This window comes from Nitrospira sp. (assembly GCA_029194675.1).
Lineage (GTDB): Bacteria > Nitrospirota > Nitrospiria > Nitrospirales > Nitrospiraceae > Nitrospira_D.
Window position 1 is genome coordinate 1 of the sequence record JARFXP010000002.1, and the last position, 57,671, is coordinate 57,671.

The window sequence follows — 57,671 nt, forward strand, 5'->3', positions numbered from 1 at the left end:
CGGAAATCAACGACATCACGTCAAGCAGTGGAGTCTGGTGCGATCACTCACAGTTTGTGACGAGTTCGGCCGTGCTGACCTATCGCCTCTTGGAGCGGACCATCATCACCGGACAAATGCTCTACGGTTATGGATTGCGAACCGCGGAGGAAGGTGCAAAGACCAATTCCTCGCACGAGCCCTCGTATACGGTCTATAATTTGTCCCTTGCGCATACGATCCCGCTGCCCTGGCATGGACAGAAACTGCTGTTTGGGTTTGATATTATCAACCTGTTTGATCAACAATATTTCTACAACAGTGGTGAGGGCAGCATCGGGCTCGGTGTGGCCCATGCGGGAATGCCACGCTCATTTTTCTTCCGTGGGCAATGGTTCTTCTGAGGAGGAGAAGGTTGAGGTCAAGGTCGAGGTTAAGGCAGAATATGTTTTTTCCTCAGTCTAAAACCTAAGGCAATGGGGGAGAGTGACACGGTGTTGAAGCTATGGCCGGCTATTCCAGCGTGCGCGTTCGTCATGTATCTAGTTCCCGTTCCAGCGTGCGCGGCGGCGGGCGGTGAAGATACGCACGAGAGCGACCATCAGGAGGATGTTCTCGAGTTGCCGGAAGTGCATGTCCATGGGGCTCCCCTCAACAAAGACCAACAATTGGGCCCTGTCGCGAAGTCCACTCCCTGGCCGGGCATTCCCGCCTCGCTCGAAGGCCAAGAACTCGATGATTGGATGAAGGCCCGCCTGTTAGTCTCCAAACATGCGAAGGTCACCGTCGTGGTACTCGAACCCTGCAGACATCGAGAGCTCACGACTGCCGGAATCAATGCGCTCGGCAAATGGACCTTCGAGCCGCAAATGAAAGGGGACGAGCCAGTCGACGGCGAGGTGACCGTTCGCATTCATTTCAGAACCAGATAGGAAGGTCACTGGTCATTAGTCAACGGTCATTGGACAGAGACAAGGAAAATTCTGATAATGTGTTTTCCAATGACCAATGACTCGTGACTGATCATGACCTGGGACGAATCTCTATTCCTGGCCATCAACGGGCTGGCAGGCCGGTCAGCGGTTGCCGATCAGTTCTTTCTGCAACTGGGACACCGCAGCCTGCTCTATGTTCCCGGAGCTTGCGCCGGTGTCTATTGGATCTGGGCCAACAGGCGCGAGGCGTTGTTTGGAGGTCCAGTTCTAGGAGCAGCGGTCGGGTTTTCAGATTTCGCAGGCGGCCAGCTCAAATGGGTTTTTGAACGAGTCCGGCCATGCCGAGCGCTCAGCGAATCTGTCAAGATCGAGCCGAATGGGTGTGGAGGATTATTCAGCTTTCCGTCGAATCACGCGGCCAACACAGCGGCTGTCGCCGCGTTCTTGCAAGTTCTCTATCCCAAGTCCGGCTGGGTCAGTTGGCCGATTGTCGCGCTGGTTGGATTTGCAAGGGTATATGTCGGCGCACATTACGTGACCGATGTGCTCGGTGGATGGATGCTCGGAGGGGCACTGGGTGGAGGGGCCGCCTGGGCGCTACTGCGATGGCCTAGGTTCAGGAAGAAATTGGAAGGGGTTGTGAGGCCGATCAAGGAAGTGGATGTGCGGTCCTAAAGCTTACGAAGTCCTCTGGTGGTGTTCCACCGTGGCTAAGAGCTCAGCCCCCAGACGGTCCACATCGTATCCCCTCCCGATCAGCACCAGCGTCGGCTCCGGTTCATCCAAGAGAGTGAGCGGTGTGATTGTGGCCTGCCCCGGCGGCGCATACTGGAATTCCTGCAGCTCCGGTTCCTGCGCGAATCGGAAATAGCCTTTCGCCCGTTCAAGTTCTTTTGGGAAGGTTTTGATCCAGGCCAGAAACCTCCGACGATTGAGCGGGCCGGGCAACGGGATCGTGGTCGCGATGGGATGGTAGGGCGCTCGCTGATGTGAGGCAACTCGCGACTTACTGAATTGCACATTGGTAGGAGTTGCTGGTTTCGGTGAGGGATGCGGAGCCAACAGGTCGGCGGCATCGAGGCGCGCGTGCGACGTTTCCCATAGGCGAGCATAGGGGTTTTGTTCGAGGATGGCGGCACGGAACCGCTCCCAATGGCCTGGGACATAGAGGTCCCGCTTGTTCAAGATCAGTTCATCGGCACAACGGATGGCTTGTGTCGTCACATAGGCGGCGGAGTGACTTTCCTCCGCCGATACCGGATGCAGAAGGGCCATGACTCGTTCAAGAGAAGCCAACCGGGCCGTATAGGCATCAGTCACCGCATCGATCACTTCAGCCGGATCGGCGAGGCCTGAGCATTCCAGAATCAGCACATCCGATCCATGATCGCGCACCAGCTGCGCAATCCCCCAAGAGAGATCCTCCTTCGTATCGCAACAGACACAGCCGCCGGCGAGGTTCATGACTTGTTCGGCGAGCGTTCCGGCCCGAGGACCATCGATGCTGATCGATCCGGCTTCGTTCATCAGTACGCCGGTTCGTTGGCCCTGTGCTTTCCAATACTCCAGCAGCCGCATCAGCAGCGTGGTCTTCCCGGCGCCGAGCGAGCCGCAGAGAATGTAGAAGGGGGCTGGAGTGAAGGTCATACTCATCCTTGATCAAGCACGTACTATTGTACCGGGATAGGTCCAGAACATGAAGGGCGGGGAGGTGGAAGATTCTGCTGCGCCGGTTGTCCGGCAATGGCCCCGTCAATAGCCGGCGGCGTGAGGCTGTAACAAATGGCGTCCATTATTGACGACCCAGCTCACCCTGTGCTTAATAGAGCTGGGGATATGGCTTATTTATACCTACGTTTATCCACCAGGTCTCTTGCCTCTCCGCTCACTTCGCACCGAAAGGCCTGAATCCATGTGCGGCATTCTCGGGCGGTTCTATCGACAACCGGCTCACCGATCGTCTTTTACGAAGAATGACTTAATCACATTGGCCCACCGTGGCCCTGATGGATCCGGTGTGTACACCGATTCTCATATCCAGTTCGGACACACTCGGCTCGCCATCATTGATTTGACCGAAGGCGGGCATCAGCCAATGACCTACGAGCATGGCCGCTATGTCATGACGTACAACGGCGAGGTCTATAACTATCTCGAAGTTCGCGCGGAACTCCAAACCAAGGGCGAACGGTTTGTCACTAATTCCGATACCGAAGTTCTCCTGTCGGCGTACAAGGTCTGGGGACGCGAGTGTGTGTCGCATTTTCGTGGGATGTTTGCGTTCGCATTGTGGGATCGAAGAGAGAAAAGCCTTTTCCTGGCGCGCGATCGCTGCGGAGAAAAACCTCTTTTCTATCACAGAGATAATCAGTGTCTCATGTTTGCTTCGGAACTAAAGGGACTCCTGCCGATGCTGGCATCACGCCCCGCGCTTGATCCGTCGGTAGTGGATATGTACCTGCACTATCAGTATGTTCCTGAGCCGCTGAGCCTGCTTCAAGGTGTGCAGAAAATTCCGGCAGGTCATACGCTCATGTTGTCGCTCGACAACTGGTTTGCCGAACCGATGCGCTATTGGAGTGTAGAGGAGCCGCCGAAAATCAGCGGCTTGCCGATGGATAGTCCCGGTATGCTGCGTTGCATTCGTGAAGCCCTGGAAGAGGCGGTAAAGTTGACTCTGCGTTCCGATGTGCCTGTAGGAGTAGCGCTGTCCGGTGGGATCGATTCCGCGGCCATTGCCGCTCTGGCGCAACAACACTCCTCCGAACCGTTACACGCATTTTCCGTCGGGTATCCTGGCCGTCCTCCTTATGATGAGCGCGAGCAAGCGCGCCGTTTGGCTGAGCAGTTGGGCATGATCGTCCACGAGGTGGAGTTACCTGTCGAGAACTTCGTGGATTTTTTCCCACAGCTTGTGCGTGCCATGGATGAACCGATAGCGGACTCTGCGGCCTTCGGACATTACTCTGTGCCCAAGGCGGCAGCCGATCTGGGTATTAAGGTGCTGCTCAACGGTCTGGGTGCTGACGAGCTTTTCTGGGGGTATGGTTGGGTCACGCAGGCCTTGACCACTAGCCAGATCCTGGCAACTTCGCCGATGTTGAATGCAATCATCCCTCTGACGGCTTCACCAGGCCTGCAGCGATTTCTCGGTACAATGATGTGCTATCCTCGTGCTCCTTCCCTGTGTCAGCGCTGGGCCTCGTTGTTGTATGGAGTGGGAACCTTGCCGAAGCCGGTTCAGCAGCTGCACTTTTATGCGGCCGATCTCATTTTCAGAGAGACTTTTGATATTAAGCACGGTGCCTATGGTCCAGCCATGCGCACGATCAGCGAGCAGAATCCGTTCAGACCGACTGATATCGGCCCACGCAACGTGGAGCAAATGCCGGCCGCGGTCATCCGGATGCTGTTCGACACGTGGCTTGTGTCCAATTGTCTCTCACTGGGAGATCGTGTGAGCATGAGTGTAGGTGTGGAAACACGCTTTCCATTCCTTGATGTGGGACTCATTGAACTTGTCATGGCGTTGCGCAGCAAGCAGCATGATCATACGTTATGGCACAAAGCTTGGTTGCGCGGGGCTTTGAAGGGTCTTCTCCCCGAGGAAGTGCTGAGGCGGAGAAAAACCGGCTTCCAACCTCCGACATGGAAATGGTTATCGGGCGTCGTCGCGCGTTATGGTAACAATCTGTACGAAAACAGCCTAACGAGAGCCGGTATCCTGAATAGCGCGAAAATTGATCATGTTCTGGAGATGTCTAAACGGCGCTTGTCGGACCTCTATTTCGCCTATAAGCTGGTTCTGCTTGAAGAATGGCACAAGAGCGTGGTAGAGGCCGATAGTTCGTAACATTTCAATGCGTGACCACTGTATTTTTACCGCTGTACGGAACGCCGTCCGCAGCATCGGGGTTACGATCTGACAGTTCACTACCGGCCGGCTAGGCATGACGAGAGAATCCGAATAGTGCAGACTTGGGGATAGTTCCGACATCAGGATCGTAGTCACGAATGTCTGGAGAATGACCGCATACATCCTACCTGGGTTGGATCATCCGAAGTTCGCGTGACCAGTCTGCTGCCTGCTGACTCCGCAGGTGTTGAAGACACGAGGCTTCAACCCATTGTGGAACATCTCATCCATCATCCGCCCATTGGGTTCAAGGCATTCATCGAACCTCGGTACCGGACTGATGGAGCGAAGTAAGAAATATCGGGCCTCTTCACGAAGGAAGAGGATTGACAATTCTTCCTGCCTAGGGTACTGCTCCGGTCCGAAATGTAGTAGAGCGTCTTCCAAACAAATTTGAGGAAGTGCTATGCCTCAAACAGAGTTCAGCTGGGTAGGTTTCATGTAGCATTCACCGGCCCATGAAAAAGGAGAACTGTCGATGAAAACGTTGGTCCTAGCCAATCAGAAGGGCGGCGTGGGGAAAACGGCGATTGCCTGCCAACTTGGGTACTTTCTCGTCGAATACCTCAAGAAACGAGTGTTGATCATTGACTTGGACCATCAGGGGAACACGTCGAAAAACATCATTATGTCGAACCTGGCCACCACCTCGACGACCACAGCCAATCAACTGCTGACCGAACATGTCACCACTATTGAGGAGGGAAACTTCGTGGTGATCCCGTCGCACGGTGATCTCTTGAGACTCGAAAGACGGGAAGAAGATCACAACCAATTCGCGACGAACCTCAAACTCTTCCTGAACGAAATAGATGACCGGTTTGATGTGGCTATTATTGACACGAATCCGAACCCCGATATTCGTGTACTTGCCTCGCTCGTGGTGGGTGATTTTGTGCTGTCGCCCATTCAATTGAATCAAGAGGCCGTCGATGGCATTGCCGCGCTACGGGCGCAGGTCTTAAAGATACAAAGTACATTGAATAAAGATCTTCGATTCATTGGTCTCCTTCCGAACCTTGTGGAGCCCACTCCCTTTCAACGCGCCAATTTCGAACAGCTCTGTACGGCTTTTGCCTCGCTGTTCATTCGACTGGATGATGGACGTATGGCCGCCATTCCCTCGCGCACGGCTGTGGCTGAAGCCCAGGCGATGGGGGCGCCCATCTGGACATTGCAAAAAACGAGTTCACGCGATGCGTGGATGCATCTCAAACCGATCTTTCATAAAGTTGCTCATACGATGGGGGTTACAGAATGAAAAAGCCAATCACAGCAACACTGGATCTCACGGCTCTTGATCGTACCGCTCCTGCTCCCACTTCCGATCCGATCGCCAAAGAACGGACCGTGACGGCTGAAGTTTTAGGGCGCCCGCTTCAAATTCCGGTCAAGGACATTGATGAAGATCCAGCCCAGCCACGCCAAGAATTCGATGCGGTGAGTATGGAGGAATTGGAGAATAGTATCAGGCTGCACGGAGTCAAAACGCCCGTGTCGATCCGTCCTCACCCCACCGAGCAGAAACGATGGGTCTTGAATTTTGGAGCACGCCGACTCAGGGCCTCCAAATCTGCCGGGAAACCCACGATTCCCGCGTTCGTCGATCGGTCGCATACCGATTACCAGCAAGTCATCGAGAATTTGCAGCGGGAAGATCTGAAACCTCGTGAACTGGCGATGTTTATCAAAAGAAAGATGGACGAAGGGGAGAAGCAGGCGCAAATTGCAGAACTCCTTGGGGTGAATCGGTCCATGGTCACGAATCATTTAGCGCTCATCGACCCTCCGGGTTGCATTGAGGAGATTTATACGTCTGGAAAATGTCTCTCAGCGAAGACGCTCTACGATTTGCGAAATCTGCACAAGGAGTTTCCCAAGGACGTCGAGCGATGGTGTGCCACTGCTCAGGAGATTACACGTGCGACGGTGTCGGCGTTATCTGCTAAACTCAGAGGCCCACGAAGATCAAGCATCGCCTCACCGAAAGGTGAGCAAGGGAGCGAGGAGCGGATGCTCAGTCCGGCGACAACAATGCCTTCGTTGATCGTCATCTTTCAGGATCGATCAGGAACGGTGGACCTGCATCACGCACCGCAGCAACCAAACCACCTCATCGTCCATTTTGCGGATGGGAAGCAGGAGGAAGTGCCTGCGCGGCAATGTCAGATTGACCAGATCATTTTCCAGTAACCCCCTGCTATAGGTTCCCCTCTCCAATCCCATGATGGGGAGGGGGGCGACCACTCATTACACAATAATCGTTTTGCCATCCATTAGTTTTTCAGATTGACATCCTGCCGTTTCAGCTGAACCCAGTCAAAAAAACATGAGTTGGCGAACATGTTGTTGGACATGTCCAACAAAACACCTCGCCATTCTTTGCCACCCTTCACGACTTAGCCTGCCTTTTCAACTGGGATGGCTAATCGGTTCTGAAGGCGTGTGAATGTGAAGTGGACAACGATGAAATGAGGTCAGCGCACTGGTTGTCCAGCGATGTCCATTCGCGGTCGTGGTTGCAGAGGAAAGGAGGATGGAATCGGTCCAGGAGCAGTTGAGGTTATAGCTTGGGCTCTATGTAACGGCTCAAGATAAAAGTGCGGCTATCGATGGTTGAGAATGGACATCAAGTATCTGGATGCCCGCGAGCTTATTGGGCACGACACGCGAGGTGAGACTTGGCACCAAGGACTTGTGTTGTGTCCTTAAGGTGATGGGCAGACAAGAGGCCACAAAGACGACTAAGATGTGCGCGTCGATGCGGCGTTCGAGTTGGTGGTAGATGGGACGCAGTGGCAGATCGTCCTTGAGGGTTTGAACGTCTTCTCAATCGCAGTTAGCTGGATAGCGAACTGCCAGAGATCTTCGTGGTCTCGCCCGCAGAGATTGGTGCGCAATAGTGAGCGGCCTTCGCGCCGACACAGCGCTCGCAGCTTCTTCCGATTGAGGCGGAAAGAGAAGCTAGGATGGCCAAGAGAGGGTTCACCGCAAGCCGTCCCGTCCGCAGGACGGGTGGCCTTGGCTTGGGGCAAGACGACGTCGATCATCCGTCAGGTGGCTCACTCACGTCTCTTAACCGCACCGAGCTTGAGCAGCAACGGTCACCTGTCGTTGAGCCACATCAGCTCGAGTGGCTGCAGTCGTTTGACGACCATCTTGATCTGCCGCCGGCGCATGGCGCGTTCCGTGTGGATACGATCGCGACTTTCGGCGAACAGGGACCGCTTGCCCTCCTGCGGCAATCGCTCCTCATTAACGCCCTGGAGCACCGAGGCTCAGGACAAATACAAAATACAAATAGAGGAGATCGTGCTCCAGTTTGGGGAGTCTGCCATCGGGTATGCCAACCAGGTAATAGGCGGGGGGATCGGCTGCCCGCATGTCCTCAAGCACCTCGCCAAGGGGAATGCCGCGGTCCATCACCCAGGTCCGTTTCGCTTTGCCGCATTGCGCCTTAATCTGCTGCAAGAATCCCTTGAGTGTGGTCTTGTCAGCGATGTTCCGCGTCAGCACTTCGTGAGTGAGAGAGAAACCCTCCGGGGTGACGACCAAAGCGATGGAGACTTGCGAACAGTCGGAGTGTTTATTGCGATTGGAACCGTAGCGGAGCTCGTCACTCTCGTCTTTCGGTGGTGAGGATTCGAAGCCGGTGCTGGTCAGGTCGTAGAGCAGGATATCGAACTGGGCGCTGAAGAGTTCTTGCCAGGGCTCGGTCAGATGATGGAACAGCGCCATTTTGTGGGGCAGCACTTTGTCGAGGTAACGATACAGCGCATTGTTCTCCACGAGCCGAACGTCCGTGCCTGGCAGATCGTCCGCGGCGCTTTGCTCAAGCCACAGCCGGTGTCATTCGCTGCCAGGATCGAGCAGGCGGTACACCGTCAGCGTCTGCAGGGTGTGCTTCCAACCGGTGCCGTCGCGACTGTCGGGCAGGCGTACATGCCAAAAAGCGATAGCGCCTAACCTGCTCGTACAGGTGACGGGGGCCTAATATGCACCCCCTTGTCGCGGCCGATGTCACTCCGTCGCATCAAGCCGTACCTGGACGCCATGCTCCTTGGCATGTTAGGGCACCTTACGGTGGGTGAGAAATATGGTCCGTTGCGTGTGCCGTTGAACATCGTCCTTGAGCGCCTCGCTCATCCCTCTTGTCATCATCTGGTCACGTGGCGAACAGCGGTGGCTCTTGTGGGCCACGTTACGAACGAACCATATTGGTACAGTCAACCGCGTGCAGGAATTCCTGGCCCAAGCAGTCACGCCGCTGTCCGCTGGCACCGGACCGGTCTGGTGCTCGCCCATGCTGGATAACCTTGTGACGGCCTTCTTGCTCTATGTTGAAGGCCTGCGATCCCTCGCTACCATTGTGATGCGCAGCGTATCCAAGAGGATGACTTATGGTCTGTCGTCTTCAGTATCTCGGTCGTGATGACCTCGCTGCCGATCTGACGAGGACAGTGGCCCCGATTTGTGTATTTGTCAGCCACTCATGGAGTGATCCGCGGCTAATGAGCGGTGGCTGATTAAGCGCCACGGATCTTCGGACTGTGTCTTTCGTCGCCAGTGCTCCTCATGCCGTTGAACGAGTCGCGCAGATACACGAGAGGCTGGCGAACGATGAGCATCTGATCAAGGAGCCGAAAGAGGCACTCTTGTCCAAAATAAGTTCTCAGCAGGCCTCCGGCTTGTGAGTAGGATAGGTTGTTCAACGCACATCCATCCACGGCGTTCCCGCGCCGTGGCACCCACAAGCCGGAGGTGCAGTATGGTAACCGTCGCCAGTTGCTTTGCGCAAATGCTCGCCCTGATCGATCGCGCGGACTTCGCTCGGGCCGTTCGACAGCACGCCGCTGAGCGAGCAGCCAAGGGGTTCAGCTGCTGGGATCACTTGATAGCGATGCTGTTTTGTCAGATGGGTAGTGCGCACTCACTTCGAGAAATCTGTGGCGGCTTGGCCACCGCCCTTGGCAAACTCGTCCACCTTGGCATCCGTCGGACACCGACTCGGTCCACGCTGGCCTATGCCAATGCGCATCGGCCCTGGCAGCTGTACGAGACGCTCTTCTATCAAGTCCTCACCCGTTGCCAAGCCGTCGCGGCCTTGAAGCGCCGCCGGTTCCGGTTCAAGCACCCCTTGCGCACCCTCGACGCAACGATCATTGAACTCTGTGCCACGGTGTTCGATTGGGCCAGATTCCAGCGGACGAAGGGGGCGATCAAGCTCCATCTGCAGCTGGATCACCAGGGGTGTTTGCCCTGCTGGGCCCTCGTGACCGACGGCGACACCAACGACGTGCGGATCGCCCAACAGCTCACCTTTGCGCCAGGCACCATCGTGGTGATCGATCGCGGGTATCTCGACTATGCCCGCTATCATCGTTGGACGGTCGACGAGGTGGGATTTGTCACCCGTCCCCGCACCAACATGCTCTACGAAGTGCTGGAGCAACGCTCCGTGCCGACACGCGGACCGGTGCTGGTCGATGAGGTGATCCGTCTCACCAGTTCCCATGCGGCTGACCGGTGCTCGGTCCCCTGCGACAGGTGACGATCTGGGATGAGAGACAGCAGCGGCCGCTACGGTTCCTGACCACTCTCATGCAGCTTGCGGCCAGCACGATTGCCGCCATCTATCGGGAGCGCTGGCAGATCGAACTCCTCTTCAAGGCCTTGAAACAGCATCTCCGGATCAAGACGTTTGTGGGCACGAGTGAGAACGCCGTACAGGTCCAAATCTGGATCGCCCTGCTCGCGATGCTGCTGTTGAAATTTCTGCAGCTGAAGTCCACGTGGCCCTGGAGTCTCTCGAATCTGGCCGCGTTGCTCCGCTTCAATCTGTTGACCTATCGGGATCTGTGGGACTGGCTCAATGCGCCCTTTGAACGGCCGCTGCTCATACCAGCGCCGCCCCAACAGAGGCTATTCGCTACCTGATCTTGGACAGCAGACCGGACAACCTGAACTGGATGGGTGACCAGAGACCGTCTCATATGCCGCATTCACGGGGGAAGAACTCGAAACAGCCGACTATTTTGGACAGCAGTGCGAAAGAGGTCTTGAATCTGGACAGGCTCTACCTCTAATCGTTCGACGAGACCGATGCGACCAATCGAACCGACTCTGTCCTCTGCCGTCTGGTGATAGATTTCGTGAGACAACCATCGTAATGGTTTGAGTGGCGGCTGCGAGCCTGGTTCGATCTAGTCTTCCCGGCTGAATTGGATCGGTCACGACCAGGCTAGACGGCTCCGCTGTCAGTTCACGATATTCACTCATGAACGAGGGAAGTGCCATCAACGATTGATGGTCGCCTCGGTGGGGCTTCCGATTGCGACACAATTGAAGTGGGAACCTTACTGACTCTCGCGATACGGCTAGGCCATTCCCTGCAGGCAGATCCTGCTGCGCCGACTGTTCCGTCTCGGTCAAGCACGCCAGATACTTCTCTTGTTCGCCATTCAACTGTCAAATCCTGCTCAGTCACGAATAGCACGAGTTGGGGGAGATGTTGTTGGACATGTCCAACAACATCTCGTCAGGTCCTCATTGCTTTTCACAGCTTGGTTGGGACTGCAGCTTGTGCGGGTGTGCCGCGCTCCACAGGGTAGGGCTTGCGGTCTGCGACACGGTGGTGGATCAGCTGGCCGTCATCATTCACGTCACGCGATCTAAGAAGGGCTCCTCTCCGTTGGCAGGTGGGTATACGAAGCGTCTAGCCAGACATCTTTGTGGGAAGAGGGGCTGAATGTTGTGTGTGATGGGATCGGGAAAACTGACAGGATGGTCGGATGCCTACACCGACGCCTCTTAGGCACCTACCCCTTGTCCAGCTGCCTGTCGATTCAAAGAGTTCCGAGCATCTTCGGTGACACGAAGGCCCGCGTCACCCAGCTGTGCAGGCTGAGGAAACCAGTATGTTGCACGTGATGGTAGGTCGTTCTGTTCTGATACGACCGTGTGATACGGCACGTACGCGACCTGCCTCGCTGGGACAGGCAGGAGGCTACCTGGAGGTGGAGATTCGTCTTATCGAGTGCAAGACGTGCGGCAAGGTGAAGCAGGAAACATTGGATCGGTTGGTTGACCATCCGTTCGACACCCAACGCTTTGCCTCTTTCGTGGGGCGGCGATGTCGGGTCATGATGATCAAGGAGGTCACCGGGGAGTCAAGCTGAACTGCAACATGATCAAGGTCTCAGTCAAGCCGCACATGCTGAAGCCGTGGCGTCAATTGATCACTCCGGCTCAGCTCATAGCCGAGATCGGCGAGGTCTCGATTCGCAAGGGACACACCTCCTGCTTCGTGGTCAGCGACTTGGACCGGCTATGAGCAGTCTGGTTCAGGGGCAAGGACCGCTCCAAATCGAGTATGGACAAGTGCTGCCAGTGACTGGTGTGGCGAGGACCAAGAAGAGACTGCTGGCAGTGATGGACATGTGGAACGTGCTCGCCGGCTCGACGCGCAAGCTGAAGCACGCGCCACAAGCCGCTATCGTGTTCGACGAGTTCTAGATGTTGAGGCCTCTCGGCGAGACGTTTGGCACAGTGGGCAAGGCCGAGTATCGCATGGTGACGGACAGGATCGGCGGTTCATCAAGGGGTAGACGTCTACGCGACGCTCGCGGCGGGAGAACCGCCAGTCAGATGGTCGGCGAAGCCTGCGGGTGTCCCTGAAGGCCAGCAGGCGGTTGAATCAAGGCCATCTCCTCAAGGAGGAGTTTGGGCAGCTTCGGACCTGCGAGCGGGAAGGCTTGGCGCGTCGCTTTTTCGAGAACTGGTTCGCTGTACTGAAGCGACAAGGTCTGAAGCCCTACAGGAAGATTGCCGACATGATCGACCGGCATTGGGATGGTATTGTGGTCTACCGCAAGTCAGGGAGCAACATCGCTTTAGGATTCGTCGAAGGAATGAACAACAAGATCCGCGTCCAGAAGCGGCTGGGTGACGGCTTATGCGATGAGGAGGACCGGTGCCTGAACGTCCTCACCTGTCTGCTCGATCCCATACAACAGCTGGCTGAAATCGTCCGCTCGGGAAAGAGAAGACCATGGAAATGACGCAGAAGTTGTAAGAGTGGGACATAGTTATCGATGGGTAGCTGAAGCAGAAGCCAAGCTTCGCTCTAGCTCTCATGGTGGATGTAGTGAGAAGTCTGGATTGCCTGAAGGACTAGAAACGATGCGTGCACGATGCGGATTGAGTCAGGGAAAGGTCGGCGAAACTCGACAGGGACAGCAAGCTTAGATCGCTTGCTCGTGAAATAGTGCCAATTCTACCGCCTCTCAGGCCACAGGGGGTTCTGAGTGTATTCAGTGGCGAATTAGAACTCAGCGCCGATATCTGTCGTCTCACATCAACATGAGTCGAGGTCGTCAGCGCTTGGAGATAGACCGTCCCCAAGAATTTAGAATTTCTGAAGTCTCCAATATCTAGAGTCATAGCCCTGCCTCCGAGCTGTAGAAATCATGAATCGCTCAGATTGTTCATCCGTCCGCGCAGGAGGCCACTGTTGCCCGTCTCTCCGCAATAATCTGCTACGGAGGATGGATGAAGCTGTGGAGGAATTTGGAGCGGCTGTCCTCCGACCCGTCGGTCATAGACTATTGGAGGCATGCCGAAGTCTTGGTGTAGGAGGACGCGCTTCCAGCCTTCGTAGTCATCGACTACTACGGCGGAGTAGGCTCGACGAGGTTTCGTGAAGAAGCACCAGGGACCACAGATGTCCGTCCTCTCCGCAGTAGTCTGTTACGGAGGATAGATCAAGCCGTGGGGATCCACCTCAGTAATCGCTGATCGGTCTCAAGCACACCATGCAATTCAGGTTGGGCTAGATCCAGGTCCTATGAGGAGATGAAATCTTGTTGGACATGTCCAACAAATCACTTTGGTTCTCTCCAATCACGTCACGTCGCACGGATTTGGCCATGGATCTTCTGAACCGAACAGACTAAGCGGCTTCAGCTACTCAGCCCTCCAATCAGGCGGACTCCAGCTGGTCATCGCAAAGGCTCCTTGTGGGAAGAATCGAGTGTTCATCGCGCACGGTGCGGTAACAGGTCTCCACCTATGCCAAGGAGGGTGAGATAGTGAGATAGGATGTTATGTAGAAAACGATCTCCACGCCGACAACCGCGTGGTCGTGATCGATGAAGCTGATCTGGTGCTGCCTCAGAAACGGTTGCACAATGACTTCACGCTGATCATCAAGGCGATCAAAATCTACCGGGCTGCCGTGCAAAGGACCTCCGTGGAATCCGTCCATGATTGGTATTGGTTGGTTGACGAGATGGTAGAGGAGGGCTACTGTCCACCTTATCCATGCACCAGTCCTATTGCAGTACCGCGAACTGAATCACGACTACGATCACCACGACACGCAGTGATTGGCACATCTCCTCTGTCTGGCCTGCTCCCCACGGGATACATTTATCCGAAAGCCGAACGGTCGATCCGTCTCAACCTTGAGCCATGAAGGGAGTGGCACCACCTGGCAGTGAGACATCCTGGCGTGCATCGTGTGGATATGACCGAGGACTGACGATTGCCTGGGACAGTGCCAGGGGACGGAGGACACGTGTTAACTGGTCCTCTTCGCCTTGATCCTGATGAGGACTGCTGCAGCTCAGATCAGAATCGACACCGCCGACGAGGACAACCGGGATGCGACGAAGTCAGATCCTCGGCAGGGCAAAAAGAGACAACGTCTTCTGGGACCTCCGCTTGACGCATACAGAGGGCACGATGGGCCATGCTCTCTTCAGGGAACCTTCGAGATGGGCGACCCCTTTAGACATGAGAAGGGGGCAGGCTACTTCTTGATGGATTTGCGGGGACGCCCATGCGGGCGCAGTGTGGACGCGAGGCCGAGCCTGGCGGGTATTCTTGCTTGCCAGTCTGCTGAACTGAACGGCTGCTGACGATTCATGCAGGTACGAAGGGCGATTAGGTCAGTCTGCGAGAGTGGCGGGTCGAGTGAGAACGGCTCTTCCGTCTGGACTGAGATGGGGAGGGGATTGGTGAGCGCTGGGACGTGCAGATGTGACCAGCGTCACTCTCGAGCGTGATCGACTAACTTGGCACGCGCAGGATTAAGTAGGATATCGCGCAGGACGGGGAGCAGATGGTTCTCTTGTTGAATGGGAAAACTCTTGAAGCGACCTTGCCAGACATGGCCATGACTGCGGTAGTGCCGATGGTAGTGCCGGACATGACTGGTCATCCACCGCTGCGCGAACGGGCTGAGGGTTGTCTTGGTGGCTGGCTGCACGACCGGATGAAAATGATTGGGCATCAGACACAAGGCGAAAATCTTGGCGGGATGTCGGGCGTTTGCTGCGTTGAGCAGATCGAGAAAGGCGGCATGGTCGGCGTCCTTCTGAAGGACGGCGGCTCCGCCGTTGCCACGGTTCAACAGGTGAAAGGCGTGGCCAGCGCTGGATCCGCGAGGAATGTAAGGCATGAGGCGTTCACCATGGAAGGCGGTGAGCCAGAAAGGCAGGAGAAAAGTAGCCCCTCTTTTTTTGTTCAATTCAGCGATCGTTGATTGGAATCAATCGCACTATGGCATTCCGGTTGGGCTAGACCACGACATCGTGAGGAGATGAAATCTTGTTGGACATGTCCAACAAATCGCTTGGTCCTCTCCCATCGTACCACGCATCATGAACTTGGCGATGGCTGCTTTGAACCGAACAGACTAAGCGGCTTCGGCTACTGAGTCCTTCAATCGGATGAAATCCTGATGATCGTCTCGAAGGCTCTTCATATTGAGGATAGGGTCTGGGTCCTGCGAGACGCGGCGACGCATCTCCGCCGACAGCGAGGAAGTTGTGATGAGATATTATGGGGAATCGATTTTCATGACGCCAACAGCGTGGTCGTTGATGGGGTGGACTGGGTTCTGTATCAGAAGCGCCTGAGTAATGACCGCTCACTGCCTCATGGTCCTCAATCTCTACCTGGCCGCCGTGCAGATCATCGCCGTCGAATACACCTTTAACTGATATTGGGTGGTTCATGGGCTGTTGCGTGATCAGGTGCCGTTCGAGTTGTCCCGTGACTTTTGTTCGTTTCAATGGATGAAGGGCGGAGCTTGGAGCTTGCCAAGGGATGAGGGGTCGATGCTGTACTCCCCATGAGTCTCTACTTCAGTATCTCTCTTATCACAGATATGGGGAGTGAGACGCCTCGACTATGAGCCATCAAGTAGGAGGCGCTCTATGGCAGCTAAAATCCTGTTCCGTTCTCACATAGAGGTTGTCGAAGATCGACGGTTGTTTGGGGCAGTGAATGACAGTGGCGGGAGGACGTGCGAAGCCTGCTCATCAATGGTTTTGATCTGGTTGGTAACGGGTGCGACTCAGCTGAGAGCCGACACTACCGACGACGACAACCAGGGTGCGACGAAGTCACGCGCTCGAAAGGCAAGGGGAGGCGACGTCGTTTGAGACCTTGTCCTGTTTGCAGAATGTGGGGGCACAATGGATTGCACCCTCTTGACCGGAGCCTTCGAGATGGGCGACCCCGTTCCCCCTCCATTACCTAACGTTGGCGGTGAGCGTCGGGCCATAGGCCCGCCCTCATAATCGGCGGTTGCGTCATACAGCTGTGTTCCCGCTTTCTGAGATGAAGCGATGCCTGCTGAATGTTGTGCTTGTTGGCCTGCAGCGCGGGTTTCTGTGGTACTCCAATCGGAGAGACTGCTTGGTCCTAAATAGGGATCGCAAACGCACACCTCCCTACAATTTTCATGATGACTCCTCCTGCTGTTGGATGAACGGCTTGTTAAGTATCAGGGCTTAAAAAGCAAACGAAATCCCCCTCCATCTTCGCTAGAATCCTGCCACACCACAGATCTTTGTATTTTCCTCCTCATACTCCATTCGCTGTCATTGTGACGGCTGTGGTGTCAGGTAGGGCTGTTACTTACATCCCACGGTTCGGATGGAAGCCGATCCCTTGATTGTTTGCCCACTAAAAGTTATTCCCGTAAGGGAGACGGAAGTGATCCCACATACAATGCCGGTGTCTTGCGTGCGGAAGTGTACGACTAAGTCTGCCTTGCCGTCTCTGTTGACATCCTCCTTATGAGCCCGTCCATGCGTCTCTCCAGCTCCAGCGGGCCCGAATTTCACTGAAGCAGGGTCAACGGTGGTGGCATCGAAGGTGTTCGTCGAAAGGATGGCCACCGGGATCACCCCCTTGCTCTTGGGATTGATGCTGCTTGCATTTGGGAAGCTCCCGGGATGAATGGCAATCTGGACCGTAGTCATAGCCTTACACTTGCCGGCGCTGCCTGCGTTGTAGATGGCCAGGATTTCCGAATCATCGAGGGCTCTCCCGACGAACAGCTCTACTTCGTCGATGCGGCCATTGAGAAAGAACCCACGATCATCGAATGAGCCAGGGGTGTCATTAGGACTCCCCCGATGACCGAACTTGAGCGAGGAGGTTGAGTCCACATTGCCCGAACCAGCCGCAGAAGCAACTGCAACTCCGTTGACGAAAGCAGTAAAGATGTCAGCTTGACGACGTAATGCATAATGAATCCATGTATTGGTATTCGAGACGGCGCCGAAGTCGATATCTGGAACGTCCCGCCCGAAGAACCGTACAATGTTTTCAGAAAGCTTGGAGATGCACCAACCTGTGCGGGTCGATGGGTCAAAGGTTTCAACATACTTCTCCACGAGTATTTGTTCATCGGCTAAACTGTTGAAGTTGACCCAGAGGTCTAGCGTGAAGTCCCCGGTGCCTAAGTTCAGCGCAGGATCCTGTGGTACCTCGATGAAATCTCCGGCTCCGTCAAGGACAAATGCACCATCAACGAAGCCCGGCCCGGTGGTCGCATTGTCGCGCAGCAAGGCGTTCCTGCCGCCGACGATGTCGTTGGTATTCCCATCCCCCGGCCACCAGCCGGTCATGCCCGGGGGTGGTTGAATGCAGACTTGTGCCCCTACGGGGCTGATTGCGACGAGGAAGTAGAGAAGGACGAGTCCTCCACCAAGTAACGTTTCGAACCGCTTGCTCATGGTTTTCATCACTTCCTCCTTTTTGTCCCCCATCGATCTTGGAAAAAGCAACGAACGCTAGGCGCCAGGCAGCTCAAAGCCGAAACGAAGCGGACCCTGGAAGCCGTCGCCTAAACACCGTTGTTCGGTCCAGCTCCTGATTCACCATTCAAGATTGCTTCATAGCCTTTGCCATCGTGGCATAGACGTGAAGCATCGATCTGGCCGCGACTTCCGCGTTCTACTTGAAGGTAAAGGCGGCGGTACGCCCTGCTCCACCATCATTAAGGTTGAGGCTCATCGTTCGACACTGACCTGCGTAGCTCTTGAGTGTCTTCCAATTGAACTGCCAGTAGCCGTTACCCAGGTAGTGTACTCCTGATGAAGCCGTAGATGTCTCAATCGCACCATCCCTGCCGGGAGTGGCTCGCCCCTTTGTGACCCCACCGCAACTACCGGGTGTAGCATAGGAGCTGACGCTGACGAAGCTATTTGGATCTTCGATTGGCGTCCCGTTCCCGTCGGTGAGCCGCCATTTGATCGGAATGGTTTGACCAGCCTTCGCGGAGTTTGTCGAATTGTTCTCAATCGGCGGGAAGAAACCACTGAAAGTATAGTAAATGTTGTAGCTACAGGTTTTTGTCGCTTGAAGACCGTTGTTATTCACCGCAACAAAGGTGACCAGCTTCGTGCCCAAGGAGCTGGTATCTACTGAGCCGCTCAGCGTACTGGCGTCTGTGTTAATGCCCGATTCCTGGTCCTCAGCCGTAATGGGTCCGACTGATTGCACTCCCCTGTTGAGTAAGAAAGGACCACCCGCTGGGCAGTCGCCGAAGGTCGGCGGTGTGGTGTCGGGCATCGACGAACCAACGTCCCATTCGACGACGAAACGGGGGGTAACGATTCCAGAATAGGAAGGGAGGTCATTCCAGTGTGTTCCGTTGTGATGGTACTGCAGAACCTCTTCAGTCGTATCATCGGAGGTGCCCCACCCACCACTGTAGGTGTTGTTGGGTTCTCCACCATCCCATTTCGTGTACGCCCACGGCTCACCGGTGATCCACTGCCAGCCTCCCTCGGGCTCTGAGCTGCCGGGAAGCTGTTGCCCGCCCAGCCAGGCCCCTGCTGTGCCGCCAAGCTCTGTCGTGGCAAACGTATTCTCTGCCTCAGATGTGATCGTGGCCAGGTGGCCATGGACACCCATGAACTCCATTCCCTCGGCCAAGACTTTCGCCTGCTGCCAGCTCGTGACTTGGTTGACAACCGCATAGTAGTGTCCGTTTCCTGACCACTGGGTCTGTGCAGCGACCGAACCCGCTCCGAAGCTCGCGGCGAGGCAGGCGGCGAGCAGGCAAGTGAAGATGGTTCCTCCTCTGGAACACATCGTGGTCATTGGTTTTTGGGCTGGTTTCATTGCCTTTCTCCTCCGTGCCGAACAATGTTTAGGCCGACCCGCATAAGCGCGGCATCTGAATGGAGTGGGGATCATCTCTTTCTGCCTGACTGCGTTAAGTTGCATTGACTGCCTTCTCACGTATCCCGTTCACTGCTCGCCACTTACCTCTTCCCGTTCCGGCTCGATTGCCGACTGTTGCTCGATGATGGCCATCGCTTTGGCCCGCACCACCTCGTCTTCGTCGTCCAATGCGACGACCAGAGGATCAAGCGACGCTTTTGGTCCCTGCTGCGCCCAGTGGTCCAATGCACGCAGCCGCACAGAGGCGTCCGGCGATTCCAGCTCCTTGAGGATCGACTCTGGCAGGACCAGATGCTCCGGCAGCGTAGTCGGCTGGTCGCGCGTATCCGGGAGCGACTGCATGGTGGACGCACGAGGTGTCGAGCTGGCCGCCGAGGACAGCGGAACTGGCTCTGCGCCAAGCCGGGTAACAGTTCCAGCGGACGACAGTCCTGGCGCTATGCCTGTCCCACTCTCCTTGCGGGATACTTCTTCCGACGGTGCCGGCCCACAGCCGATCAGAGCCGCGAGCAACGTCATAGCCAGGAGTAGGCTCAGACTGTTGGAGCCTGAGACCGGATCTGTCTCGGCCATCGGGGAGTTCAGATCAGGACGACCTGCCGCCCTGACTCGGTGCGATCGGATGGGCCTGCTTATGCGGAAGGACGTGAGTGCAACGAGAAGGTTGCGGGAGAGGGTGATTCGTCTACTGGTGTCAGGCTGCATGGCGCCCTCCACCTGACTAATCGCCGGTGCGGCTTTGCCGACATCGAGAGGAGGACTCTGATCGCACGTAGTACACCTGATTGTCAAGATGGCTACGAAGTACTACGTAAATGTATGGAGAAGTGAAAGTAACCGGGAGTCTTCTCGGGCGGGCATACGCCGGACATGATCTGTTAGTTTCGGTAGCAATTCCTCGTCGGGTCATCCGGCGGGGAGTTGGCCGCGCAGTTGGGGCCATGGGCCGTGGAAGCCGTGATCACGCCGGTGCCGTTCGCCACACCGGTGAGGACACCGATGGATGACACTAATGCTGAATTTTGAATGTTGAATTGAAGAGAGAGAAGGTCAGATACGACGAGGACAGGGCCACGTTCTGTTCGTCAGTGAAGTTGCTGATGAGTTCGAGCGTCGAGCCTCGGATTGCCATCGGACAACCGTTCAAAGGCTTGCGTCTATGTCGATGGTACGATAGAAGTCAACCGAGAGGAGCTGATGAAAACGCTGCAAGAAATTGAAAAGGCGATTGAATCCTTGCCGCTACCCGATCGGCTTCGGCTCTACAAGGACATGCCGCTGTTGATCGGTAGGGATGTTGAGGATCTGGACTGGCAGCGATTGGCTCTCGATCGTTTCTTCCAAGACGACTCTCCAGACGATCATGTCTATGATCGCGTTTAGGGTCGGCGACATCGTCTCGGTGGAGTTTCCTTTCTCTGATTTCCAAACCCATAAGCGTCGGCCAGGGCTGGTGCTCTTCAGCGGCGACGTGGATCTGATGGTTGCCCGTGTGACCACACACCCGCCGCGCGATCCAGCTGATGTCGCGCTCCTCCCCTGGGCCGAGATCGGCTTACCACGGGCGTCTACTGTACGCCGCACTAAGCGTGCCGCCATTGACCAGCGTCTCGTGCACCATCACATCGGGCATCTGCATGCGGAAGACGGTCGAGCAGTGGCAGATGCGTGGCATCAGATGGCGGTTAACATCGGGGCTGCACTGCGCGCTTAACGAGGGATCCAACACCGAGATTGGAAGTTGGGATTGGACCTTGAACCGTGCATGGCGCAGGTGAGCTGGTTCCATCTTGCCACTCAATGAGCCCAAGAGGCTCGATACAATTCTGCCGGACAATACGGATACGGCCTGGATGTGGGGGGCATCCGCATGGGTTCCTGCTTCTCCTGATCGTTTACAAAATCAGCGTCAGTCAAAGAGGTCGGCGTGTGTTCCTGTCCGTTCGAGAATGAGGAACGTGGCCTCAATTCTGTAGATGATGAGCCAGTCTGGTTGGACATGACATTCACGATGATGGTTCCGCTCGCCAGTGAGCGTATGGTCCCTGTTCTTGGGAGGCAATGGTTTTTTAGCCTGAAGATGATCAACGATGGCTTCGAGTTTGTCGATATCCTGGGAGCCTGTCCGATATTGACCTTTCTACTGCGTCGAAGGATGCACCAGCATCTGCTTCGTTCTCGACCTCGAAAAATCCTCAACGTATTCCAGCGAATACGCCTCCGGTTTTTCGTGGCCTGTGGCCTTGCATCTACCAGCGCCTACTTCGCCTCGTCACGAACGGCAATGTCGGACAGGCTCCTAACCGCGCTTTTTGGCAAGCTTGAGGTTTTTGAGAAAACGGCTGGTGGTTTTGATAAGAAGCAAGACTTAGGTGCCCGTACGGCCTCTGAGTGCGCGAAAGTTCTTGAATGACGGCAGTTTCTCGGGATGTTTCGCTTCTTCAAAGGCGTCCAGCGTATGAGCGTTTGGGATCATGAGAGGGAAGGGGATGCCCTGGTGGAGTTCAACTTGGGCATAGAACAACCGTATGGCTTCAGCTTCGGTAAGGCCGAGGCGGTCGAAGACTTTCATGGCTCGCTTTTTCAGGTCGGTGTCGATACAAGTGTTGATGCGGTCGGACATAGATAGATGTACAGTTTTTCTCATATTTCAGTTGTACGCAATTTGTCGTGCAAAGAGAAGATGTTTTATGCGACCGACGCGATGGGCGAGGGAGATGACTTCGTCGTCATCGGTCGGCGGCATCAACGGAGCTACAGCAACGTTTGGAGCTTACTCAACGTTTCCATGATCGCGTTGAGCGATGCGGTCCCTTTCTTCACGGCTTGGCGAGTCTTCCTATCAGGGTCCGACAATCTTCCTTGACCTTGTGCTCAACAGAGGTTTAGGCTAACAAGCAGCGAAGAGGTGCGTGATGAGACTTGTGGTTGCTAGTCTCCTCATCCCTTTCACCGTTTGCGCCAAGTATCGTGGTAGTCTCAGCGCCAACCAACCTGACCTCAATTCCATCGCGAATCCATTCGAGCCTGGCAGTTTCTTCTCATTGAAGAGCCTTGGGAACGAGCAAGGTCGTTACAGAAGCTCGGCCCATAATCAGTCTCCCGCCATCACTCTCTGTGCCACGGATGATCCCTTATTCTGCAATCGGCAAGGTCGTTCAAGGACCACCCTGAGAAGACATCACCGTGATCCCAAGTCGGTGAACAATCCAATGAAGGAGGGAATGTTATGTCTCGAAAACATTTCATATCCTACGCGCCCATCTGCTTAGCGTTCCTGCTACTAGGGTCACCGGCTATCGCCCACGATGCGGATCTCGGCGGGCCAAATACCCATAGGAATGTACCAGCTACGATTACGAAGATTGAATCGGGGCTGATGTACCTTGATATACAAGGGACTTCAGGCAAGAAAGTGGCACCGCGCTGGGTCAGCGTAAAGAAGGCGGAACGTATGGGACTCCACGAAGCCAAGGTGGGTGATGAAGTGATCGTGACGGTGGATGAATCGAATGTTCTGCTGGACATTCACGATCCAAGCCGTCCTATCCATCGTCATCGCGTTGTGGTTGGGAAGCTCGCCTATGCGGATCCGTTCTGGGAGGTCGTCGAGATCTATACTGGTGAAGGGTTGGAGTCGTATTCGGTTGACTCTTTAGCGGGCACCAAACTTGGTGCGCTTAAAGAAGGAGCCTTAGTAAGAGCAGAGTTAGACGAAGCGAATGTGATGATTGACATCCATCCCTACCACCGGCAACGCGAGCAGTCAGGTATTTCGCGCAACACGCAACCGAGGGCGCACGCGTCCAGATGATTGCAGCACGATCACGAGATCAACAATTGATAGAAAAGATGGCATCCCGTGTGTGTGTCTTTGTCCGCATCTTCTGCATGAGATAACATGTGGTGAGGCTTGGGTGTCGATTCTCAAGTCCCCTCCGAACGTGAGGGGTCATGAGGCTCCTAGGGTCCGTTCGCAAGGACCGACAAGGGAACGCCGATAATGACCAAGGGTGTCTGGGTGTTGCTCGCGATGACAATGCTTGTCGTGACAGGAAATATTGCCATGCTGTGGTACGTCCTGCAATCAGGTTTTAGTGCGACGGAACAGCCAGTGAAGCTCGAAGTCCTGTTCGCGCGTCAGCTCAGGCACCTGGCCATGCCCGAAGCCCAGAAGCAGATGAGAAACCCCGTTCCCGCCACAGACCAGGTTCTTGCAGAAGCCCGGGTTCACTTTGCGGACCACTGTGCGAACTGCCACGGGAATGATGGAAGTGGCTCTACCGTGATCGGACAGAACTTCTATCCCAGAACACCCGACCTGACTAAAGTAGAGACACAGTCCTTCTCGGATGGAGAACTGTTCTATATCATCCATAATGGCGTTCGATTTACCGGAATGCCCGCATGGGGGAAAGGCCGTCCCGAACCGGATCTCGATAGTTGGAAGCTGGTGCATTTTATTCGCCATCTCCCAAACATGACGAGCGAGGAACTGACAGAAATGGCGAAGTATAACCCCGTGAGCCAAATGGCCCGGGAAGAGCAGGAACGCATCGACCGTTTTTTGCAAGGTGAGGAGCTTGATCCACAGTCTCCTGCACACCACCACTAATTGAGACAGAAGGTTGACCAACATGGTGAAACGAATAGGTAGACTGGTCCTGATGATGACTACAATCTTACCTGGGATCGCCGCCGCGCACGGGGAAGGACTGCACGTCTTTGGCACAATCACCGCCCTCGACACTGCTGAGATTCAAGTTCTGACGACAGAGGGGAAGACAGTCTCAATCCCCACAGTCGCCGAGACAAAGTATCGGAATAAAGGAAGAGGGGGTGGAGGGAACGTTCCTCGGGTAGGCGATCGAGTTGCTATAGATGTCACAAAGAAAGACGGCAAATTGATGGCCACGGAAGTCCAATTCTCCTCCTTTGCGAAGCAACAGAAGCCGTGAACGAATGATGTTCGCTGGCAGGTGAGGACCTCATCCTCCTTCAACAGGTCCAGATCCTCTGTGAGGGCCGGTGGAGGACGGTGGTCACAGATGTCGAGTACCCGCACCCCGCCGATCGCCATTTTTATCTCCGGAGGACACTCCTCAATTAGGACCCATTGCTCACCACGTGGGGGGTGTGTCGATTGAGGGGTGGGGGAAGGCAGAAAGGGTCTCATCACGTAATCACGCATCTCTGAAGCGAACAGCCTGTCCAGTTGAGGGAGAGGGGGCTCCGGAAATTCGGACAGGATGATAAGATGATAAGTGGTAGCCTGGCTTCACCGACGCCACCGAGTGGTGGCGAACCAAAAGAGCGAGGCGATGAAACGAACGAGACGGAATCACGGAGCAACCTTTAAGGCACAGGTGGTGCTGGCCGCGCTCAAAGACGACAAGACCCTGGCGGAATTGGCTGAACAGTTCAGTGTGCATCCCGCCCAGATCACCGAGTGGAAGCAGCAACTGCTGGGCCGGGCTGCGGACGTATTTGGATGATCAAAATCACCATTGGATACCCCGGATCTCGAGACGCTGCATGCTACGATCGGGCAGCTGGCGCTCGAGAAGGATTTTTTAGACGGCGCGCTCATCAAGGCGGGCGTGCTGAGCGCAAAGCGATGATCGAGCGCACGCATCAATTGTCCGTCGGGCGACAATGCCAACTGCTGAAGCTGCTCGGTCCACCGCCTACTATCAGCCGAGGCCGGTTTCTGATACGACGCTGACGGTCATGCGCCGGATTGACGAGCTGCATCTGCAGTATCCGTTCGCCGGAGCCCGCATGCTGCGCGCTCTGTTAGGGCAAGAAGGCCACACCATTGGGCGGCGGCAGGTGGCCACCTTGATGCGACGGATGGGCCTCACCGCGATCTATCGCATGCCCCGCACCAGCCAGCGGCAGCCCGCCCACCGGATCTATCCCTCCTTGCTGCGCCAGCTGACGCTCATGCGGCCGAATCACGCGTGGGCGGCCGATAGCAGCTATATTCCGATGCAGCGCGGCGCGTTTCACGCGATCACGCTGTCCCGCACCTTCATGGATGCCGAGGGGCATCCAAAGAGCTCCGGCTCGTTCGGCAAGAACGACCTCTCCGCTGTCGCGACTGTGGTCGCTCAAGCGGAGCGATGGGTTCGTGAGCACACGGTCTAGCCGCCTCACGGCTGCCTCTGGTCTTCGGGCCAGGGGCAGCCCAACTTGCTGACTGAAGGGAACGATGCGACGGGCACTGGGACGTAACGCTGCGATGAGTCGCTCAGCGCTTCTCATGCTCGGGAAGCAATCCCTAAACTATTCCCCATCACTCGATTCATGCTCGGTTCCACATCATCGTATCTTCTCTTTCGGATCCTCTTCGCGCTGCTGATTGCGGCACTCCGTCAATGTCCTATCGCTCTGAAACAGATGCGTTCATCGGTCATCGTCGGTCGATCGGAATTGTTCTGCCATGGAAGGCCGGTGGCCTGCTGCGCACGGAGCGCCTGACGCAGCGTCCGCGCCAGCAGAGATCTGTCACGTTCGCCGCTGAGTGGTCATCCGCCCGTGCTGCTTCGGCAGTCCTCGCCCTGTCACCTCCGTTGTCCTGCCCTGGCGCTTCGGTTTCTGCGAAAGCGCCAGTTCGTTCAACATGCAGGAGGTGCCACCATGGCCAAACAATCCGTCAACCGACTTCCCGTTCCACAGTTCATTCCGCGCTACCGGGTCACGCTCGTCCCTGAGGGTGGTCACATACAGCGGAGTCAGTTCAGCTCGTTGCCATTAGTCGTCCCGGCCAAATTACTCAGCTGTCAGCAATTAAGACAACGCCGATGCCAATGAAACCCGCATGGAACAAAGGTAATAAGAATCTTGTGTGGTCCAAATATCCATCTTCTGAGTAAAGCGAAAGTCTTTTTAGGGTTTCATGACAATGCGATATACTTTAGTGCCCTGGCAGATGGGGAGTACATTGAACGTATCGCAATCAAGTAGGCTCACAGGCAGCAAGTGTGAAACGTTACATTCACGGCTACTGTACTGACACCTTCGAAAGTAGGGCCATACTGGCTCGCCGCTGTTCGTCACGACAATAGAATTTGCTCCACTCGCTTTTGTGATGGCGCGCAATCACCGCTAGCCGACACGACCGATATCGTCTCAACGGCGGTGTCGGTCACCGTCCATCTTTCCTCTTGAAAATCTCTTTTCAAAGAGCAGGCATATAGGAAAGGTGCGGCAGCAGCTGTTACTAGGCTGCCAGTGTGGGAAAGTCTCCGCATAAGGCCTTTACAGTATAGATTCATCCTCCACTTCTCCACCATGACCACACCGCATGTGCCAAGTACGAAGAGCTCTATTGTGGCGGAGGGCCTGGCGAGGAGGTGAGCCAGCTCGCGGCGCCAGCCAGAGTATGCTAATGTCCATCATGCCGGATCCGATGCCGTCCTTCACGCTGGTCGATGTTCCCGGCGCGATGCCTCTCCTGGGCCACCTGCGTGCGTATAAAGCACGTCCTCTCGATCAGCTCTGGACCTGGTGGCGCCAACACGGCGATGCGCTGCGCTTTCGGCTGGGCCTGAAGACGCGCTATCTGTTCAGCCATCCCGATCTCGCCGAAACCGTACTCGTCAAAGACGCCGACCGGTTTACCAAAGTGTACGATCGGAGACGACCGTCTGGCCTGGCGTTGGTCTTGGGCAATGGGTTGATCACCGCGTCGGGCGACGTGTGGAAGCGACATCGCCGGATCATCCAGCCGATTTTCCACCGCGCTCGCATCGCAACCATGGTCGATCAGATGGCCCAGGTGGGTGAACAATGGATGGCCGGGTGGCCAGCCGAGGAAGGACCGTCCGTCGATATTGCGGCCGAAATGCGGCAATTGACCCTCGACGTGATCTCCCACACGATGTTCAGCACCAGCATGGGTCACCACATCAACCGGATTATCCATGCGTTACAAGTGAGCAGCCAGTACGCCATCGACTCGGACAGTAATCCCCTCTTTCTCCCCCTGTGGATGCCCACCTCGCGCAACCGTGAATTTCGTTCCGCGATGTGGTCCATGGACGAGTTGATCTATGGGCTGCTAGCCAGACGGCGGCAGAGCGGCGAGAGGCCTGGCGACCTCCTTGATGTGCTTCTCCACGCACGGGATGACGAAACCGGTGAGGGACTGACCGACCAGGAGCTGCGGGATGAAATATTGACCATCTTTGCCGCTGGCCACTCCACCACCGCCAATGCCCTCTCCTGGACCTGGTATCTCCTCGCGACTCACCCTGACGCGAAGGCACGGTTTCATGAGGAAGTGGACCGGGTGCTCCAAGGAAGGACGCCGAGCGCCGACGACCTTGAGCACCTTCCGTATACGCGCGCCGTCTTCGAGGAATCGCTCCGTCTCTATCCAACGGCACCGCTGGTCCAGCGCAAAGTGGCGACTCCCACCACCGTCGGCGGCCTGTCCCTGCCACAAGACGCGCGCGTGGTGGTCAGTCTCTACAATCTGCACCGACATCCAGACTTTTGGCCACACCCCGAACAGTTTCTGCCGGAACGGTGGCTGGGCAGCGAGCGACCACGTTCCCGGTACGCCTATCTGCCATTTGGCGCCGGGCCGCGTGCCTGCGTGGGCCTCCATTTCGCGTCGGTCGAAGGACTGCTGCTCTTGGCGCTCATCGGTCGCCGCTATGATCTGCTGCTGGCCCAGGAACGGGTCGAGCCTCAGTTCATGGTGACCTTGCGGCCGAAAGGTGGCCTTCGCATGACGCGTCAGCCACGGAGCACACCGGCGGTCTACGCGGCGAGATAAGGACGCTGGACTCGACGTGAGTCTCCGGACTCCGAACCCGCAACACGCGTGTAGATGCAGACCGTCGTGGAGTGAGGGGTCGCGTCTTCTAGCGCATATCTATTAAGGAGAGAATATGACATCTTCCACAGACATGATGACTCAGGAACCTGATGACACGGAATTCATTCCTGCAACCCTGAATGCCATCACCGCCGACTGGCTCACGCAGGCGTTGCGTCGTGCTGGAATCCTCAAGCTCGCCAAGGTGGTGGCCATTGAGGTCCAGCCGATCGTGGCCGGCAGCGGCTTCGTGGGACAAACCGCTCGTCTCATCATTGAATACGATGAGCGGGAAGCCAGTGCTCTCACCTCGCTCTTTGTCAAGCTTTCCTCGGCCGATCCCACCGTGAGGCAACAACTCCGGAAGGTGGGTCTCTATGAGACCGAGGCCGGGTTTTACCGCGACGTTGCGCCACTGCCGGACCTCCCTATGCCGGTCCCTCGTCCCTATCTCAGTCTCTATAACGAACGAACGGGTGAATGTCTCCTGTTGCTCGAGGATCTTGGTCAGGCGGAGTTCGGGGACAATCTCACCGGTTGCTCTTCTCCAGATGCCATGATCGCAGTTCGGCAACTCGGGCTCTTGCATGCTCACTTTTGGGGCGCCCCCTTTCTCAAGCAGTGGTCGTGGCTGCGTTCCCTCACCGACGAAGCCGAGGTCAGGATTGCTCTGTATCGGGGGATGTTCCCGCGCTTCGAACAACGGTGCGGCCACTTTCTCTCGCCAAGTGTAGTGGAGACCGCGAGACGGTTTGCGCAGGTCCTGCCGACCTATATTGATCGGATGGTGGACAGGCCGCAGACGCTTACCCATGGCGATTTCAGGGCCGACAATTTGGCCTTTGCAACGATACGCGGGGAACGCAGTGTGACCGTCTTTGATTGGCAGGTGGCGCGGCGTGCGCCCGGCCCCCGCGATCTGGCCTATTTCCTCGCCCTCTCCCTGGGGGTCGAGCAGCGTCGCGCGATGGAGGCGTCGCTGCTGAATTTGTATCACGAGACACTGGGGGCCCATGGTGTCGTAGGGTATTTGGCCGAAGACCTTCGAGCGGATGTTGCAGTTGGCCTGGGGTCTCCACTGACCATGTGGGTCATCGCCAGTGGCATGCTGGACTTTTCCAGTGAACGCGGGGCGGCCTTGCTCACGCAGTTCTGGGAACGTTTGGGCGCGGCGCTGGACGATCATCGCTTCAGCGCCTATCTGGATACCCTTGTTTCGTAAATCGTAGGTGGCTGGTTCGAGGTCAGTCGCCGGCTCCATAACGTTCTACGGCGCGCGACAGAGGGGGCTCCGGAAATTCGGACAGGATGATAAGTGGTAGCCTGGCTTCACCAACGTCACTCACTGGTGGCAAACCAAAGGAGCGAGGCGATGAAACGAACGAGACGGAATCACGGAGGGACCTTTAAGGCACATAAGGCACAGGTGGCGTTGGCTGCGGTCAAGGGCGACAAGACTCTAGCCGAATTGGCTGAGCAATTCAGCGTCCATCCCACCCAGATCACCGAATGGAAGCAGCAATTGTTGGCGCGCGCCGCGGACGTGTTTGGCGGGACGAAGGCGCCGTCGGAGGCGCCGGATCTCAAGATGTTGCACGCCAAGATTGGCCAACTGGCGCTGGAGAATGATTTTTTAGAAGGCGCGCTCATCAAGGCGGGCTTGCTGAGCGTAAAGCGATGATCGACCGAACGCATCCCTTGCCCATCTAGCGACAATGCCAGCTGCTGAAGCTTACCCGGTCGACGGCCTACTACCAGCCGACTCCGGTCTCGGCGGCGGTACTGGCCCTGATGCGGCGAATTGACGAACTCCATCTGCAGTATCCGTTTGCCGGCGCCCGGATGTTGCGCGACCTCCTCCGGTGCGAAGGTCAGCGGGTCGGTCGGCGCCACGTGGCCACCCTGATGCGCCGCATGGAAATCATGGCCGTCTACCGCAAGCCCCGCACCAGCCTGCGGCATCCAGCCCACCTCGTCTATCCGTATCTGCTACGTTCCTAGACATCACGCGTCCGAACCACGTGTGGGCGGCCGATATCACCGACATTCCGATGCAGCGTGGCTTCTCGTCTATCTGTGTACCATTCTGGACTGGGCCAGTCGCCGGGTGTTGGCGTGGCGGCTGTCCAACACGTTACCCACGGACTTCTGTGTGGAAGCCGTACAGGAGGCGCTCATCCGCTATGGCAAACACGAGATCTTCAACGCGGATCAAGGCTGCCAGTTCACGAGCCAGGAATTCCCCGGACTCCTGAACGACCAGGGGAATCAGATCAGTATGGATGGGACTGGGCACTGGGGGGACAATGTCTTCATCGAGCGGCTGTGGCGGAACCTCAAATATGAAGAGGTCTATCTCCACGCCTATGAAACCGTCAGCGCTGCGCGCGAGGGTGTGGCACGCTACCTGACCTTCTACAATCAAATCAGGCCGCATCGCGCGCTTGACGGACGCACGCCCGATCGCCTGTACTGGAAGAACTAGCCTGCACGGCCCACCGCCGCGTAGGCTCAAAGCGCCAGACGCCACTTATGAACTCGTAGAAACTGTCCAAACAAGCGGAGCCACCTCTGTGGGTGCGGATCCGCAACCGGATCGCGTGGGCGGGGCTAAACCGGCTGTATGCCCCCTCCTGACACGAATACAGACTCGCCGCCGCCCCCTCGGCCTGCCGGTCCAGGCAGGGATTGCTGCCACTTGGTCCGACCGGCTTCAGATCAGCCAGCAACCTGAGATATTCGAGTTTCCTCGGCATGAGTTGCCGAAGCATGGCCGGTTCGTCGGCTCTCTACGGCTACCGGGCGGGTACCAACCGGTTCCGTTCCCGTGGGAACAGCTCGACGGCCGGCCGCTGATTTACGCTTCGCTGGGCACACTGCAGAACCGTATTGCAGGCATGTTCCGAGTGATTGCGGAGGCATGCAATGGGCTGGGTGCCCAATTGGTCATCTCGACGGGGGGTGGGGTGACTCCTGAGGAACTCGGTGAACTCCCGGGCCGTCCGATCATCGTCTCCTATACTCCTCAGCTGGAGTTGCTCCGACGATCCGCCGTCGCTGTGACCCATGCAGGGCTCAACACCGTTCTCGACGCGATGGCAACCGGGATTCCTCTGGTGGCTCTCCCGATTACAAATGAACAGCCGGGGATCGCCGCCCGTGTCGTGTGGCTTGGGGCCGGTGAGGCCATTGCCCGCAAGCATGTGACTTCCCAGGCGCTGCGTGCTGCAGTGGTCCGTGTACAATCGGACCCGTCCTACCGCGCGGCTGCTGAGCGGGTTCGGAACTCCATTCAGGCAGGCGGTGGAGCTCCGCGCGCTGCGGAGCTGATTGAACAGAGTTTGGGACTTAGGGTCTAACAATGTTGCACCCTTCCCACATCGGACCTTGATCGTTCAATGTTGATAGCAATTCCTCGTTGGATCATCCGGCGGGGAGTCGGCCGCGCAGTTGGGACCCATGGGCCGCGGTATCCGCACGTATCCTTCAACCGTATGATTCTTTTCGAGGATCTCGAAATGAGACTCGTGGCAGGATCCTGAACAGCCGGGCGTGGTCGGCAGCGGATTGTTCAAGGCCATGGATTTTCCTCCGACTGGTATAAAGCGCGGATAGGTGACGGTTGTGGCGCCGAACGTAAGTTGTCCATGGTCTAACGACTGCTCGACTCGAGTGGTAAACGTCGGGCGCGTATGTTCCGGTCTCAACACTGTGGCCCATGTGGGATCGTCAGGCGCATAGAGGAAGGCATTATTCCCGCGATGGCATTCGGTACAGAGCACGGTGCCAGGAGCAAATCCTTGGATGGGATCACGGAGTGAAGCGATGGGAACTTCGTCTGTCTCAGGGTTCCAGCTTGTGCTTGGTGAGCGTAGATCGTTTCCCCAGAAACAGGCATACCCGGTCGTGGCGCTCTGACAGATAATTTGGAATGATCCGCCGCTCCTTCCGAGGGCAATGCAAGCCCCTCTCACATCGGGTGAGGCATAGGACCAGACGCTCGCGAACGTTGTTTCATCAACTGTCACCTTTTCCAGCGTATTCGGCGTCAGCAATATGGTTTTGAGGTTGCCGTGACTTTCCCATTCGGATGAAGACTGCTTCCAATCAGGTGGAACCGGAACACCTTTTGCGCGACACGATTCCAAGTAATTGCCTTCGCTCACGACGCTCAGAGTTGCCGCTGGAGTGGGACCAGACGAGTGGGACTGCACCGCTTCCTTCGGTGACCCGACGAGCGAGCAGCTGACGAGAAGCATACAAGCCAAAGCCACGATAGATGATCTAAGCAAGCTCATTACTGTTCCAAAATCCCAAGTACCCATCTCCGCACTTCCTGTATGCCACTACGCGATCAGTGTGTCTGCTTATACATTGCAAGGGAGGATGTCAAGATCTCCTTACCGGACCATAGATTTAGCCAGGTCGGGGAAAATGTACTGAGCCTGTTCTCAAATGAGAATCATCATCTACATGGAAAGTCATTGCGACCATATACAGTCCTATAGAGTCAAATCACGAACTGAGCCAGGGACCAACTGAGGACGGTCAGCCTCTAGCGCGCTGAGGGCATCAGCTCCCTCTGCCAGCAGGCCCTCTAGGTCGGCCGGCTGGGTGGCCTCGCGCGTGGCGTCTTCCAGCACCAAGCGAATGTTTTTGGCGGCGGCGGCGCGCCGATCCTTGCTGGTTGTGCTGCTGCCAACGTTCTTGAGGAGCCGGACCAGACCCCGCGCGACAGCCGGCTCTTTAGCCCCGAACCGCCGGATCTGCTCTGTGCCGAGTCGCAAGTAGTCGCCGAACGTAGGGAACGGTATAGTCACGCGCACCGTGTCATGTTCATCATGGTACAGCCGGTCGCCCAGCCGTCGGCGAGACAGGACGCAGAGGACCACCGCCAAGTGATGCAATGCTTGGGTTGCTGTGTAGGGATCGTTGATCGCTGGAGACAGTGCCCTGTTGCCGATATCGACTAAGCGGCGGATGCCGAAAGGAACATCCTGCAGCATAGTCCGCTCGAAACCGACTTGGATGGAGTTGCGGAGTGTCTCTTGCAGGACTGCCTCGGCCGGTGCATGATCGGCCGATCTGTGCCAAGCCCAGGCGATCGGCGTCCCGGCGATGACATGGTCTCCCACCATCCTAATAAGCCGGAGTACCACGTCCTGCCTCGCCGCTGCTTGGACGAGCGCTTCAGGTTCGACATCTTGGATATAGCCGGACTGGTCGGATGGAAGGGTGACGGCCCATGCCGGAGGGTCCGGGCAGCGCTCCTCGGGTTCCTCGTAGCCGAGCCGATCAGGATAAAGGTTGTCGATGACTTCCAGAGTTTCCTGCACAATCATGCTCATGATCGTGTCGATCTGAATCGAGGAGGAAAGGTGATGAATAAAGTAGATGAGCACGCCCAAACTCGCCAGCGCGAGCCCAAGCGATCCGGAGACAGCCAGACGGGGCATGAACGCAGCCTGCTCGGGGTTCTGGACACCGACGGTATGTAAGCCCGCTGTGCTGTAAGCGAAGGCACCTACGAAGACACTCAGGACGAACTGTGTACCGCGGTCACGCATGAAGTTGCGCAGCAGACGGGGTGAATACTGGCCCGAGGCGATCTGCAAGGCGATGATCGTCAGCGCAAACACCAGCCCGGTCACCGTGATCATGGTGGACGACACGACAATCAGCATTTGGCGGGCGTCTTCGGGTGTACCCTGGAATACCAGCCATCGTATGGGCGAATCGTCGCCGATTGACACATGGGACAAGACCATTCCCGCCACCAGGAAAAACACAACAGACGCCGTCGGCATGACCCACAATGCGCTGCGAAGGTGATCCCACAACACCCGACGCCGAATAAGAATGTTCATATCGCGACCTCCGATTTGAGTGCGCTCCTATGTAATGAAGATCTACACTTGCGAGGTTGGGAGAGAAGGCGTACTGGATTGGCCATGACGCCAACGCTCCAAAGACAGTCACGTTCGAAAATGGAGGGTATAACCGTTGAGCCAGAAATACAGTTGACGTCAGTATATCGAGAGTGATCTCCGCTAAGCAAAACTCATCATGACTCCACATACGGCAGGGAAAACTGTGGGTGGGAGAAAGAGTCGGCGGTAGATGCTATCTGAGGGGTTTTGTAGACACGGTGGTCCGCTGCTCACGATACCAGTGCCGAGAAGACAACTATGGAACGCTAGTCCTCTCCGAGAGGTTGCCTCTCTTGGCCTGAAAAAACATCCGTAAGAGTGCCCGGCTTTCCTCTTCGAGCAAGCCGCCCGCCACGTGTACGCGGTGATTGAACCGACGCTCCGTCGGAATGTCGAGGATCGAACCGCAGGCGCCGGCTTTGGGATCCCACGCTCCGAAGACCAGCCGCGCAATGCGGGATTGCATGATTGCTCCGGCGCACATGGGGCAGGGTTCCAGCGTGACGTACAATGTTGTGTCGGTGAGGCGCCATGTCTGCAGCCGTTCAGCCGCTTTCCGGATCACGATCATTTCCGCATGCGCTGTCGGGTCCTGCGAAAATTCCCGGTAGTTGTGACCGGCCGCGATCACTTCCTGGTTGTGCACGAGGACTGCGCCGATCGGGACTTCCCCGATCAGCGGAGCAAGCTTCGCATGGTGAAGCGCCAGCTCCATGTAGCGGGAATCGTGTTCTTGTTGCATCGAGTGAGCGGTCGTGGAGCCCTTGATGGCCACTGCACATACTAGCATGAGAGCTGGAGAGAGGGACAGGAGATGGGAAGCAGCGTGAGAGCGGATTGGTTTTTGAGGCGGGGAGTAGAAGGAAGAGGGGTCGATGGTTCAACCTATGGAGTTTGCACTGATCGGCCTCTTCCCTGAGCCAGCTTTATTTTCAGTTCTTCCAACTCGGCTTCTCGCTGAATCAACTGGTCTTTCACCTCTGCTAGTTCGGCCATGCGACGCTGAAGTTCCTCCCGGATCTGCGTGAGTATTTCTTCGCGTTCGCTGAGCTGCTGCTGCAGAGTCGCCAGCTTAGAGCCTGTTTCCACCGCTTGAGACTGCAGTTGGGTCAACTTCTTCAGGTCTTCGGTCACTTGAGTGGAGGAGTTCCATCCAAAATACATCAGGATCGTCATGATCACGAAGACGACCATTCCCAAGGCCCACCCGAATGATGTGGCAGGTGGGGATGACGGTGGGAAGAGGTGATTCATCCATTCGCCCGGCTCAAGACTTGGTTTGGAGCGTGATTGGGTTTCTGACTCAGTGGCGGGGGGCGACACACGAGACGACAGAATCCTATTTTTTAGGGTTCGGGGAGGAGTCGTGATGATGAGCCCGAACGGCAACGTCACTGCTACCGACTGATACCCTTTCAGCCTCGTGCGGCAGGGGATACATCCTGCGAGCAGATGAGCCTCCAGGGCCTGTCGCTCAACCCGTTCAAGCGCTCCGACCGCGTAGAGAGGAACAGCGGCTTCTAACTCGTTATGTGTCATACCGCTTCATCTTCTTCCCAAGATGATTGCAATGATTCGAGCAGTTGCGACATGCCGAGGGCGATGCAGGTCTTCACCGCCTCCACCGGCTGATTAAGCTGCGCCGCGATCTCCGCATCGGGAAAGCCCTCATAGTAAGCCAACTCAATCACCTGCTGCTGGACGTGCGGCAAGCTCACCCACGCCTCTCGGACTAGATTTCGCAGTTCTTGGTCGGCCGGTGTATCAAAAGTATCGGAACTTCGGTCGGCAACTTGGCTTGTCTGGCCGTCATCAAGGGACGAGGCCATCTGGCGGAGGGTACGAGGACCGCGTGCCCGCAATCGATCGATAGCCCGGTTGCGGGTCAGTGTAATGAGCCAGGCGATGGGGGTGCCTCGACCGACATCGTAGCGAACGACCTTTCTCCAGACATTGAGGTAGATCTCTTGAAGCACGTCCGCTGCTTCTTCACGGTTGCCGAGGATGCGCAGTGCCAGGCTGAACAGCACGGTACTGGATTGATCGTAGAGCTGGTTAAAGGCGTGGACCTCGCCTTTGGCGACTCGGGCCACGAGTGTAGGGTCAATGGCCGAGGCGACGAGTTGAGAAGATGTCTCCATAGAACGTTGCTTGTGGTGATTGAGGTGATGATCCGTGAACCGGTCACCACTATAGCACTCGCAATGCACTCGACGAAGAATTCGCGCAAAAGGATACGCGGGATTGTGGTCTGCTCAGAACATGAAATCTATCGGCGGATGGATGAGCTCGGTCGTGTGGCAACGATGGTGCCGATCCATGCGACGGCACAGCGAAGGCCCTCAGCCCCTATACGGAAGAATCTTGCGATATAGGAGCCGATGAGACTCGTACGAGTGGGCGCTCCATATCGCCGCGTCATGTATTGGGCAGAGGGAAAGAGGAGTGCAGCGAGGTACCGGAATTGTTGGTGAAGGCTTCCAAGAGAACACAGAAGCACAAGCTCTTCTCGTCCGCTGAGAGACGACCGAGTCAGGATCTGATTGCAGACCATCAACGACGAAGGCGAAGAATCGTCGCGTACGTGCCCGGCGAACTGGCTGGCCACTACTTCAGGCACGGGCGAATGAAAAGCTTCCGTCACGATCGTGAGAACGTCACAGACCGCCTGAGTTTGCCCCATGAGCCGCACCTGATTCATGAAGATGTTCCAGTTGAACGTTGCGCCATGCCGCTGGATCACGGTATCCAACTCATAAAACCACAGGAGCGGAGCCTGCCGCCCTTTATGATGCAGGTGAAGGCAGAGATGGAGAAGAAGGTCTTCATTGCTAAGGACCCAGGTATTGACCCCTGCCCATTGCTGTCTCCTGACCCGTCCCCATACCGGTTCCATGGCGGCAGCGCCGATAAACGGCGGGTAAGCCAGAGTCCAATGAGGTTCAACAAGGAAACCATGATGCGGATGAACAAACTCCAGTGAATAGGAGAAGGTTTCGAGAAAACCAGGCCGATGCTCATGGGGCGTATAGGCAAGGTGCTGAAAGATGCCCTTGATGGCAGAGAGATCCTCACGATGAACCAAGAAGTCCAGGTCATCCATCTGCCGGGTCGAGCAATCATCGTACAGGTGCTTAGCCAACGCCGGCCCTCGAATCGGAACGCAGGCAATACCCTGCTGCTCACACGAGGCCAGAATATTTCGGAGTTCTTTTGCCAACAGTGAATGCCAGGCTGCGTGCAGGGCCACCTGTTGCTTGAGAACATTTAGTAACTGGAGAGGGATCTTATGCCGGTTGGCAGGATGACTGAGCCAACAAAGGAGGAGAGGAGCTATGCGTTGCGTGATGGCTTCTTCAACGATGGTCTCCCAAGAATCGTGTGGGACTAGGGCAGGCTGGTTCTTTTCAGACGAGGTATCCGTCAGAAGGGCCATCAGAAAAGGATGCACGAACGGCAGGGTCAACATGATTTTCTCAGATCGTGGAGAATGCCCGCCCGCACGTGGGGCAGAGTCTCGAATGAGTCCGGAATGGTCAATCGGCGAACGGGGACCTGAGTGACGAGATGATGAAGAAAGTCGAATTCTCGGGTCAACATGGATTGGTCTTCAATATCCAGTTTGAACGCCAGCGAGAGGAGCGTCATGAGGGCTTCCCGCTGAGCAAGAGTCGGCCGCTCAAGAGTGATGGCTGAGGCAGAATGTGGCGGGCTGCTTGGTTCGATCACGTAGATCCCGGCTAACGAAATGGCGGAAGGGCACATGGGTGTGGCGGAGACAGCGGCGGTGAAACGCTGTTTGGGAGAGTAGTGCGCCACCGGCGCAGAAGCTCCTGTTGTGCCGAAGAGAGCGGCGATTGCATCATCCCAAAGCCTGAGCCCAGGATAAGTGGGGATCGTGACGATGTCTTCGCCGCATCTATCGAGGACGACACAATCATCGGCTAATACGGAATATCCCGCGGAGAGAAAACTCGCCGCCAAGGTGGATTTCCCGCTTCCGGTCGGACCGAGGAACGCACAGGCTCCATAGGGTGTGGCGACCGCGGCTCCATGCAACACCTCACTCCCTCGATAGTTCAGCACGAGGGGGAGTACTTGGTCCAAAAGCAAATGGTTCACGGTGTGAGCAGGTATATGCCGATGCGGGATGCAGCGGATGGAACTGTCCGATGGAGAGAACACAAAACCGGCCAGATCGGGGAAGTGCAAGAGATAGTTTGAGGCGATCTTGGCGCAGCGCAACCAGGGTGTGCCGTCTGCCAGCGACACGGTCAAGTACCAGGATGTGGGCGTAGGAATGTGTTCCTCAGATGAGACAAACTCAATGTGCAGGTCAGTGGGTTCTCCATCATTTGGAGCTGCGGACTGCTCCAATTCATGCAGCGGCGAGCTACAACTGAGAATACGGCCGTACGCGCGATACCGCACGCCGGAGTTCCGCAGAAGTGCCTCAACAGTCATGCGGAATACCTGGTGACCACTTCGGCAACAAACGTGGCTGCGCTGGAGAGCGAAGCAAAGAGGGTTGGGTGGCGACGAAGAACTTCCTGCTCGATTTGCGCTAACGGCCGCTCTCCATCGCAGAGCTTCAGCACGGTGAGGCGTGCGACGCCCCATGGGGTGAGAGTCGGGACGAAGGCTGGGTGAGTGCGCTGCAAATCTTCCCGGGAGATGAGCATGCCTTTGAGCGTGCTATGAGTAAAGCGAATAGGTTCTGGTGCCGATGGTTTATTCTTTTGGATTTCAATTGTCCACGTGACGGCAGTTTGAACAGGAAGGATGTGCATGGTAACGGTCATGGAATCCCCCGTTTGGACAGGAATCGGGCGGTCGATCGGAAAGAAGACGTTGCGCCGATCGATCCGGTGTTCGCTCAGTGGTGAATTGGTCATGGTGACTGAGGGAGACAGGTGAGCCACGAACCAACAGCCCAGGCCATGCAGGGTCCCGGGTTTGCTAATCGACAACGTGCATTGGAAGTGAAGTGGCTGAGTACCTCCGACACTGGGGTCTATTGAGAGCGGTTCCATCGATGGTCCTAAGAGCTGCTCAGACATCAATTTGACCGGATAACCGGTGTTCGCCGCAATGGAGCGAGCCGGGCTGACGTCAAACCCCATGTGCGACTGGTTCCAGAATTCGACCTGCTGCCACAGGGGTTCCTGTTCTACGGGAGCGAGACAGAACGTGATGCGTTCAGGAATCGTCGCTCCGTTCGGTTTGAGAAACCGACGGCGGGCGTCACTGAAATAGTCAAAGAGGCCGGCTTCAAACCCGAAGTGTCCAATCTGGTCGGCGAGGATCACATCGGCCGGCTCAGGCAAATCGACATGTGTCGAAAGGTCTTTGATGAAACGAATATGGTCTGTCAATCCGTTGGCTTGACAGATCTCACGAGCTACTTCGATTAAGCCGGTCTCCTCGATTGAATAGACGCGCTTAGCCCCGGCTTCGCAGGCTAGAAGGCCAAGGATTCCGGTTCCGCTTCCGAGATCGACGACAACCGATCCCGGTACAACCAATTCTCGAATGGCTTGACGAAATGCTGCGAGACGGATTTGGTCTTGAAGGTAATGGCGATGTTCGTCGACAACGAGTGACAAAGTGGAAGTCCCCGTATCAAAGATTGGATGTAGTTAACATAGAGTAAATTCTGTAACTGCTTGGCTAAAGGCACATCGCCATGAACATTCCCGGCATGCCATCCGGAAACCTTCCGCTCGGGCTGCCTTGAGTCAATTTAGTAACGTCGCCGTATTCTACAAGGGTCGGAGTGGTGTAGGGTTTTTTAGGAGAGGGCGTTTTTTGATCGAGGGTGGCTTTTTGTTCCATGGAGCGTCCCTCCCGTTGTTGCGGCGATTGTACAGAACTCCTAGGGAGGGTCGCTAGGAGAAATATGCCCTGGTGGGACCATTGTTTGAGATTGACAGGAGGTTGTAATATTTCATATACATACTCGGTCTCCATCACGTCATGATCATGTCTCCGATAAGAGGATGTTCGAGAGTTCTTTGGTGTGATGCAAGAGAGAGAAACGGGTAAGTCAGGAACCAGGATGTTGGTCAATCACAAGGAGGCAGTCCAATGAAGAGTGCGTTAACAATTATGTTTGGTGTAGCAGCCGTCGCGTTGGTCGCGGCGCCTCTCACCTCGTATGCGGGTGGAACGATCACTGGGAAGGTGACGTATGCTGGTAAGCCGGAGCAAAAAGAGTTCCTCTTTTCAAAGTTCCCGAATCCCAAGTTCTGCCCTAAGAACCCCAACAAGAGCTTGATGGATGGGGACAAGCGGTTTCTGAAACAGATCGAGGTTGGGAAAGACGGTGGTTTGAAGGGCGCGGTGGTTGCCGTGACCGATGTTGAAGACAAGGCGTTTGTGGACGGCTATGCCGGCACGGAAGTCACGGCCGCGTTCTGCGAATTTTTGCCGTTCAGCGGCATCGTCGTCAACACCCGTCCCTTCAAGGTGGAGAACACGGATGCTGACCCGGATGATCCTAAGTCTGTTCAGGGTGTGCTCCATAACCCCCATAGCTTTACCGTAAAGGGCTCGACTTCAGCAACCGGTTTCAACATCGGGCTTGCCAAGAAAGGCGACAAGCTTGATAAGCCGGTGACCTTCCGTGGCGGCGCGGAAAAGGAAGGGTACTTCCGGTTACAGTGCGACCAGCATGAGTTCATGCAATCGTTCTTCCTGCCCGTGTCGAACCCGCATTTTGCCGTGGTGAAGGAGGATGGTTCCTTTGAGATCAAGGATGTCCCGGCCGGCAAACACAAAGTCATCGCCTGGCATCCTTTTGCCGGGAAGGCCAAGAAGGTAGAGTTTGAGGTCGATGTGGCCGATGGCGGCACCGCCAACCTCAAGGCTGAAATCAAGTAAGCCAGGACCCGTTCTCGTACGCGCAGTTGAAGGGCAGCGGAGTACCCGCTGCCCTTCGTGTTTGAGCCAGTTTTCATCCTCAATTCATCACCTTGCCTTTTTCTTTCCGTAGTAGGTAAGATGCCAAATTTTAAAGCGCCAGCTTAAGGGATTGGTGTGTCACGAGAACTCTCACTCGCGGAAGTGTTCCAGCTTGGTTACTACTGGGAGACCAAGATTTTATTGACGGCCGTGAAGCTTGACCTGTTTTCCGCCATAGACGAAAAACCGAGAACAGCCAAGGATGTCGCGAGTCGACTTCAGGCTGATGAACCGACCCTCCGTCTCCTGTTGAACGCCCTCGTCGCGATGAAGTTATTGTCAAAGGAGGGCGACTTGTATGGCAACGCTTCGACGGCCCTGAAGCACCTCGTCCGGCATTCGGACCAGTACGTCGGCCATCTGCTCCTCTTGCACGATGCGGAGTGGAACAACTGGGGAAACTTGGAAGAGACGGTTCGAACCGGGCGACGGGCAGTCGATCGGCACGTCTTCGAGACCGATCCGGAATTGGGAAGCAACGTGTTGGCGGTGCTCAATCGCATCGGACAGCAAAGCGGACCCGATCTTGCTAAACGGCTGAAGCTCGTGGGAAGCGAGCGGCTGTTGGATCTGGGCGGTGGCGCAGGAACCAACGCCATTGCCTTCTGCCAAGTGTACTCTGAATTGTGCGCGACGGTCTTTGATCTCCCGGCGACGTTAAAGCTGGCGGAAAAAATGGTCAAGGCCGCAGGGTTGGAATCACGAATTACACTGCATCCTGGTGATTTCAATAGAGATCAACTCGGGGGTCCGTACGATGTGGTGCTGATGTCGGATATTCTTCACTATCAAACGTTCCAGCTGAATCAGGATCTGGTCAACAAGGCCTTCGTATCACTGGCGCCGGGGGGTCGGTTGATCATTAAGGATCGATTTCTGGACGAAACCGGCACCGGTCCGGCTTGGACGACGGCGTTCACGATCCATATTCTTGTGAATACGCAACACGGTAGTTGTTACAAATGCAGCGACGCGATGCGATGGTTGATTCAGTCGGGATTTGGCTCTGTCGTGGAATTGGAACAGACGGCTGTTGTTCAGGGTGTGAAGCCGTAACCCGCCAGTTGTCATACGCCAGTCGTGGGGGAAACCTAATCCGCACACGAGTTGGTCGGGTTTTTCGCTTAACGAATGGCCCTTGACGGATGCCGGGAGTGTCTTTGGAGGAGTAACGGTGGATTGGTTACGAGAGCCAGGGTTTTTGGGGACTCATGCCACGACCGGAGCGGACTTAAGCCAGTTGATGGCCACACTCTTTACCAGCCTCTTCATCCTGGGATGGGTCCAAGCCCGCAAGCGAAACGCCGATGCGCATCATTGGTTGATGTTTGGGGGAATGATTTCGATGCTCAGCTTCTTCATCGCGTACTATCTGTTTCGTCAGCTTGGCGTGTTGGCTGTTGAAGGAAAAGAGGGGTTTGGCGGCTCCCAATCGCTCTATGACTATGTCTTCATCCCGGTGCTGACGCTCCATATCATTCTTGTCATCATCGGCTTGATCATGGCGGTGTACATGATTGTGTTGGGCTTTCGCGCTCAACAGTTTGTTGACGGAGTGCGGTCCCTCCGGGAAGCTCGGTTGCTTACGACGTGGAAGAAGATCGGGCTCATCTTCAGTGGGATTGCCGTGGTGGTGCTCGGGCTATTTTTTTCGCGTGTGGCGACCGCCGGCTTTTCAATGCGAAAGCTGGAGGTCTACCTGGCGTTTCTCTTAGTCGTGGCGTTCGTGTTCGCGATCGAGATGACTATACAGCGAATTTGGCCCAATGGGGCGCGGCGACACCGCGCGCTCGGTCGGTTCACGATGGTCATTTACTGTGTTTTGTTTGTCACGGGGAGTTTTACCTACACCATGCTCTATATTCTTTATCCAGGGAAGATTGGGTAGCCTAGTAGGATGCTGACATGCGGCTGTGGTCGATGGATGCATGCAGAAGGGATTGAAGAATGTGCCGGAGAAAGCGGTGCTCCTCAATGGTTCATCCGGTTGGAATGCAAAGGCTGTGGTTTGAAAATCGGTATCGACGTGCCGGAGGGACAGACGCACGGACTGGTCGATCGATTGATGTGGACTGATGAAGCATTACACCGGTTGGATCGTCTGCCGCCCTATGTGGCCACTCTCGTTCAGAAGGATGTGGAGCAGGATGTTTGTCGTCATGGCCGCCGGGTGGTCACGTACGATATGTTGCTGCACCCGCGAGCCGAGGATCGAATTGAGTGGGAGTCGGAAGCAGAACGGCGGTTGGAAAGAGTGCCGGCTCCGGTTCGCGCCATGGCTCGGATCGAACTTGAGCGGACCGCGGCGGATCGAGGAATGTCTCGGATTACCGTGGCTCTGATGGAAGAAGTGAAGGCGAAGTACTTTGGGATGGGTTCTTCGAAATAGTAATGAATGCTGAGGACTGAGTGCTGAGAAGGGACAAAGCATGAAACCGGCTATTCCCTCGGCTCAGTCCGCAGTCCTGCTGCCTCAGTCTTGAACATCATGTTGCATCGGATGGCCTTGCGGGTTCTTCCGAGTTTAAGTTTGGCGGTCACGGAAGAAACCGTGCGCAAGCAGAAACGGATCGTGATGGTTGTCCCCGGACTGGTTGCGTTCGGGGTGTATCGTCTCGTCAAGCATCTCGTTCCGATCTCAGATCCCCTTGTCTTGTTGGCGGTCAGTAGTCTAGTGGCAGCGGTCACCTCAGTACTGGCCTATCGGGTTGGTCGGTCTGCCCGATGGTCCGTCATTGTCCGTCAAGACGGAGTGCGTCTCCTCAGCTGGCTTGCCGGATGGATTGGTGCCATGTATGGCATCCAGCTCTCCTTGTTGGTGCTGACTCTGTTATGGATCATGAATTACGATTATCTCCAACATCCCGATGGGCCGGCCATGATGGCGATTATCATCTCATGCACGGCCGTCGCGCGTGATGCGTTTGAAATCGGACATGTGCGTAAGCTCTCGCTGTTGGGACGGCCATTTCTCACGTTCCCTGATGGCCAGCAACTTCGTGCCTTGGTGCAGCGTAGGGCTTGGCAATTGGGACCTTGGGTTCTGGCGGGACTGGGTGTCGGCGCTATGGCATCGTTCCTCGGGCTGGCGATTGCCGATATTCAAGGAGCCGCGTTGGCTCAATTATTGACTGTGACGATCCTCGGCGGTGTTCTTGCCCTCTGTGCCTATTTTGGCGGGCTCTATCCTTCCACATCATGGGTTCACACGCTCCGTCAGACCGCACCGGTTGAATTGTTGAAATATTGGTGGTGGCCTGGGATGGCCTTTGCCTCAACCTATTATTTAGTGACGATGGGGCTGTTGCTGTTTGTGCTGAGGCAGCCGACGATCACGCCGGGCTCAGCCGCCGTGATGGGCGCGCTGGTGACGGCGATGATGGGTGTGTACGGGTATTATCTGGGCAATCGCCGTCATGTGGAAGATGAACAGGCTCCGCAACTATCGAGTGGAATGTTGCGTTGCCCGTTTGTGATGGGGATTCTTGGGAAGACGGTCGGCACTGACGGTGCGGCTGAGGAGTTGCTGCTCGGGAAGACCGGAACGAAGGGGTAGGTGTATGGGTCAAGGATTCAGATTGAAGCGTTCTGCGATCAGGATTGCGACCTGCATCGCGACGGTCGCGATCGCCATTGGATGCGCGTGGAATGGACCAGATCTCTCATTTGCAGAGTTATCGACCGATGTGTACTTCGGCACTGAGGGGACTCCACAGGGACCGGCGGTTCCTGCTCCGCATGAGACGGCTTATCCGCGAATCGGCTCCTTGGACAGTCGGTTGCTGGTGTGGTTCGTGACACAGCAACATACCTACTTCGGCGGTTTCGTGCTCGCCCTTCCTTTATTTTGCGCGCTGCTCGAGTTCCTGGGTTTGACAACGAAGAAGCCAGCCTTGGCCCTTCGTTACGACGGTCTCGCGAGAGATCTGGCGAAGGTGGCGGTTTTGTCACTGTCGGTGACGGCGCTCATCGGCAGTACGATGTTGACGATGTTCATCACGCTGTACCCCAGTTTCATGACATATATGGGCGGGACGTTTAAAGGCTTCATGCCGGCCTACGCTGCCGTGTTCCTCGGTGAGACGCTGCTGCTGATCGTCTATTACTACGGTTGGAATCGGATGACGGATCGTGGCATGAAGTGGATCCACGCGGCGATCGGTATCCTGACGAATATTGTGGGGACAGCGTTGCTGACGCTGGTAAATTCTTGGTCTGCCTTCATGATGTCGCCGGCAGGGGTGGATGCGCAGGGGCGGTTCTTGGGGAATACCTGGCATCTGCTGCATTCCGCCCTCTGGAACCCGCTCAATGTTCATCGCTTCCTCGCGGACATCATGTCAGGCGGGGCGGTGGTGCTGGCCTATGCCTGTTATCGGTTTTTTACGAGCAAGACCGACGAGGAGCGAGCCTATTTCGATTGGGTCGGATATGTCTTTCTGTTTGTCACGGTCTGCGCGCTCATGCCCATGCCCATTGCCGGCTACTGGCTGATGAAGTCGGTGTTCATGTTTCGCCAGACTATGGGTGTGACGATGATGGGTGGGTTGCTCACATGGCTGTTTGTGGTCCAGGCACTCTTGATCGGTGTCTTGTTCCTGGGGATCAACTACTACCTCTGGCAGAGTATGGCTCGAATCAAAGGGGGCGAGCGCTATCAGCCTTACTATCAGCTCTTGTTGGGCGTGTTGATGCTGGCGCTCTTTATTTGGCTGACACCGCACACCCTGTTGATGTCTGCGAGTGAAGTGAAGGCGATGGGAGGAGCTCAGCATCCCGTGATCGGCAACTACGGAGTCATGTCGGCCAAAAATGGCGCCGTCAACATCTTGATTCTCGTCACTGCGCTCAGCTTTTTGTACTATCGCCGTGCGAATCGTACGATGACGATCTCGTGGGTCAGGACCGGAAACGCCCTCATCGCGATACTGTACGTGGTGGGTGCGTTGAACGTCATCTGGCTGTCTGTCTATGGGTTCTATTTGCCGGCAAAGGTTCGGGTCGGCCTTTCAGCTCCCCAAGCCCTCACGACGCTGACTGTGATCGTGGTTGGTGTGGTGATCAATCGTCTCATGCTTAGAGGAGCGGTGGTGCATGGCCCCATTCAGTGGGGGAAAATTCCGCTGCGCGGCATGGTCGGATTGTTCGGGTTAGCGGCATCCTTCAGTTGGGTCATGGGGTTGATGGGGTACATTCGCTCATCGGGACGCTTGTCTTGGCATGTCAGTGAGCTGATGGCCGATGTTTCGCCATGGGCCTTCACCCCGGACCTCCAATTCGCTACGAAAATGGTGACGCTGAATATGGTGGTGTTTTGGGTGGCGGTCCTCGCGCTGTTTTGGATGTGCGAGAGAGCACAGCAGCCGGTGATGGGTGAGGAATTCCGCGACAAACAAACTCCCCTACTCACGCCGGTTCCATCGCAAGAAACGTAGAAAGGGAATGAAGGATATGAAGCGTCGGGTTCTGCGTTGTGCAGCAATCGTTCTCAGCGTGCCGATGAGCCTTGTTATGTGGCAGCCATCCGTGTTTGCGCAAGGGCAACCATTAGTCCTGGAAGACTTTCAGGCGAAGGAAGCGGATGGATTTCCTTCGCAATGGGATCACGAAAATCAGCGAAGTCAATCGAAAGGCCGGGAAGCCTACAAGGTGCGGTCGGAGAACGGCACGAACTTTCTGTCGGCAAAAGATGCCGGTCAGCGAATCAAGAAGAAAAAAATCGACTGGGATCCCAAGGCCTATCCCATTTTGACCTGGCGCTGGCGTCTCAACAAAGCAACGACTGGAACAGAACCGCTGGCTGCAGTCTATGCTTCCCTCGATACCGATCTCCTCTTCATCCCGGTCTTCACAAAATATGTGTGGAGCGAGTCGAAACCGGATGGCACTTTAACGGAAGGCGGCATGTTTAGTGGCTCCGAGATTGTCGTCCAGACTGGAACGAAGGAGATCGGGCAATGGTTTGAGGAGCGTGTGAACGTGTACGAGGACTTCAAGCGGATTCACAAGCATGAGCCGGCGGAGAAGGCTTGGGGCATATCCATTATCGCGACACCTGGTGTTGAAATCGATTTTGGTCCGCTGATTGCCGTTTCGGCCAAGTAGCAATCCGTCTTTTCGATCCATGAAAGATCGATGTGATGACGAGGCGCAAAGCGTTTGATATCGCCCTAGGAATGACCGTGATGGGTACGGTCGGTACTCTGATCGGGCTGACCTTGGGCGGTGGGCTGATGCCCGTTGCCATAGCCGTTGGACTTGTTCTCGGGGTGGTGATCGGCTTTCTCGGCGGGCGTCGATTCCTCATCAGTATTCTGATCGGGACGGTGCTGGGTGGCGCGTTAGCCTGGATGCTGGTCGGAGTGGAGCGGGTGTGGGTTGGTGCCGGAGCAGGAGCTGCAATGGGTGGCTTCCTTGGCGTCCAGATTTCCATGCTGCTCGATGTGCGTGCTGCCAAGAAGGCGGCATTGGAACAGGGTGTGAAATCGGCGTCTTATCGGTAATTCCTACAAGTTGTAGAGGTGTCCGTGGAAAACAAGGGCGTCTTAGTCGGTTCCATCGTTTTCGTGTTTGCGTCGTTCTTTCTCATGATCGGCATGCTGGTCTACGAGTCCTATAAGGCAAATCAAATGAAACAGCTTGTCATGTCGGTAAAATCGGAAGCCCGACCGATGGCGAACAGCTTACCGGCTCAGGATTTCTCGATGTACAAGACGAAGACGGGGGATGAAGGTCGGGAGATGGTGCAGATCCCCGAAGGCCCTTTTACGATGGGAAGCAATGAAGGGGATCCGGATGAGGCTCCCGAGCATCAAGTATACCTTAAGGTGTTTTACCTCGATAAAAATGAAGTCACCCAAGAGGAATACATGCGCTTCGCGAAAATGACCAAGCGCCCTCTGCCCAGGATCGAGGTGTTCGAAGACGATCAGTCGAAGGTTTTGAAGCCGGGATTGGCTGCCATGAGTGTTTCCTGGGACGAGGCGGCCGCCTACTGCAAGTGGGCCGGCAAGAGACTTCCAACGGAAGCTGAGTGGGAGAAGGCCGGCCGTGGCGAGAGCAAGAAAAGATATCCATGGGGAGATAAGTTTGTCACGAATGCCGCCAACCTCGACGGCAGTGAAGACGGGTATAAGTATCTTTCCCCTCCTGGGTCCTTCGACGCGGGACGGAGTTCCTACGGCCTCTATGACATGACTGGTAACGTCGCGGAGTGGGTCGAAGATTCCTACGATGAGCACTACTACAAGAAATCTCCGTTTCGTGATCCAAAAGGACCAGAAAACGCAGATCTCAAAGTCGTGCGCGGTGGCTCATGGCGGGAAACCGAGCATAATGCGAGACTGTCAAAGCGATTTGCGGCCAAACATTGGCGAACAGATGTGACGATCGGTATTCGTTGCGCAAGTGATCTGGATCAAGCCGGGGGTGGTCCTGAGTCTTAGTATGCTGGAAACCAAGTTCAAGGTTGTCTTCTTGCTCGTCGTATTGGCCTGTGCCGCCATGCCCATCGTTGCGATTTTGCGAGGGACCACCGTAACGCCGTATGAAAAGCCGGTGCCTGGAACCAGCGCCGAAATTGAGTCGGTGGCAGATAGCGCTCCTGAAGAGGAACCTATTCCGGATGAGATGGTGACGATTCCGGCGGGGCCGTTCGTTCGCGGAACTGAGAGCGAGGGGTTCGATGAGCGACCGCAACGAACCATCTACTTGGATATGTTTGCTATCGATCGGTACGAAGTGACGAATCATCACTATCAGCAGTTCGTCCTGGCGACCGACCATCGGAAGCCCGGGCTACCCGCGCGTTACGCCAAGAGCGGTGGAAGGATGAAAGGAGCAAATCAGCCGGTCGTCTATGTATCGTGGGATGATGCGATGGAGTACTGCCGATGGAAAGGGAAGCGACTTCCGACGGAAGCCGAGTGGGAGAAAGCTATGCGTGGTACGGACGGAAGGCTCTGGCCATGGGGGAACAAAGAGCAGGCCAATGGCGCCAACTGGGCCCGAGTGCCGGATGGGTATGAGGTATCCGCGTCGGTGGGAATTTTTCAGACTGACAAGAGCCCCTATGGAGTGATGGATGGAGCGGGCAACGTCATCGAGTGGGTGGCAGATTGGTACGATGAAGCGTACTACAAGAGCTCGCCGGAAGAGAATCCACCGAGCCCTGAATATGGCACCTACCGGGTGCTTCGCGGCGGAGGCTATACGACGACCGGAGGAGATGTTCGAATCACTAGTCGAAGCAAGATGATGCCGGACTTTCGAGATGAGACGATCGGATTTCGTTGCGCAATTTCAAAGACAGAAATGAAAGAAGAGGGGGAGAAAAAGCCAGATGAATTTACAGAAAATCGAAGTAGTAGAGAATCAAAAACACGGCCAAAATGAGGTTGACAACCATGCCGGCCAAAACTATAATGTCAAACACTTTTGAGTTTTTCGTCACGGGTGCTCCTGTTTGATGCGTCCAGATGCGACAAAATCTGATAACACAGGGTTGGATGTCTGTCAAGAAACTGTAGTGTTTTTGGATATCTTGTAAATTCTATTTCTTGAGCAGGAGTAAAGAGAACAATGGCAACAGCTACACCTGACAGCGAAATAAAGATAAAAATCGGCAAGATGATTTTCTACATCACCTGCGCCGTCGGGATATGGTTTTTCTACTGGCTTGCTGGAATCCAATGTCCCTGCTGAGATCGTGAATCTCGCCTAAACCACAGGGCTCTGGTTCGCAGTTCAATCAAGATATGGCCAGGTAAAAATAGAGGAGAAGAGGGAATGAGCGCGTTGAATAATCCAGTCATTGCCGTGATTGTCTCTCTTGTTATCGCGGTCGGCTATTTTACGTTTGTTGACCATTACCTAATGGATATGCAGGGGCTGGACTTCTGGTACCTGTTCCGAAAATAGGCCGTGAGAGGTAGTCAAGCCTTCTGCTGAACATCCTCAATTTAACATAAGTGTATTTAAGGAGGTATTCCATGGGCCTTTTAACCGGCAAGCGCGTATTTTCGATCATGGCGCTCTGCATGATGGTCGGCCTCCTTCTACTCCCAATCGTCATAGCTCTGCCTTCGCCGGCTATCGGTGAAGAGGCTCCTGCTGGCGATGCGGCGAAGAAGGATGGAGATAAAGTTGAGAAGGGTCGGGATGTCTATTACAAGACAGAGGGTATCGTAGTCGGCGCTCCCGCTCCTAAGACCACGGATGGTCCCAAGGACTATCCGCGATACAACTTCGAAAGTCGTGTCTTGATCTGGTTCGCCAACCAACAGCATCTTTATTATGGGAGCTTCGTGTTGGCTGTGCCGATTTTCTGTATGATCATCGAGTTCATGGGCGTCGTGACCAAGGACAAGGCGCTTGCGAAGCGTTACGATCAACTGGCCTATGATTTTATCAAGATCAGTCTCACGGCTTACTCACTCACGGCCATTCTTGGTGGCATTCTGATCTTTACATTTCTGACTCTGTATCCGGCGTTCTTCGGGTATCTGTCCAGTATCTTCCGCCCAGTCATGCATATCTATGCATTGATGTTCGTGGCTGAGAGCGGGACCCTCTATATCTATTATTATGGGTGGGACAAGATGAAGGAGGGTTTCCTCAAGTGGATTCATCTGAGCATGTCGGTGGTTTTGAACGTTATCGGCACGCTGCTCATGTTCCTGGCGAATTCTTGGATCGGGTTCATGATGTCGCCCGCCGGTGTCGACGAGCAGGGTCGGTACTTGGGGAATATCTGGCATGTTATTCATACTGCCTTGTGGAATCCTCTCAACCTCCACCGCATTCTGGGCAACATGGCGTTCGGTGGAGGAGTCGTGGCCGCCTACGCCGCGTATAAGTTCCTGTCGGCGAAGACCGAAGAGGACCGTGCCCACTACGATTGGATGGGCTACATCGCAATGGCGCTTGGCGTGGCCTTCTTGATCCCATTGCCATTCGCCGGATATTGGCTCATGCGCGAGGTGTACGCGTATCGTCAGCAGATGGGCATCACTTTGATGGGCGGTTTGCTTGCCTGGTTGTTTATTATCCAGGCCACGATGATCGGTATTCTTTTCTTGAGCACCAATTACTATCTCTGGCAGGCAATGGGCCGTATGCGCGGCGCTGAGAAGTATCAACGGTACATTAAATATCTTGTGTTTCTGCTCATCTGCGGATTCTTGGTGTTTATTACGCCGCACACCATGGTGATGTCGCCGGCTGAATTGAAGGCCATGGGAGGACAGCAGCATCCGGTGCTGGGTAACTTTGGGGTCATGTCGGCGAAGAATGGCGGCATCAACGTCATTATTACGACGACCGTCCTGAGTTTCATTTGGTATATGCGAGGTAATAAGGTCTCAACCGTCTCATGGGCGAAGTTCGGGAACATCTTTATGGGAGTATTCTTTGCCTGCGCGTACATCAACATTATCTGGCTTGCTATTTACGGGTATTACATTCCTGCGAACGTGCGAGTCGGGTTATCCGTTCCGCAAGTGGCGACAACCTTGTCATGCCTCTTCTTTATGTTCGCGCTGAACACTGTGATGATGAAGGGGGCAAAGCAAATGGGGCCGATTGAGTGGGGTAAGATTTCCGTCCGCTCACAGTATGCCCTCATCATGTTGGCGACGGCTTTCACCTGGATGATGGCATTAATGGGCTATATTCGCTCTTCCGTTCGCCTGTTCTGGCACGTCAATGAGATCATGCGGGATAACTCCCCTTGGGCCTATACGCATACGGTTGGATTCGCCGCTAACATGATTTCATTCAATGTACTGTTTTTCTGGATCAGTATCCTTTTCGTCTTCTGGATGGGCAGCTTGGCGGCAAAGAAGGCTCCGGTGGAGGCCAAAGCCGGCATCCCAGGCAGCGTCCCGCAGCCGGCTGCTAGTCACTAATCGGAGTCTTATAGTTGGCTCATCGGGGGAGATCTTTTCCCCCGGTGATAGCTGTAGGAGGTCAAGACCTTGGGTAATCTGATTGCTCAAACGCTCTCGGCGAGTTGGATGGCTCTGGCTATCCTTGCAGGCCTGATGGTTTATTTTCAGATGTCTATCAGCGACCCTGCTGCCAAAAAACGTGCGGTGTTCAAGACATTCATCGGAATTGTTTCCTGCTTCCTCCTGTTCATGGCAATCGTCAATTACAAAACTAATTTTTATGGCGAAAGTCGTTTGCTGCCGGTGTCTCTTGTGACGATTACCGTGACGACCTTCGTCATGGCGTTGTACTTTACCAATCTTAGTGCAATGTTGAGGGTCGGCGGGTTTATGTTTTTCGTGGCTGCGTTCCTTTCGGGATATGGGAACTGGCTTCCGCAAGTTGAGGGAGGGTTTCCTCCCAAAGAAGAAAAGTTGGATTTCAGCTCCATGACGTCTCAACAGTTGGCTGACGAAGGTGAAAAGATTATTTTTGGAGGGATTGGAAAGAATAAGGAGCAGGGGGCTATCGGAAAAGGTCAATGTCCACTGTGTCACGCCTTTCACGCCGGTATGCTGGGTGAGCGAGCTCCAAATCTCTTAGGTCTTCCGGAGCGTTCCGAGAAAGAACGGTTGGCAGATCCTAAGTATTCCAAGGGTAATCCGTCGAAGCGTGAATATGAAGTAAAGGAAGCGTTCCCAGGGTCTGGAACCGCTGAAAATGCTCTCGAGTATATTGCCGAATCCCATGCCTGTCCGAGCTGCTACGTTGTGGCTGGGTATGGAGTGAAGGGAACTAACGACAAGCAAAGTCCAATGCCGGCTATTCACAAGCCGCCTATCTCTCTCAGTCTTCCTGAGCTGGCAGCAGTAGACACGTGGTTCTATGTCCGTGAAGGGCGCGATGCTCCCTCTTTTGAAGAGATCGTAAAGGCCTACGAGAAGTTTATTCCAGAAGCAGACCGTCCTAAAATGGCCGAAGACAAGCCTGCGGGAGCCACTTCGTTGATGGCTGATGGGTCAGAACCTGTCGACCAGATTTTTGCTAAAGCACAATGTGTATCATGTCATACGATTCCAGGGATCCCTGGGGCAATGGGGACGATCGGTCCCAAGCTTGAAGAAGGCACTAGCGCTCCACAGCGCATAAAGGACCCCACGTATAAAGGTACTGCAAAATCTCCTGCTGAATACATCATGGAGTCTATCGTGGATCCCAGTGCCTATGTTGTAAAACCATTCCCGGATAACACAATGCCGAAAGTCTTCGGGCAGAAGCTGAGCGCTGGTGCTTTGAAGAAAATCGTCGACTATTTATCACAAGTCAAGACTGGAGCGCCGCCACCGAAGATTTGATAGCGTCCGGTTGTCTTTATCCGGAGACCAAAGGGAGTTTTCCAATGAAAGCGTTAATGTCGCTTGGTGCTCTGATAGGAGTAGCGGGGCTTCTCCTGCTGGGAGGGATGATCTTCGATGTTATTCCCTCGAATACCGTACGTTTAGTCGAAGGCTATATGCCCATGCAAATGCTTTTTGAGTTTGCATGCTTCGTCGCCGGCTTTGCAGGGCTGAGCTATATGATGAGCGCTATGGGCATGGCGCTTCCTCGTTTTTGGCAGGGGATCGGTTTCTGGGCGTTCGTTCTACTGTATTTGAAATTCCGCGTCTATCCACCGATTCCATTCAGCGTCCGCGCCATGTATGGCACCGTGTCTCTCGTCGCGGTCTTCATGTGGGTCTCGGCTAGTGAGGAAGATTGGAAGAAATTCAAGCAACCCATCATGAACGTACTCGACGCGCAGACCGGGATGAACAGACTATTGCGCTATGCCTATCTTGTGATTCTACCCATCCTTATCGGTGGGTTTTCCTACAACGTTATGATGCCTAAATCAGAAGAACCGATCGAGTTACGAACAGTTCACCCAGCGCCTCCGGCCAGCACAAAGGTTCATGGTAAGACCTATACATTGCAGACTTCACAGAATCCATACCGGGTGAATCAGGAAGGGAAATACGATCAGGAGTACACGAACGCCAATATTGTCGAGCAAGGTATGGGTCGGTTGATGAAACCGAATGCCAACCCATGGGATGACAAAAATCAGGGGTACTTGAAGTATGTGCGTGAGGGTGGAGAGATATTCTTCCAAAACTGTCATTTCTGCCACGGAGATAATCTTAACGGCCGCGGCCTACATGCCTTCGCCTTCAACCCGATTCCTGCAAACTTCACCGATCCCGGTACTATTGCTCAGCTTCAAGAAACATTCATCTTTTGGCGAGTTTCTAAAGGCGGCATCGGGTTGCCCAATGAAGGATTTCCTTGGGCCTCGGTTATGCCCCCATGGGAACAGCATTTAACGGTAGACGAAATCTGGAAGGTGATTTTGTTCGAATATTGGCACACAGGGTACTATCCACGAACCTGGGATTAGTCACCATAACCCTTTAGAATGCCAACCAGACATAACGAAGAAGAGGCTTAACATGATGGACAGCATAACTCAGAAGGCCGGAATTGCAGCGGTTGCTGCCTTCGGAGTGGTTCTAGTGTCTAGCGCGGGATATTCGTCCGTTTCAGCCCAAGGGCTTCCTGAGGGTTTTAAAAAGGGTGATCTCGCGCCAGAACCGTCGGCAGAAATGATTGAAGCAGGGAAGCGAGTCTATTTCACCAAGTGCGTCTGGTGTCACGGTGTCGATGGTGCCGGTGACGGACCTGGAGCTGATCGACTCTGGCCTCGCCCGCGAAACTTCAATCAAGGGACATTCAAGATTCGCCATACAGCGAGCGGCGAGTTGCCGTTGTTCGATGCGAAAAAGCCGATCCCAGGTCAAAACGATCTCTTTGAGACGGTTACTCATGGGCTGCCTGGTTCCGCTATGCCATCCTGGGAAGGCATTCTGACCGAAGAACAGCGTCTTCAAGTCCTGGCTTTCGTCACAACACAACTGGTCAAGGATCGAAAATTTACGGATAAACAGTCGGAAACTCAAACGGTATTACAGTTGGCTGAAATCAAGGCAAAACCCGCAACCGATGAAAGCAAGAAACGCGGTTCCGAACTCGTCGTCGAGAAGAAGTGCGTCGAATGCCACGGGATGGAAGGGCGTGGAGATGGGAACGCCTTTAATTTGAAGGACGACTGGGGTTTCTCGATTCAGCCGGCCGATTGGCACAAGTGCTGGAACTTCCGTGGGAGCCGTCAGGATCCATACAACGTGGGCAACATTTTTCGAACTTTCTCGACGGGTGTCAATGGTACGCCGATGCCCTCGTTTGCCGACAACACTACGGTTGATGAACGATGGGATATAGCGAACTTTGTTAATTCGCTCTGTGAAAGGGACGCATTAGGCAATCCGCTGCCGATTGATCCGTTGACCGATAAGCCGAAAATCAACTTCGTGGTCCCATCCGATCTCGTTGAGGGAGAAATTCCGACCGACATGGAACATGAAGCTTGGAAAAAAGCTCCGAAGCGATATGTGGCTATGGGTGGACAGATCACTCATAAACCTAGGAATTTCGTCAACCGGATCGACGATATCTGGGTGCGGTCACTCTACAATGATAAATCGATCGTGTACCTTTTGGAGTGGGATGATAGAACCAAGAGTGTCGCAGAGGGCAAACTTCCATGGGCTCCGACTCAGGTCAATATCGATATTAAGGAACAGGAGCCAAAGACAGGTGAAGGAGAATCCATTGCTGCTCACCAAAACAATTACACGGTATACAACGATGCGATTGCCATTGAGACAGCAGTAAAGTGGAAAGAGCTACCTGCGCCGATCAAGCCTCGCTACTTGTTTGGTACCAACGACCAATTCCCGGTTGATATCGTCAAGTGGGAAGCAGACGGATCCCTCCGCGCGTTCAAAGGCACGGGTTGGGATAAGGATTTTGAAGAACGTGATAACTACGAAGAAAGCATGAAGCTCTTGAAGGGCGAGTGGAAGGACGGTCGTTGGTATGTCATGATCCAACGGCCACTCGGCAATAAGAAGGATCAGGACTACGACGAGGATACATTCTTCGAGATGGGGCAATACATTCCGACGGTGTTCTTTGCCTGGGATGGCCACAATGGCGATGCGGGACGAAAGATGGCGGTTTCCGCATTTTTCTATACATTCATGAACCCGCCCATTCCGCGGGAAACGTACATCTATCCGGCAGTTATTGCGGTCGGTGTGGTGCTGCTCGAAGGGTGGGTCCTGACCCGTCGTGCGAACAAGAAAAAGGGTAAGACCCTGTAGCATTTCTTAGACACGCGCGTTAGCGTAGTAAGAAGATAGAGGGGGTGGGGCGACCTACCCCCTCTTTTTTTCAAACAGGTGACGTGCTCATGATCAGCGATGTGACGGGCGTCCTACTGGCCGGGGGAAAGAGTAGGAGGATGGGAGAGGACAAGCGATTTGTCCTTGTCGGTCAGCGGACTCTCTTTGAGCGAAGCTGCGCCGTTCTCTGTGAATTGTTTGAGCAGGTTTACGTTGTCATCGCTCAAGACAGTCCTTCGCTGCGAGCAGAAGTACCAGTGGTCCGCGATCTTATTCCAGACTGCGGAAGCCTTGGAGGATTGTACACGGGCCTTCAACGGGCTCAGACTCAACATATTTTCCTTGCTGCCTGTGATATGCCGTTCCTAAACCCGGATGTCATTCGGCATATGGTTCGCCTGAAAGACCAGGCTGATATTGTTATCAGTCGGTGGGCGAGTCGTCTGCAGCCGACTCATGCCGTGTACGGCCGAGACTGCCTTCCGGTTCTTGAGGAGATGATGAATCTCCATAATCGGAAGATTCAAAGCATGATAGGTCATCCCGCTCTTCGCGTGCGCGTGATTGCTGAAATGGAGATCAGGCAAATCGATCACGATGGATGTTCCATGTTCAACATCAATACGCCGGCCGATTTAGAGCGCGCTCGATCAGTGCACAATCCTGGTATGGGTTCCGTGTCATAGTGGTTCGGAAAGACACGTGAAACGCATCATCCTTATCATTCATCCCGGTGCACTTGGGGATGTCCTGCTGGCTGTCCCAGCGATAAGGAGTCTGAGTGTGAGGTTTCCCCAACATGAGACCATCCTCATCGCTTCTGCAGCCGTGAGCCGACTACTACTGGAGTGTGGGGTGATTGGCGATTGGGTTTCATTGGAAGGGCAATCATGTCTGGGGTTATTTTCAGAAACTTTATCCATCTCCGGCGAATTGCAATCAAGGGTGAACCGATGTGATCTGGCTGTGGCTTGGACGGAGGACAGGGATGGCGCCCTTCATTCACTATTTCGGGAAGCGGGCGTAAGGCTGGTTCAGATTCGGTCGCCATTTTCTCGAGAGTTACGCGCGAGGCATCAGAGCAACCGCTTTCTGGAGACGCTGGGTAAAACGGCTGGAGATATTTCGCCAGGGGGAACGGTACAAGTTTGCCCACAACTCTTGCAGTGGGGTAGAGACTTTCTTGAGACTTTGGGGATTTCCCACGATCAATCGTTGGTCCTCGTGCATCCGGGCAGCGGAAGCATTCACAAGTGTCTTGAACCCAGAAGAATGTCCTTGCTGATCGAACAGCTATGGCGAAGAGGGACGTGTCCACTAGTTTTGGAGGGACCAGCGGATCGGGATGTCGTGGGCCATGTGCTGCAGTTTGTGAGTAAGCCACCCCTTGTTCTTAGAGAGCTTGATCTTTCTCAG

The 57,671-nt window shown here is 55.2% G+C and carries 55 protein-coding genes and 3 pseudogenes; 41 read left to right on the plus strand and 17 right to left on the minus strand.

The genetic code is table 11. The features are described from left to right. The 3 genes from P0120_08985 to P0120_08995 form a co-directional block, all read left to right on the plus strand. The coding region (locus tag P0120_08985) for a TonB-dependent receptor (protein ID MDF0674451.1) at window positions 1-383 on the plus strand (383 nt) is incomplete at its 5' end. 90 nt (window positions 384-473) lie between these two features. Further along, window positions 474-911, plus strand: coding sequence for a hypothetical protein (locus P0120_08990; protein ID MDF0674452.1), 438 nt, complete (start codon window positions 474-476; stop codon window positions 909-911). Between the two features lie 93 nt (window positions 912-1,004). After that, window positions 1,005-1,589, plus strand: coding sequence for a phosphatase PAP2 family protein (locus P0120_08995; protein MDF0674453.1), 585 nt, complete (start codon window positions 1,005-1,007; stop codon window positions 1,587-1,589). Between the two features lie 3 nt (window positions 1,590-1,592). Here the strand turns inward: P0120_08995 and P0120_09000 are convergent, their stop codons facing one another. Next, window positions 1,593-2,561 (minus strand): GTP-binding protein, encoded by a 969-nt coding sequence (locus P0120_09000; protein ID MDF0674454.1) that lies wholly within the window; start codon window positions 2,559-2,561, stop codon window positions 1,593-1,595. Between the two features lie 265 nt (window positions 2,562-2,826). Here P0120_09000 and asnB point away from each other — a divergent pair, with 265 nt between their 5' ends. The 3 genes from asnB (at window position 2,827) to P0120_09015 (ending at window position 7,023) form a co-directional block, all read left to right on the plus strand. Further along, window positions 2,827-4,767 (plus strand): asparagine synthase (glutamine-hydrolyzing), encoded by a 1,941-nt coding sequence (gene asnB, locus P0120_09005; GenBank protein ID MDF0674455.1) that lies wholly within the window; start codon window positions 2,827-2,829, stop codon window positions 4,765-4,767. 541 nt (window positions 4,768-5,308) lie between these two features. Then, complete coding sequence (locus P0120_09010; protein ID MDF0674456.1) at window positions 5,309-6,091, plus strand: ParA family protein; 783 nt, start codon at window positions 5,309-5,311, stop codon at window positions 6,089-6,091. Then, the gene (locus P0120_09015) at window positions 6,088-7,023 is read left to right on the plus strand and encodes a ParB/RepB/Spo0J family partition protein (protein ID MDF0674457.1); all 936 of its coding nucleotides are present in this window, start codon (window positions 6,088-6,090) and stop codon (window positions 7,021-7,023) included. Before P0120_09010 ends, P0120_09015 begins: the two co-directional genes overlap by 4 nt. 911 nt (window positions 7,024-7,934) lie before the next feature. Here P0120_09015 and P0120_09020 read toward each other — a convergent pair. Together P0120_09020 and P0120_09025 are read right to left on the minus strand one after the other, a co-directional pair. Then, window positions 7,935-8,102, minus strand: a complete 168-nt coding sequence (locus tag P0120_09020) for a hypothetical protein (protein MDF0674458.1) — start codon at window positions 8,100-8,102, stop codon at window positions 7,935-7,937. Beyond that, a complete protein-coding gene (locus tag P0120_09025; protein MDF0674459.1) occupies window positions 8,086-8,643 on the minus strand; it encodes an IS1634 family transposase in 558 nt (185 codons plus the stop codon). Before P0120_09025 ends, P0120_09020 begins: the two co-directional genes overlap by 17 nt. A gap of 204 nt (window positions 8,644-8,847) precedes the next feature. Here P0120_09025 and P0120_09030 point away from each other — a divergent pair, with 204 nt between their 5' ends. The 8 genes and pseudogenes from P0120_09030 to P0120_09065 all read left to right on the plus strand — a co-directional run bounded on the left by P0120_09030 (window position 8,848) and on the right by P0120_09065 (window position 15,376). After that, a complete protein-coding gene (locus P0120_09030) occupies window positions 8,848-9,144 on the plus strand; it encodes a hypothetical protein (protein MDF0674460.1) in 297 nt (98 codons plus the stop codon). A gap of 454 nt (window positions 9,145-9,598) precedes the next feature. Continuing rightward, window positions 9,599-10,381 (plus strand): IS4 family transposase, encoded by a 783-nt coding sequence (locus tag P0120_09035; GenBank protein ID MDF0674461.1) that lies wholly within the window; start codon window positions 9,599-9,601, stop codon window positions 10,379-10,381. Further along, entirely contained in the window at window positions 10,357-10,767 is a 411-nt protein-coding gene (locus P0120_09040; protein ID MDF0674462.1) for a transposase, read from the plus strand. Before P0120_09035 ends, P0120_09040 begins: the two co-directional genes overlap by 25 nt. Before the next feature lie 1,079 nt (window positions 10,768-11,846). After that, window positions 11,847-12,008, plus strand: a complete 162-nt coding sequence (locus P0120_09045) for a hypothetical protein (protein MDF0674463.1) — start codon at window positions 11,847-11,849, stop codon at window positions 12,006-12,008. Window positions 12,009-12,016: 8 nt separating this feature from the next. Further along, window positions 12,017-12,163 (plus strand): hypothetical protein, encoded by a 147-nt coding sequence (locus P0120_09050; GenBank protein MDF0674464.1) that lies wholly within the window; start codon window positions 12,017-12,019, stop codon window positions 12,161-12,163. Continuing rightward, window positions 12,160-12,345 carry a hypothetical protein gene (locus P0120_09055; GenBank protein MDF0674465.1) on the plus strand — a complete coding sequence of 62 codons (186 nt, stop codon included), beginning with the start codon at window positions 12,160-12,162 and terminating at the stop codon, window positions 12,343-12,345. Before P0120_09050 ends, P0120_09055 begins: the two co-directional genes overlap by 4 nt. 122 nt (window positions 12,346-12,467) lie before the next feature. Continuing rightward, window positions 12,468-12,890, plus strand: a pseudogene (locus P0120_09060) (transposase). Between the two features lie 2,063 nt (window positions 12,891-14,953). Next, the gene (locus tag P0120_09065) at window positions 14,954-15,376 is read left to right on the plus strand and encodes a hypothetical protein (protein ID MDF0674466.1); all 423 of its coding nucleotides are present in this window, start codon (window positions 14,954-14,956) and stop codon (window positions 15,374-15,376) included. 1,378 nt (window positions 15,377-16,754) lie between these two features. Here P0120_09065 and P0120_09070 read toward each other — a convergent pair. From P0120_09070 to P0120_09080, 3 genes are all read right to left on the minus strand, one after another. Further along, window positions 16,755-17,873, minus strand: a complete 1,119-nt coding sequence (locus P0120_09070) for a LamG domain-containing protein (GenBank protein ID MDF0674467.1) — start codon at window positions 17,871-17,873, stop codon at window positions 16,755-16,757. Between the two features lie 211 nt (window positions 17,874-18,084). Further along, the gene (locus tag P0120_09075; GenBank protein MDF0674468.1) at window positions 18,085-19,257 is read right to left on the minus strand and encodes a PxKF domain-containing protein; all 1,173 of its coding nucleotides are present in this window, start codon (window positions 19,255-19,257) and stop codon (window positions 18,085-18,087) included. A gap of 129 nt (window positions 19,258-19,386) precedes the next feature. After that, window positions 19,387-20,025, minus strand: coding sequence for a HEAT repeat domain-containing protein (locus P0120_09080; protein MDF0674469.1), 639 nt, complete (start codon window positions 20,023-20,025; stop codon window positions 19,387-19,389). 492 nt (window positions 20,026-20,517) lie between these two features. Between P0120_09080 and P0120_09085 the strand changes: the two genes are divergently transcribed. Beyond that, window positions 20,518-20,703 (plus strand): hypothetical protein, encoded by a 186-nt coding sequence (locus P0120_09085; protein MDF0674470.1) that lies wholly within the window; start codon window positions 20,518-20,520, stop codon window positions 20,701-20,703. Then, a complete protein-coding gene (locus P0120_09090) occupies window positions 20,690-21,034 on the plus strand; it encodes a type II toxin-antitoxin system PemK/MazF family toxin (protein MDF0674471.1) in 345 nt (114 codons plus the stop codon). Before P0120_09085 ends, P0120_09090 begins: the two co-directional genes overlap by 14 nt. Window positions 21,035-21,229: 195 nt before the next feature. On the opposite strand, the gene P0120_09095 is transcribed toward P0120_09090, so the two are convergent. Beyond that, complete coding sequence (locus tag P0120_09095) at window positions 21,230-21,412, minus strand: type II toxin-antitoxin system YafQ family toxin (GenBank protein MDF0674472.1); 183 nt, start codon at window positions 21,410-21,412, stop codon at window positions 21,230-21,232. On the opposite strand from P0120_09095, the gene P0120_09100 reads away from it, so the two are divergent. Then, a complete protein-coding gene (locus tag P0120_09100) occupies window positions 21,332-21,733 on the plus strand; it encodes a hypothetical protein (protein MDF0674473.1) in 402 nt (133 codons plus the stop codon). The genes P0120_09095 and P0120_09100 overlap by 81 nt on opposite strands. Here P0120_09100 and P0120_09105 read toward each other — a convergent pair. Next, the gene (locus tag P0120_09105) at window positions 21,689-21,892 is read right to left on the minus strand and encodes a type II toxin-antitoxin system RelB/DinJ family antitoxin (protein ID MDF0674474.1); all 204 of its coding nucleotides are present in this window, start codon (window positions 21,890-21,892) and stop codon (window positions 21,689-21,691) included. The genes P0120_09100 and P0120_09105 overlap by 45 nt on opposite strands. A gap of 657 nt (window positions 21,893-22,549) precedes the next feature. Here P0120_09105 and P0120_09110 point away from each other — a divergent pair. The 8 genes and pseudogenes from P0120_09110 (at window position 22,550) to P0120_09145 (ending at window position 31,509) form a co-directional block, all read left to right on the plus strand. Continuing rightward, a complete protein-coding gene (locus P0120_09110; GenBank protein MDF0674475.1) occupies window positions 22,550-23,134 on the plus strand; it encodes a hypothetical protein in 585 nt (194 codons plus the stop codon). Between the two features lie 189 nt (window positions 23,135-23,323). Beyond that, a complete protein-coding gene (locus tag P0120_09115) occupies window positions 23,324-23,935 on the plus strand; it encodes a cytochrome c (protein MDF0674476.1) in 612 nt (203 codons plus the stop codon). Window positions 23,936-23,957: 22 nt separating this feature from the next. Continuing rightward, window positions 23,958-24,278, plus strand: a complete 321-nt coding sequence (locus P0120_09120; GenBank protein MDF0674477.1) for a DUF5666 domain-containing protein — start codon at window positions 23,958-23,960, stop codon at window positions 24,276-24,278. Between the two features lie 363 nt (window positions 24,279-24,641). After that, a pseudogene (locus P0120_09125) lies at window positions 24,642-25,323 on the plus strand (IS3 family transposase). 1,390 nt (window positions 25,324-26,713) lie between these two features. Beyond that, window positions 26,714-28,108, plus strand: coding sequence for a cytochrome P450 (locus tag P0120_09130; protein MDF0674478.1), 1,395 nt, complete (start codon window positions 26,714-26,716; stop codon window positions 28,106-28,108). A 115-nt stretch (window positions 28,109-28,223) separates the two neighbouring features. Further along, window positions 28,224-29,372 (plus strand): phosphotransferase, encoded by a 1,149-nt coding sequence (locus P0120_09135; GenBank protein ID MDF0674479.1) that lies wholly within the window; start codon window positions 28,224-28,226, stop codon window positions 29,370-29,372. A 150-nt stretch (window positions 29,373-29,522) separates the two neighbouring features. Then, window positions 29,523-30,635 (plus strand): annotated as a pseudogene (locus tag P0120_09140) (IS3 family transposase). 88 nt (window positions 30,636-30,723) lie between these two features. Further along, a complete protein-coding gene (locus P0120_09145; protein ID MDF0674480.1) occupies window positions 30,724-31,509 on the plus strand; it encodes a glycosyltransferase in 786 nt (261 codons plus the stop codon). 36 nt (window positions 31,510-31,545) lie between these two features. On the opposite strand, the gene P0120_09150 is transcribed toward P0120_09145, so the two are convergent. The 9 genes from P0120_09150 to P0120_09190 form a co-directional block, all read right to left on the minus strand. Next, window positions 31,546-32,475, minus strand: coding sequence for a hypothetical protein (locus P0120_09150; GenBank protein MDF0674481.1), 930 nt, complete (start codon window positions 32,473-32,475; stop codon window positions 31,546-31,548). A gap of 177 nt (window positions 32,476-32,652) precedes the next feature. Beyond that, entirely contained in the window at window positions 32,653-34,017 is a 1,365-nt protein-coding gene (locus P0120_09155) for a DUF2254 domain-containing protein (GenBank protein MDF0674482.1), read from the minus strand. A gap of 319 nt (window positions 34,018-34,336) precedes the next feature. Further along, window positions 34,337-34,822: a tRNA adenosine(34) deaminase TadA gene (gene tadA, locus P0120_09160; GenBank protein MDF0674483.1), complete on the minus strand. Its 486-nt coding sequence runs from the start codon at window positions 34,820-34,822 to the stop codon at window positions 34,337-34,339. 143 nt (window positions 34,823-34,965) lie between these two features. Next, window positions 34,966-35,619 carry a hypothetical protein gene (locus tag P0120_09165; GenBank protein MDF0674484.1) on the minus strand — a complete coding sequence of 218 codons (654 nt, stop codon included), beginning with the start codon at window positions 35,617-35,619 and terminating at the stop codon, window positions 34,966-34,968. Beyond that, complete coding sequence (locus P0120_09170; GenBank protein ID MDF0674485.1) at window positions 35,616-36,221, minus strand: sigma-70 family RNA polymerase sigma factor; 606 nt, start codon at window positions 36,219-36,221, stop codon at window positions 35,616-35,618. Before P0120_09170 ends, P0120_09165 begins: the two co-directional genes overlap by 4 nt. Before the next feature lie 128 nt (window positions 36,222-36,349). Next, entirely contained in the window at window positions 36,350-37,549 is a 1,200-nt protein-coding gene (locus tag P0120_09175) for a nucleotidyltransferase family protein (protein MDF0674486.1), read from the minus strand. Further along, window positions 37,543-38,544, minus strand: coding sequence for a hypothetical protein (locus tag P0120_09180; GenBank protein ID MDF0674487.1), 1,002 nt, complete (start codon window positions 38,542-38,544; stop codon window positions 37,543-37,545). The genes P0120_09175 and P0120_09180 overlap by 7 nt, the downstream gene beginning before the upstream one ends. After that, entirely contained in the window at window positions 38,541-39,686 is a 1,146-nt protein-coding gene (locus tag P0120_09185; GenBank protein MDF0674488.1) for a 50S ribosomal protein L11 methyltransferase, read from the minus strand. Before P0120_09185 ends, P0120_09180 begins: the two co-directional genes overlap by 4 nt. 64 nt (window positions 39,687-39,750) lie before the next feature. Next, the gene (locus tag P0120_09190; GenBank protein ID MDF0674489.1) at window positions 39,751-39,915 is read right to left on the minus strand and encodes a lasso RiPP family leader peptide-containing protein; all 165 of its coding nucleotides are present in this window, start codon (window positions 39,913-39,915) and stop codon (window positions 39,751-39,753) included. Window positions 39,916-40,167: 252 nt separating this feature from the next. Between P0120_09190 and P0120_09195 the strand changes: the two genes are divergently transcribed. The 16 genes from P0120_09195 to P0120_09270 all read left to right on the plus strand — a co-directional run bounded on the left by P0120_09195 (window position 40,168) and on the right by P0120_09270 (window position 56,941). Next, the gene (locus tag P0120_09195) at window positions 40,168-40,962 is read left to right on the plus strand and encodes a hypothetical protein (protein MDF0674490.1); all 795 of its coding nucleotides are present in this window, start codon (window positions 40,168-40,170) and stop codon (window positions 40,960-40,962) included. A 156-nt stretch (window positions 40,963-41,118) separates the two neighbouring features. After that, complete coding sequence (locus P0120_09200; protein ID MDF0674491.1) at window positions 41,119-42,099, plus strand: methyltransferase; 981 nt, start codon at window positions 41,119-41,121, stop codon at window positions 42,097-42,099. Between the two features lie 118 nt (window positions 42,100-42,217). Further along, on the plus strand, window positions 42,218-42,931 hold the full coding sequence (locus tag P0120_09205) for a DUF420 domain-containing protein (protein ID MDF0674492.1): 714 nt from the start codon (window positions 42,218-42,220) through the stop codon (window positions 42,929-42,931). A gap of 36 nt (window positions 42,932-42,967) precedes the next feature. Then, entirely contained in the window at window positions 42,968-43,432 is a 465-nt protein-coding gene (locus tag P0120_09210) for a PCP reductase family protein (protein MDF0674493.1), read from the plus strand. 111 nt (window positions 43,433-43,543) lie between these two features. Beyond that, the gene (locus P0120_09215; GenBank protein ID MDF0674494.1) at window positions 43,544-44,599 is read left to right on the plus strand and encodes a hypothetical protein; all 1,056 of its coding nucleotides are present in this window, start codon (window positions 43,544-43,546) and stop codon (window positions 44,597-44,599) included. A gap of 4 nt (window positions 44,600-44,603) precedes the next feature. Next, on the plus strand, window positions 44,604-46,478 hold the full coding sequence (locus P0120_09220) for a cytochrome ubiquinol oxidase subunit I (protein MDF0674495.1): 1,875 nt from the start codon (window positions 44,604-44,606) through the stop codon (window positions 46,476-46,478). A gap of 76 nt (window positions 46,479-46,554) precedes the next feature. Then, window positions 46,555-47,148, plus strand: coding sequence for a DUF3047 domain-containing protein (locus P0120_09225; GenBank protein ID MDF0674496.1), 594 nt, complete (start codon window positions 46,555-46,557; stop codon window positions 47,146-47,148). A 35-nt stretch (window positions 47,149-47,183) separates the two neighbouring features. Further along, window positions 47,184-47,546, plus strand: a complete 363-nt coding sequence (locus P0120_09230) for a hypothetical protein (protein MDF0674497.1) — start codon at window positions 47,184-47,186, stop codon at window positions 47,544-47,546. 24 nt (window positions 47,547-47,570) lie between these two features. After that, window positions 47,571-48,488: an SUMF1/EgtB/PvdO family nonheme iron enzyme gene (locus tag P0120_09235; GenBank protein ID MDF0674498.1), complete on the plus strand. Its 918-nt coding sequence runs from the start codon at window positions 47,571-47,573 to the stop codon at window positions 48,486-48,488. Window position 48,489: 1 nt separating this feature from the next. Beyond that, window positions 48,490-49,437: an SUMF1/EgtB/PvdO family nonheme iron enzyme gene (locus P0120_09240; GenBank protein MDF0674499.1), complete on the plus strand. Its 948-nt coding sequence runs from the start codon at window positions 48,490-48,492 to the stop codon at window positions 49,435-49,437. A gap of 393 nt (window positions 49,438-49,830) precedes the next feature. Further along, window positions 49,831-49,962, plus strand: coding sequence for a hypothetical protein (locus tag P0120_09245; GenBank protein MDF0674500.1), 132 nt, complete (start codon window positions 49,831-49,833; stop codon window positions 49,960-49,962). Between the two features lie 71 nt (window positions 49,963-50,033). Next, window positions 50,034-51,950: a cytochrome ubiquinol oxidase subunit I gene (locus P0120_09250; protein ID MDF0674501.1), complete on the plus strand. Its 1,917-nt coding sequence runs from the start codon at window positions 50,034-50,036 to the stop codon at window positions 51,948-51,950. Between the two features lie 69 nt (window positions 51,951-52,019). Next, the gene (locus tag P0120_09255; GenBank protein ID MDF0674502.1) at window positions 52,020-53,327 is read left to right on the plus strand and encodes a c-type cytochrome; all 1,308 of its coding nucleotides are present in this window, start codon (window positions 52,020-52,022) and stop codon (window positions 53,325-53,327) included. Window positions 53,328-53,371: 44 nt separating this feature from the next. Further along, the gene (locus tag P0120_09260; protein ID MDF0674503.1) at window positions 53,372-54,409 is read left to right on the plus strand and encodes a cytochrome c; all 1,038 of its coding nucleotides are present in this window, start codon (window positions 53,372-53,374) and stop codon (window positions 54,407-54,409) included. 52 nt (window positions 54,410-54,461) lie between these two features. Continuing rightward, entirely contained in the window at window positions 54,462-56,234 is a 1,773-nt protein-coding gene (locus P0120_09265; protein MDF0674504.1) for a c-type cytochrome, read from the plus strand. Between the two features lie 89 nt (window positions 56,235-56,323). Then, window positions 56,324-56,941 carry a molybdenum cofactor guanylyltransferase gene (locus tag P0120_09270; protein ID MDF0674505.1) on the plus strand — a complete coding sequence of 206 codons (618 nt, stop codon included), beginning with the start codon at window positions 56,324-56,326 and terminating at the stop codon, window positions 56,939-56,941. The last annotated feature ends 730 nt before the right edge of the window (window positions 56,942-57,671 follow it).

Coding starts and splice junctions, on each gene's coding strand:
- P0120_08995 (MDF0674453.1), top strand. CDS start 1,005: ATGACCTGGGACGAATCTCTATTCCTGGCCATCAACGGGCTGGCAGGC.
- P0120_09000 (MDF0674454.1), bottom strand. CDS start 2,561: ATGACCTTCACTCCAGCCCCCTTCTACATTCTCTGCGGCTCGCTCGGC.
- asnB (MDF0674455.1), top strand. CDS start 2,827: ATGTGCGGCATTCTCGGGCGGTTCTATCGACAACCGGCTCACCGATCG.
- P0120_09010 (MDF0674456.1), top strand. CDS start 5,309: ATGAAAACGTTGGTCCTAGCCAATCAGAAGGGCGGCGTGGGGAAAACG.
- P0120_09015 (MDF0674457.1), top strand. CDS start 6,088: ATGAAAAAGCCAATCACAGCAACACTGGATCTCACGGCTCTTGATCGT.
- P0120_09030 (MDF0674460.1), top strand. CDS start 8,848: ATGTCACTCCGTCGCATCAAGCCGTACCTGGACGCCATGCTCCTTGGC.
- P0120_09035 (MDF0674461.1), top strand. CDS start 9,599: ATGGTAACCGTCGCCAGTTGCTTTGCGCAAATGCTCGCCCTGATCGAT.
- P0120_09050 (MDF0674464.1), top strand. CDS start 12,017: ATGATCAAGGTCTCAGTCAAGCCGCACATGCTGAAGCCGTGGCGTCAA.
- P0120_09055 (MDF0674465.1), top strand. CDS start 12,160: ATGAGCAGTCTGGTTCAGGGGCAAGGACCGCTCCAAATCGAGTATGGA.
- P0120_09065 (MDF0674466.1), top strand. CDS start 14,954: ATGGTTCTCTTGTTGAATGGGAAAACTCTTGAAGCGACCTTGCCAGAC.
- P0120_09070 (MDF0674467.1), bottom strand. CDS start 17,873: ATGAAAACCATGAGCAAGCGGTTCGAAACGTTACTTGGTGGAGGACTC.
- P0120_09075 (MDF0674468.1), bottom strand. CDS start 19,257: ATGAAACCAGCCCAAAAACCAATGACCACGATGTGTTCCAGAGGAGGA.
- P0120_09080 (MDF0674469.1), bottom strand. CDS start 20,025: ATGCAGCCTGACACCAGTAGACGAATCACCCTCTCCCGCAACCTTCTC.
- P0120_09085 (MDF0674470.1), top strand. CDS start 20,518: ATGAAAACGCTGCAAGAAATTGAAAAGGCGATTGAATCCTTGCCGCTA.
- P0120_09090 (MDF0674471.1), top strand. CDS start 20,690: ATGATCGCGTTTAGGGTCGGCGACATCGTCTCGGTGGAGTTTCCTTTC.
- P0120_09100 (MDF0674473.1), top strand. CDS start 21,332: ATGATGGTTCCGCTCGCCAGTGAGCGTATGGTCCCTGTTCTTGGGAGG.
- P0120_09105 (MDF0674474.1), bottom strand. CDS start 21,892: ATGAAAGTCTTCGACCGCCTCGGCCTTACCGAAGCTGAAGCCATACGG.
- P0120_09110 (MDF0674475.1), top strand. CDS start 22,550: ATGTCTCGAAAACATTTCATATCCTACGCGCCCATCTGCTTAGCGTTC.
- P0120_09115 (MDF0674476.1), top strand. CDS start 23,324: ATGACCAAGGGTGTCTGGGTGTTGCTCGCGATGACAATGCTTGTCGTG.
- P0120_09120 (MDF0674477.1), top strand. CDS start 23,958: ATGGTGAAACGAATAGGTAGACTGGTCCTGATGATGACTACAATCTTA.
- P0120_09130 (MDF0674478.1), top strand. CDS start 26,714: ATGTCCATCATGCCGGATCCGATGCCGTCCTTCACGCTGGTCGATGTT.
- P0120_09135 (MDF0674479.1), top strand. CDS start 28,224: ATGACATCTTCCACAGACATGATGACTCAGGAACCTGATGACACGGAA.
- P0120_09150 (MDF0674481.1), bottom strand. CDS start 32,475: ATGGGTACTTGGGATTTTGGAACAGTAATGAGCTTGCTTAGATCATCT.
- P0120_09155 (MDF0674482.1), bottom strand. CDS start 34,017: ATGAACATTCTTATTCGGCGTCGGGTGTTGTGGGATCACCTTCGCAGC.
- tadA (MDF0674483.1), bottom strand. CDS start 34,822: ATGCAACAAGAACACGATTCCCGCTACATGGAGCTGGCGCTTCACCAT.
- P0120_09165 (MDF0674484.1), bottom strand. CDS start 35,619: ATGACACATAACGAGTTAGAAGCCGCTGTTCCTCTCTACGCGGTCGGA.
- P0120_09170 (MDF0674485.1), bottom strand. CDS start 36,221: ATGGAGACATCTTCTCAACTCGTCGCCTCGGCCATTGACCCTACACTC.
- P0120_09175 (MDF0674486.1), bottom strand. CDS start 37,549: ATGTTGACCCTGCCGTTCGTGCATCCTTTTCTGATGGCCCTTCTGACG.
- P0120_09180 (MDF0674487.1), bottom strand. CDS start 38,544: ATGACTGTTGAGGCACTTCTGCGGAACTCCGGCGTGCGGTATCGCGCG.
- P0120_09190 (MDF0674489.1), bottom strand. CDS start 39,915: ATGGAACAAAAAGCCACCCTCGATCAAAAAACGCCCTCTCCTAAAAAA.
- P0120_09195 (MDF0674490.1), top strand. CDS start 40,168: ATGAAGAGTGCGTTAACAATTATGTTTGGTGTAGCAGCCGTCGCGTTG.
- P0120_09210 (MDF0674493.1), top strand. CDS start 42,968: ATGCATGCAGAAGGGATTGAAGAATGTGCCGGAGAAAGCGGTGCTCCT.
- P0120_09215 (MDF0674494.1), top strand. CDS start 43,544: ATGGCCTTGCGGGTTCTTCCGAGTTTAAGTTTGGCGGTCACGGAAGAA.
- P0120_09220 (MDF0674495.1), top strand. CDS start 44,604: ATGGGTCAAGGATTCAGATTGAAGCGTTCTGCGATCAGGATTGCGACC.
- P0120_09225 (MDF0674496.1), top strand. CDS start 46,555: ATGTGGCAGCCATCCGTGTTTGCGCAAGGGCAACCATTAGTCCTGGAA.
- P0120_09230 (MDF0674497.1), top strand. CDS start 47,184: ATGACGAGGCGCAAAGCGTTTGATATCGCCCTAGGAATGACCGTGATG.
- P0120_09240 (MDF0674499.1), top strand. CDS start 48,490: ATGCTGGAAACCAAGTTCAAGGTTGTCTTCTTGCTCGTCGTATTGGCC.
- P0120_09245 (MDF0674500.1), top strand. CDS start 49,831: ATGAGCGCGTTGAATAATCCAGTCATTGCCGTGATTGTCTCTCTTGTT.
- P0120_09250 (MDF0674501.1), top strand. CDS start 50,034: ATGGGCCTTTTAACCGGCAAGCGCGTATTTTCGATCATGGCGCTCTGC.
- P0120_09260 (MDF0674503.1), top strand. CDS start 53,372: ATGAAAGCGTTAATGTCGCTTGGTGCTCTGATAGGAGTAGCGGGGCTT.
- P0120_09265 (MDF0674504.1), top strand. CDS start 54,462: ATGATGGACAGCATAACTCAGAAGGCCGGAATTGCAGCGGTTGCTGCC.
- P0120_09270 (MDF0674505.1), top strand. CDS start 56,324: ATGATCAGCGATGTGACGGGCGTCCTACTGGCCGGGGGAAAGAGTAGG.